Annotated in this window: 63 protein-coding genes; 27 read left to right on the plus strand and 36 right to left on the minus strand. The window is 36.3% G+C overall.

Annotated features, from left to right (window positions below; all coding sequences use genetic code 11):
• Nucleotides 1–148 precede the first annotated feature (148 nt).
• Nucleotides 149–1054 carry a DMT family transporter gene (locus tag TY13_RS11475; protein WP_042475957.1) on the minus strand — a complete coding sequence of 302 codons (906 nt, stop codon included), beginning with the start codon at nucleotides 1052–1054 and terminating at the stop codon, nucleotides 149–151.
• 102 nt (nucleotides 1055–1156) lie between these two features.
• Here TY13_RS11475 and TY13_RS11480 point away from each other — a divergent pair, with 102 nt between their 5' ends.
• Complete coding sequence (locus tag TY13_RS11480; RefSeq protein ID WP_407637726.1) at nucleotides 1157–1876, plus strand: MgtC/SapB family protein; 720 nt, start codon at nucleotides 1157–1159, stop codon at nucleotides 1874–1876.
• A 19-nt stretch (nucleotides 1877–1895) separates the two neighbouring features.
• Nucleotides 1896–2885 (plus strand): cation diffusion facilitator family transporter, encoded by a 990-nt coding sequence (locus tag TY13_RS11485; protein WP_042475963.1) that lies wholly within the window; start codon nucleotides 1896–1898, stop codon nucleotides 2883–2885.
• A 56-nt stretch (nucleotides 2886–2941) separates the two neighbouring features.
• Here the strand turns inward: TY13_RS11485 and TY13_RS11490 are convergent, their stop codons facing one another.
• The 5 genes from TY13_RS11490 to pruA all read right to left on the minus strand — a co-directional run bounded on the left by TY13_RS11490 (nucleotide 2942) and on the right by pruA (nucleotide 8842).
• The gene (locus TY13_RS11490) at nucleotides 2942–4105 is read right to left on the minus strand and encodes an iron-containing alcohol dehydrogenase (protein ID WP_042475966.1); all 1164 of its coding nucleotides are present in this window, start codon (nucleotides 4103–4105) and stop codon (nucleotides 2942–2944) included.
• Nucleotides 4106–4229: 124 nt separating this feature from the next.
• Nucleotides 4230–4898 carry a hypothetical protein gene (locus tag TY13_RS11495; protein ID WP_042475967.1) on the minus strand — a complete coding sequence of 223 codons (669 nt, stop codon included), beginning with the start codon at nucleotides 4896–4898 and terminating at the stop codon, nucleotides 4230–4232.
• Nucleotides 4899–5107: 209 nt separating this feature from the next.
• On the minus strand, nucleotides 5108–5254 hold the full coding sequence (locus TY13_RS20730; protein ID WP_154661597.1) for a hypothetical protein: 147 nt from the start codon (nucleotides 5252–5254) through the stop codon (nucleotides 5108–5110).
• A gap of 374 nt (nucleotides 5255–5628) precedes the next feature.
• Entirely contained in the window at nucleotides 5629–6873 is a 1245-nt protein-coding gene (locus tag TY13_RS11500) for a Glu/Leu/Phe/Val family dehydrogenase (protein WP_042475970.1), read from the minus strand.
• A gap of 424 nt (nucleotides 6874–7297) precedes the next feature.
• The gene (gene pruA, locus TY13_RS11505) at nucleotides 7298–8842 is read right to left on the minus strand and encodes an L-glutamate gamma-semialdehyde dehydrogenase (protein ID WP_042475973.1); all 1545 of its coding nucleotides are present in this window, start codon (nucleotides 8840–8842) and stop codon (nucleotides 7298–7300) included.
• Nucleotides 8843–8998: 156 nt separating this feature from the next.
• Here pruA and TY13_RS11510 point away from each other — a divergent pair, with 156 nt between their 5' ends.
• Both TY13_RS11510 and TY13_RS11515 read left to right on the plus strand, forming a co-directional pair.
• Entirely contained in the window at nucleotides 8999–10318 is a 1320-nt protein-coding gene (locus TY13_RS11510) for an AAA-type ATPase lid domain-containing protein (RefSeq protein WP_042475975.1), read from the plus strand.
• The gene (locus tag TY13_RS11515; RefSeq protein WP_042475977.1) at nucleotides 10308–10592 is read left to right on the plus strand and encodes a cytidine deaminase family protein; all 285 of its coding nucleotides are present in this window, start codon (nucleotides 10308–10310) and stop codon (nucleotides 10590–10592) included. The genes TY13_RS11510 and TY13_RS11515 overlap by 11 nt, the downstream gene beginning before the upstream one ends.
• A 236-nt stretch (nucleotides 10593–10828) precedes the next feature.
• On the opposite strand, the gene yugI is transcribed toward TY13_RS11515, so the two are convergent.
• From yugI to TY13_RS11530, 3 genes are all read right to left on the minus strand, one after another.
• Complete coding sequence (gene yugI, locus TY13_RS11520; protein ID WP_042475979.1) at nucleotides 10829–11200, minus strand: S1 domain-containing post-transcriptional regulator GSP13; 372 nt, start codon at nucleotides 11198–11200, stop codon at nucleotides 10829–10831.
• Between the two features lie 109 nt (nucleotides 11201–11309).
• Complete coding sequence (locus tag TY13_RS11525) at nucleotides 11310–12461, minus strand: hypothetical protein (protein WP_042475981.1); 1152 nt, start codon at nucleotides 12459–12461, stop codon at nucleotides 11310–11312.
• Complete coding sequence (locus tag TY13_RS11530; protein ID WP_042475985.1) at nucleotides 12461–12976, minus strand: RNA polymerase sigma factor; 516 nt, start codon at nucleotides 12974–12976, stop codon at nucleotides 12461–12463. The genes TY13_RS11525 and TY13_RS11530 overlap by 1 nt, the downstream gene beginning before the upstream one ends.
• A 261-nt stretch (nucleotides 12977–13237) precedes the next feature.
• Between TY13_RS11530 and TY13_RS11535 the strand changes: the two genes are divergently transcribed.
• Nucleotides 13238–14563, plus strand: coding sequence for a sodium-dependent transporter (locus TY13_RS11535; protein ID WP_042475987.1), 1326 nt, complete (start codon nucleotides 13238–13240; stop codon nucleotides 14561–14563).
• Between the two features lie 161 nt (nucleotides 14564–14724).
• On the opposite strand, the gene TY13_RS11540 is transcribed toward TY13_RS11535, so the two are convergent.
• Nucleotides 14725–14985 carry a DUF1871 family protein gene (locus tag TY13_RS11540; RefSeq protein WP_195891692.1) on the minus strand — a complete coding sequence of 87 codons (261 nt, stop codon included), beginning with the start codon at nucleotides 14983–14985 and terminating at the stop codon, nucleotides 14725–14727.
• Nucleotides 14986–15250: 265 nt separating this feature from the next.
• Here TY13_RS11540 and TY13_RS11545 point away from each other — a divergent pair, with 265 nt between their 5' ends.
• Together TY13_RS11545 and TY13_RS11550 are read left to right on the plus strand one after the other, a co-directional pair.
• Entirely contained in the window at nucleotides 15251–16423 is a 1173-nt protein-coding gene (locus tag TY13_RS11545; RefSeq protein ID WP_042475989.1) for a MalY/PatB family protein, read from the plus strand.
• A 70-nt stretch (nucleotides 16424–16493) separates the two neighbouring features.
• On the plus strand, nucleotides 16494–16913 hold the full coding sequence (locus tag TY13_RS11550) for a hypothetical protein (RefSeq protein WP_042475992.1): 420 nt from the start codon (nucleotides 16494–16496) through the stop codon (nucleotides 16911–16913).
• Nucleotides 16914–17034: 121 nt separating this feature from the next.
• Here the strand turns inward: TY13_RS11550 and TY13_RS11555 are convergent, their stop codons facing one another.
• Both TY13_RS11555 and TY13_RS11560 read right to left on the minus strand, forming a co-directional pair.
• Entirely contained in the window at nucleotides 17035–17256 is a 222-nt protein-coding gene (locus tag TY13_RS11555; RefSeq protein WP_042475994.1) for a hypothetical protein, read from the minus strand.
• A 23-nt stretch (nucleotides 17257–17279) separates the two neighbouring features.
• Nucleotides 17280–17867, minus strand: a complete 588-nt coding sequence (locus TY13_RS11560; protein ID WP_042475996.1) for a peptidylprolyl isomerase — start codon at nucleotides 17865–17867, stop codon at nucleotides 17280–17282.
• A gap of 209 nt (nucleotides 17868–18076) precedes the next feature.
• Here TY13_RS11560 and TY13_RS11565 point away from each other — a divergent pair, with 209 nt between their 5' ends.
• Together TY13_RS11565 and TY13_RS11570 are read left to right on the plus strand one after the other, a co-directional pair.
• Nucleotides 18077–19294 (plus strand): MFS transporter, encoded by a 1218-nt coding sequence (locus tag TY13_RS11565; protein ID WP_042475998.1) that lies wholly within the window; start codon nucleotides 18077–18079, stop codon nucleotides 19292–19294.
• 215 nt (nucleotides 19295–19509) lie between these two features.
• Nucleotides 19510–21360, plus strand: coding sequence for a transglycosylase domain-containing protein (locus TY13_RS11570; protein ID WP_042476001.1), 1851 nt, complete (start codon nucleotides 19510–19512; stop codon nucleotides 21358–21360).
• A 191-nt stretch (nucleotides 21361–21551) separates the two neighbouring features.
• Here the strand turns inward: TY13_RS11570 and TY13_RS11575 are convergent, their stop codons facing one another.
• On the minus strand, nucleotides 21552–22115 hold the full coding sequence (locus TY13_RS11575; protein ID WP_042476003.1) for a DUF5366 family protein: 564 nt from the start codon (nucleotides 22113–22115) through the stop codon (nucleotides 21552–21554).
• A gap of 167 nt (nucleotides 22116–22282) precedes the next feature.
• Between TY13_RS11575 and TY13_RS11580 the strand changes: the two genes are divergently transcribed.
• From TY13_RS11580 to mnhG, 7 genes are read left to right on the plus strand one after another with little or no spacing between them, the layout of a single operon-like run.
• On the plus strand, nucleotides 22283–24712 hold the full coding sequence (locus tag TY13_RS11580; protein ID WP_154661598.1) for a Na+/H+ antiporter subunit A: 2430 nt from the start codon (nucleotides 22283–22285) through the stop codon (nucleotides 24710–24712).
• Nucleotides 24709–25146: a Na(+)/H(+) antiporter subunit B gene (locus TY13_RS11585; protein ID WP_042476008.1), complete on the plus strand. Its 438-nt coding sequence runs from the start codon at nucleotides 24709–24711 to the stop codon at nucleotides 25144–25146. Before TY13_RS11580 ends, TY13_RS11585 begins: the two co-directional genes overlap by 4 nt.
• Nucleotides 25146–25487 carry a Na(+)/H(+) antiporter subunit C gene (locus TY13_RS11590; RefSeq protein WP_042476011.1) on the plus strand — a complete coding sequence of 114 codons (342 nt, stop codon included), beginning with the start codon at nucleotides 25146–25148 and terminating at the stop codon, nucleotides 25485–25487. Before TY13_RS11585 ends, TY13_RS11590 begins: the two co-directional genes overlap by 1 nt.
• Nucleotides 25480–26970, plus strand: a complete 1491-nt coding sequence (locus TY13_RS11595; RefSeq protein ID WP_042476014.1) for a Na+/H+ antiporter subunit D — start codon at nucleotides 25480–25482, stop codon at nucleotides 26968–26970. The genes TY13_RS11590 and TY13_RS11595 overlap by 8 nt, the downstream gene beginning before the upstream one ends.
• Complete coding sequence (locus TY13_RS11600; protein ID WP_042476017.1) at nucleotides 26970–27449, plus strand: Na+/H+ antiporter subunit E; 480 nt, start codon at nucleotides 26970–26972, stop codon at nucleotides 27447–27449. The genes TY13_RS11595 and TY13_RS11600 overlap by 1 nt, the downstream gene beginning before the upstream one ends.
• Nucleotides 27446–27727 (plus strand): Na(+)/H(+) antiporter subunit F1, encoded by a 282-nt coding sequence (locus TY13_RS11605; RefSeq protein WP_042476022.1) that lies wholly within the window; start codon nucleotides 27446–27448, stop codon nucleotides 27725–27727. Before TY13_RS11600 ends, TY13_RS11605 begins: the two co-directional genes overlap by 4 nt.
• Nucleotides 27711–28082 (plus strand): monovalent cation/H(+) antiporter subunit G, encoded by a 372-nt coding sequence (gene mnhG / locus TY13_RS11610; RefSeq protein ID WP_042476025.1) that lies wholly within the window; start codon nucleotides 27711–27713, stop codon nucleotides 28080–28082. Before TY13_RS11605 ends, mnhG begins: the two co-directional genes overlap by 17 nt.
• A gap of 142 nt (nucleotides 28083–28224) precedes the next feature.
• Here the strand turns inward: mnhG and TY13_RS20875 are convergent, their stop codons facing one another.
• Both TY13_RS20875 and TY13_RS11615 read right to left on the minus strand, forming a co-directional pair.
• Complete coding sequence (locus tag TY13_RS20875; RefSeq protein ID WP_195891693.1) at nucleotides 28225–28398, minus strand: hypothetical protein; 174 nt, start codon at nucleotides 28396–28398, stop codon at nucleotides 28225–28227.
• Nucleotides 28399–28706: 308 nt separating this feature from the next.
• Nucleotides 28707–30206, minus strand: coding sequence for a leucyl aminopeptidase (locus tag TY13_RS11615; protein WP_042476028.1), 1500 nt, complete (start codon nucleotides 30204–30206; stop codon nucleotides 28707–28709).
• A 144-nt stretch (nucleotides 30207–30350) separates the two neighbouring features.
• On the opposite strand from TY13_RS11615, the gene TY13_RS11620 reads away from it, so the two are divergent.
• Complete coding sequence (locus TY13_RS11620) at nucleotides 30351–30824, plus strand: divergent PAP2 family protein (RefSeq protein WP_074432963.1); 474 nt, start codon at nucleotides 30351–30353, stop codon at nucleotides 30822–30824.
• Nucleotides 30825–30882: 58 nt separating this feature from the next.
• Here the strand turns inward: TY13_RS11620 and TY13_RS11625 are convergent, their stop codons facing one another.
• From TY13_RS11625 to TY13_RS11655, 7 genes are all read right to left on the minus strand, one after another.
• Complete coding sequence (locus TY13_RS11625) at nucleotides 30883–31206, minus strand: YuiB family protein (RefSeq protein WP_042476030.1); 324 nt, start codon at nucleotides 31204–31206, stop codon at nucleotides 30883–30885.
• Nucleotides 31207–31331: 125 nt separating this feature from the next.
• The gene (locus tag TY13_RS11630) at nucleotides 31332–33134 is read right to left on the minus strand and encodes a carbon starvation CstA family protein (RefSeq protein ID WP_042476033.1); all 1803 of its coding nucleotides are present in this window, start codon (nucleotides 33132–33134) and stop codon (nucleotides 31332–31334) included.
• Nucleotides 33135–33262: 128 nt separating this feature from the next.
• On the minus strand, nucleotides 33263–33994 hold the full coding sequence (locus TY13_RS11635; protein ID WP_042476037.1) for a LytR/AlgR family response regulator transcription factor: 732 nt from the start codon (nucleotides 33992–33994) through the stop codon (nucleotides 33263–33265).
• A gap of 9 nt (nucleotides 33995–34003) precedes the next feature.
• Nucleotides 34004–35740, minus strand: coding sequence for a sensor histidine kinase (locus tag TY13_RS11640; protein ID WP_042476039.1), 1737 nt, complete (start codon nucleotides 35738–35740; stop codon nucleotides 34004–34006).
• Entirely contained in the window at nucleotides 35737–36243 is a 507-nt protein-coding gene (locus TY13_RS11645) for an NUDIX domain-containing protein (RefSeq protein WP_042476041.1), read from the minus strand. Before TY13_RS11645 ends, TY13_RS11640 begins: the two co-directional genes overlap by 4 nt.
• A 154-nt stretch (nucleotides 36244–36397) precedes the next feature.
• Entirely contained in the window at nucleotides 36398–37609 is a 1212-nt protein-coding gene (locus TY13_RS11650; protein ID WP_042476044.1) for an NAD(P)/FAD-dependent oxidoreductase, read from the minus strand.
• 343 nt (nucleotides 37610–37952) lie between these two features.
• Complete coding sequence (locus tag TY13_RS11655) at nucleotides 37953–39149, minus strand: EAL-associated domain-containing protein (RefSeq protein ID WP_042476047.1); 1197 nt, start codon at nucleotides 39147–39149, stop codon at nucleotides 37953–37955.
• Between the two features lie 308 nt (nucleotides 39150–39457).
• Here TY13_RS11655 and TY13_RS11660 point away from each other — a divergent pair, with 308 nt between their 5' ends.
• Nucleotides 39458–39835, plus strand: a complete 378-nt coding sequence (locus TY13_RS11660; protein WP_042476049.1) for a VOC family protein — start codon at nucleotides 39458–39460, stop codon at nucleotides 39833–39835.
• Nucleotides 39836–39995: 160 nt separating this feature from the next.
• On the opposite strand, the gene TY13_RS11665 is transcribed toward TY13_RS11660, so the two are convergent.
• Together TY13_RS11665 and TY13_RS11670 are read right to left on the minus strand one after the other, a co-directional pair.
• The gene (locus TY13_RS11665) at nucleotides 39996–40313 is read right to left on the minus strand and encodes an ArsR/SmtB family transcription factor (protein WP_042476052.1); all 318 of its coding nucleotides are present in this window, start codon (nucleotides 40311–40313) and stop codon (nucleotides 39996–39998) included.
• On the minus strand, nucleotides 40313–40726 hold the full coding sequence (locus TY13_RS11670) for an SRPBCC family protein (protein ID WP_042476055.1): 414 nt from the start codon (nucleotides 40724–40726) through the stop codon (nucleotides 40313–40315). Before TY13_RS11670 ends, TY13_RS11665 begins: the two co-directional genes overlap by 1 nt.
• Nucleotides 40727–40866: 140 nt before the next feature.
• Here TY13_RS11670 and TY13_RS11675 point away from each other — a divergent pair, with 140 nt between their 5' ends.
• The 5 genes from TY13_RS11675 (at nucleotide 40867) to TY13_RS11695 (ending at nucleotide 43416) form a co-directional block, all read left to right on the plus strand.
• Nucleotides 40867–41337 (plus strand): GNAT family N-acetyltransferase, encoded by a 471-nt coding sequence (locus TY13_RS11675; RefSeq protein ID WP_042476058.1) that lies wholly within the window; start codon nucleotides 40867–40869, stop codon nucleotides 41335–41337.
• A 46-nt stretch (nucleotides 41338–41383) separates the two neighbouring features.
• Complete coding sequence (locus TY13_RS11680) at nucleotides 41384–41884, plus strand: ATP-binding cassette domain-containing protein (protein ID WP_042476060.1); 501 nt, start codon at nucleotides 41384–41386, stop codon at nucleotides 41882–41884.
• Between the two features lie 182 nt (nucleotides 41885–42066).
• Nucleotides 42067–42612, plus strand: a complete 546-nt coding sequence (locus tag TY13_RS11685) for a histidine phosphatase family protein (RefSeq protein WP_326584011.1) — start codon at nucleotides 42067–42069, stop codon at nucleotides 42610–42612.
• A 70-nt stretch (nucleotides 42613–42682) separates the two neighbouring features.
• Nucleotides 42683–43126, plus strand: coding sequence for a GNAT family N-acetyltransferase (locus tag TY13_RS11690; protein WP_042476064.1), 444 nt, complete (start codon nucleotides 42683–42685; stop codon nucleotides 43124–43126).
• Nucleotides 43127–43242: 116 nt separating this feature from the next.
• Nucleotides 43243–43416, plus strand: a complete 174-nt coding sequence (locus TY13_RS11695) for a hypothetical protein (RefSeq protein WP_195891702.1) — start codon at nucleotides 43243–43245, stop codon at nucleotides 43414–43416.
• 430 nt (nucleotides 43417–43846) lie between these two features.
• Here TY13_RS11695 and TY13_RS11700 read toward each other — a convergent pair whose 3' ends face one another.
• Nucleotides 43847–44419: a GNAT family N-acetyltransferase gene (locus tag TY13_RS11700; RefSeq protein WP_042476070.1), complete on the minus strand. Its 573-nt coding sequence runs from the start codon at nucleotides 44417–44419 to the stop codon at nucleotides 43847–43849.
• A gap of 143 nt (nucleotides 44420–44562) precedes the next feature.
• Nucleotides 44563–44835, minus strand: a complete 273-nt coding sequence (locus TY13_RS11705; RefSeq protein WP_042476072.1) for a CD3324 family protein — start codon at nucleotides 44833–44835, stop codon at nucleotides 44563–44565.
• 555 nt (nucleotides 44836–45390) lie between these two features.
• On the opposite strand from TY13_RS11705, the gene TY13_RS11710 reads away from it, so the two are divergent.
• Nucleotides 45391–46005, plus strand: a complete 615-nt coding sequence (locus TY13_RS11710) for a uridine kinase family protein (protein WP_042476074.1) — start codon at nucleotides 45391–45393, stop codon at nucleotides 46003–46005.
• 148 nt (nucleotides 46006–46153) lie between these two features.
• Here the strand turns inward: TY13_RS11710 and TY13_RS11715 are convergent, their stop codons facing one another.
• Nucleotides 46154–46525 carry a HesB/IscA family protein gene (locus tag TY13_RS11715; RefSeq protein WP_407637727.1) on the minus strand — a complete coding sequence of 124 codons (372 nt, stop codon included), beginning with the start codon at nucleotides 46523–46525 and terminating at the stop codon, nucleotides 46154–46156.
• A 150-nt stretch (nucleotides 46526–46675) separates the two neighbouring features.
• Here TY13_RS11715 and TY13_RS11720 point away from each other — a divergent pair, with 150 nt between their 5' ends.
• Nucleotides 46676–47362 (plus strand): DUF2225 domain-containing protein, encoded by a 687-nt coding sequence (locus TY13_RS11720; RefSeq protein ID WP_042476078.1) that lies wholly within the window; start codon nucleotides 46676–46678, stop codon nucleotides 47360–47362.
• 63 nt (nucleotides 47363–47425) lie between these two features.
• Here TY13_RS11720 and TY13_RS11725 read toward each other — a convergent pair whose 3' ends face one another.
• Together TY13_RS11725 and TY13_RS11730 are read right to left on the minus strand one after the other, a co-directional pair.
• Nucleotides 47426–48778, minus strand: coding sequence for a sodium-dependent transporter (locus TY13_RS11725; RefSeq protein ID WP_042476081.1), 1353 nt, complete (start codon nucleotides 48776–48778; stop codon nucleotides 47426–47428).
• 496 nt (nucleotides 48779–49274) lie between these two features.
• Nucleotides 49275–49511 carry a NifU family protein gene (locus tag TY13_RS11730; protein ID WP_042476084.1) on the minus strand — a complete coding sequence of 79 codons (237 nt, stop codon included), beginning with the start codon at nucleotides 49509–49511 and terminating at the stop codon, nucleotides 49275–49277.
• 84 nt (nucleotides 49512–49595) lie between these two features.
• On the opposite strand from TY13_RS11730, the gene TY13_RS11735 reads away from it, so the two are divergent.
• Nucleotides 49596–49922, plus strand: a complete 327-nt coding sequence (locus TY13_RS11735; protein ID WP_042476088.1) for a YuzD family protein — start codon at nucleotides 49596–49598, stop codon at nucleotides 49920–49922.
• Between the two features lie 145 nt (nucleotides 49923–50067).
• Here TY13_RS11735 and TY13_RS11740 read toward each other — a convergent pair whose 3' ends face one another.
• Nucleotides 50068–51135: an NAD(P)/FAD-dependent oxidoreductase gene (locus TY13_RS11740; RefSeq protein ID WP_042476091.1), complete on the minus strand. Its 1068-nt coding sequence runs from the start codon at nucleotides 51133–51135 to the stop codon at nucleotides 50068–50070.
• Between the two features lie 177 nt (nucleotides 51136–51312).
• Here TY13_RS11740 and TY13_RS11745 point away from each other — a divergent pair, with 177 nt between their 5' ends.
• Nucleotides 51313–51549 carry a YuzB family protein gene (locus TY13_RS11745; RefSeq protein ID WP_042476093.1) on the plus strand — a complete coding sequence of 79 codons (237 nt, stop codon included), beginning with the start codon at nucleotides 51313–51315 and terminating at the stop codon, nucleotides 51547–51549.
• 59 nt (nucleotides 51550–51608) lie between these two features.
• Here the strand turns inward: TY13_RS11745 and TY13_RS11750 are convergent, their stop codons facing one another.
• The 6 genes from TY13_RS11750 to TY13_RS11775 all read right to left on the minus strand — a co-directional run bounded on the left by TY13_RS11750 (nucleotide 51609) and on the right by TY13_RS11775 (nucleotide 56745).
• Nucleotides 51609–52124, minus strand: coding sequence for a pyrophosphohydrolase domain-containing protein (locus TY13_RS11750; protein WP_042476097.1), 516 nt, complete (start codon nucleotides 52122–52124; stop codon nucleotides 51609–51611).
• A gap of 132 nt (nucleotides 52125–52256) precedes the next feature.
• On the minus strand, nucleotides 52257–52763 hold the full coding sequence (locus tag TY13_RS11755) for a GNAT family N-acetyltransferase (RefSeq protein WP_230199431.1): 507 nt from the start codon (nucleotides 52761–52763) through the stop codon (nucleotides 52257–52259).
• A 325-nt stretch (nucleotides 52764–53088) separates the two neighbouring features.
• Nucleotides 53089–54069: a class 1b ribonucleoside-diphosphate reductase subunit beta gene (nrdF, locus tag TY13_RS11760; protein WP_042476099.1), complete on the minus strand. Its 981-nt coding sequence runs from the start codon at nucleotides 54067–54069 to the stop codon at nucleotides 53089–53091.
• Entirely contained in the window at nucleotides 54057–56150 is a 2094-nt protein-coding gene (nrdE, locus tag TY13_RS11765; RefSeq protein WP_042476102.1) for a class 1b ribonucleoside-diphosphate reductase subunit alpha, read from the minus strand. The genes nrdF and nrdE overlap by 13 nt, the downstream gene beginning before the upstream one ends.
• Nucleotides 56147–56518: a class Ib ribonucleoside-diphosphate reductase assembly flavoprotein NrdI gene (nrdI, locus tag TY13_RS11770; protein WP_042476105.1), complete on the minus strand. Its 372-nt coding sequence runs from the start codon at nucleotides 56516–56518 to the stop codon at nucleotides 56147–56149. Before nrdI ends, nrdE begins: the two co-directional genes overlap by 4 nt.
• A complete protein-coding gene (locus TY13_RS11775; RefSeq protein ID WP_042476108.1) occupies nucleotides 56515–56745 on the minus strand; it encodes a glutaredoxin family protein in 231 nt (76 codons plus the stop codon). Before TY13_RS11775 ends, nrdI begins: the two co-directional genes overlap by 4 nt.
• Nucleotides 56746–57132: the final 387 nt, after the last annotated feature.

Below are 57132 nucleotides of genomic sequence, written 5' to 3' on the forward strand. Positions count from 1 at the left end.
TCAAGGTTCATTTTGTTGTCGCAACCGTTTTTCAGCGGCGACTTTTATACTATAACTTATCCTTAACTCGTTGTCAACAAAAAGTTTTTATTTTGTTTTTCTTACTTCGTTGTCGTTAAGGACAAGTAATAATATATACCATATAAAACTATAAATCAATAGTTTTCTTAAAAAAACTTTTTATTTTTTTAAAATCCACTACAAACAGCAGTATTCCAGCAAGTACAACAATACCTCCAACAACTTGAGTTACTATTAAATACTCCTTAAAAACGAAATAAGCTAATATAGCAGCGCCAATTGGCTCAAATAAAATAGCAATTGATAATACATTTGTACTGACAAACTTTAATGACCAATTAAATAAAGTATGCCCTAGCAAATTTGGTATGATGGCAAGCAGTATAAACCAAACCCATTCCATTCCAGGATACGGACCAAACGATTCCCCTTTTAATAATACGTAGAAGAAAAGACAAACGGTACTGCTCATATAAACAACCATTGTATATGTGACAAGTGAAATTCTTTTTCGAACATCTTGCCCAAATAATAAGTATCCTGTTACTAGCGCACAAGCAATTAATGCCAAAACATCTCCATATAAAGCTGTACCACTAATTTGAAAATCACCCCAACTAATTAGAACGCTTCCTATAATAGCGATTGTTGCAGCGACAATTGTTTTCAACGAAATTTTTTCACCAAAGAAAAAGTAAGTCCCGACAAAAGCAAATAGCGGTTGCATCGTAACAAGAACTGTGGAACTAGCTACGGATGTGTAATTTAATGACTCGAACCATAAAATAAAATGAAAAGCTAAAAAGACACCTGCTATACACGAAAATAGCCAATCCTTTTTTGATAATAACTTTATTTCCCCCGTATACTTCCACAAAAAAACTGGGAGCATAAGCACAACTGAAAACAGCATACGATAAAATGCGATAACTCCCGCGTCAGCACTTGCCAATTTTACTAGGATTGCTGATAACGATACTGAAATAACACCAATAATAATTGGGATATAAGGATTAATAATAGGTTTATTCATTGCTGTGATCCTCACTAAAATTTTTCTTGTACATCCATTCATTTTACAGTAATATAACGCATTATCAATAGACGATTTTTATTTAAAAAAGGAGGAGAACTCTTGTCACCCATTCTCACTGAAACCTTTTCAATGGAAGTCTTAATTAAGTTAGCAATTGCTGCTGGCTTAAGTTTAATTATCGGGATTGAAAGGGAATTGAAAAAGAAGCCGGTTGGATTAAAAACAAGTTTAGTTATTGCAACGTTTAGTTGTTTACTGACCATTATTTCAATCGAAACTGCTTATATGACACCCGCTCGAAACGATATTAATATTACGATGGATCCTCTGCGTCTAGCTGCACAAGTCGTAAGTGGAATTGGTTTTCTTGGAGCTGGGGTAATTTTACGCAAAGGAAATGATAGTATTACAGGGCTGACTACCGCTGCAATGATTTGGGGAGCAGCAGGAATTGGTATCGCTGTGGGAGCAGGGTTTTATGCCGAAGCTTTTATGACTGTTGTAGTGGTGGTTATAGGTATTGAGCTACTTGCGCCATTTTTAAATAAAATTGGTCCTAAACGTTTGCGATCACGAGAATTTTCATTAAAAGTACAAATGAAGGACCATGAAGATATCTCACTGTTACTTACTTACATGAAGCAGCATGAAATGTACGTTGAAAATATCCGTATAAGTGATACGCTAGTAGCAAATGATACAACTGAACACGAAGTAACAATTCGCTTTACTTCTATTGAACAAAATCCATTATTACTATATAAGGATTTGCATACTCGACACTATATAGAAAAAATTGAAATTGAACTATTATCTTGATTATTCAAAGGAGACTTTTATGCGAGAATTTTTCACACTACTTAAAGATGGTAACAAACCTTCCTTGCTTGCCGCATTTGTTAATGCTTTTTTAGGAATTATTAAAGGAGTTGCTTTTGCCTTAACTGGAAATGTTGCAATGTTTGCAGAAATGATGCACTCTTTGGGGGATGCCGCTAACCAACTGTTCGTTTTTATCGGGTCTGCTTTATCAAAAAAGGCTCCAACACCACAATTTCCGAATGGTTTTGGACGTCTGATTAATTTAGTTTGTCTAGGTGCAGTCATAATCGTAGGTATACTTTCTTATGAAACGGTAAAAGAAGGCTGGCATCATTTCGTATCCCCAGCTACAGAGTCGAATGGGATGTTAATCGCACTTAGTGTATTAGCAATCGGACTAATAATGGAATTAAGCGTTTTGCATAAAGCTGCTAAAGAAGTGCTCCATGAAGCAGGCGTCGAGGATGGTGGATTTAGCTCTATTCCAAAATCGGTGCGATATTTAAAACGTGCAAAACCTGCTACGAAGCTTGTGTGGATGGAGGATTTAGTAGCTACTAGCGGTAACCTACTTGCATTTAGTGCTATTTTAATCGCTCACTTTACAGGCTTTTATCGACTTGAAGGACTTGTTTCAATGGTCATTGGTCTTATGATGTTTTACGTAGTTGGTCGCGTGTTTTTAGATAATGCGAGAGGTGCTATTGGAGAAACGGATCAAGAAATGCTTAACCATATTGCCCACTTAGTTATGGAAGAGCCAAATGTAAAAGATATCGTTCGTTTAGAGGTTATTAAAGAAGGGGAATTTTTACATGTTGAGCTTGTTGCAGAGGCAGATCCAAAACTTTCTCTTGCTTATTTGGATGATGTGCGAGATTATTTAACACACCTTATTTTAAGTCAAAAAGGTGTTACTGAAGTAGTAATTCTATTCGATGAAGATGATGGTCAACTCAATTGGCAGCACGTGGGCGAAAAGCCTGTTCAAAATCCTTCAGAATAAACATTTCAAATCATAAAAATGGACTAGAAAGTTTATAAACCTTCTAGTCCGTTTTTTTATAGTGCGTTTTCTAAAATTGTACGTACATCTTCTGCTTGAAGCTTTTTAAAATTACCGAATGGACCGTTACACATTGTATGTTCAATTATTTTATCAAAATGAGTTTGATCAATATCATAGTCTGCCAATCGACTCGGTGCACCTAATGAAGTCCAAAATGCCGATAAGCGATCTATACCTTCATACGCTATTTGCTCAACTGACTTTCCATCTGCTTCTACATCAAAGACACGAACCGCCAGTCCAGCAAAGCGCTCTGGATTTTCTGTTACTGCGTGTCGCATCCAATGTGGCTGAATAATAGCTAAGCCTCCAGCGTGTGGAATATCATACACCGCCGATACAGCATGCTCAATATCATGTGAAGCCCAATCTCCACGTGAGCCCATCGATAAGAAGGTATTTAAACCAACTGTTCCAGCTAATAAAATCGTTTCACGTAGTGCGATATTCTCTAAATCTTCCACTAATTTTGGGGCTGCCTCCATAATAGCACGCAATACCCCTTCACACATACCATCTGTAACTGGTGTATTCGTAGCATTATGGAAATATTGTTCGAATATATGCGACATCATATCAACTATTCCATACACTGTATGATTTCTTGGAACAGTCACCGTATATTTAGGATTTAAAATCGAAAATTTTGGGAATACTGCTGGGCTGCCCCACCCGAATTTTTCTTCCGTCTCCATATTTGTAATAACAGAGCCTGCATTCATCTCAGAGCCTGTCGCAGCTAAAGTTAAAACAACACCTAATGGTAATGCTTCTTTAGCAAAAGCTTTTTTAATAACAAAATCCCAAGCGTCTCCATCATATTTAGCGGCTGCAACAATTAGCTTTGAACAATCAATGACTGATCCCCCACCAACAGCTATGACAAGGTCAATCCCCTCAGATTTACAAATTTCTGCACCGAGACGAGCCGTTTCAACACGTGGATTTGGCTCGACACCAGCTAATTCAAATACCTGTTTGTTCGCTTGTTTCAAGATAGCTAGCACATCATCATAGACACCATTGCTTTTAATGCTACCTCCACCGTATACAACAAGCACTTTATCACCATATTTCGCAAGTTCCTGTGGCAATTTTTCTATTGCATCTGTTCCAAAATGAAGCGTTACAGGGTTATAAAATGTAAATGGATTCATAATTCCTCTCCTTTCAAGGCTATTTTCATTTTCTCACGTTTAACCTGAAAATAGCAAATTAAGAATATGCGAACTACTCGCCACTTAGCTAAAGTTTGAAGTGTGTGACTTTTGACGAATTAAGTCAAATATCCTTAATTTGATCTGTAATCATAAAGGTAATTAAGAAGTCTTCGTTTAAAGAAATCTTTATACCTCTACGGCGATAATTAACTTCCGAAAACTTTAATGTAACAATACGATTTGCTAATGCGTATTCCTGATTATTGGCTAAAGGGAGGCCATTTACATGGCAGCCTAAAATAAAGCGTCCATTTATAGAATGATTTAGCACATTTGGATGTAATGATTGATAATGCACCTCTTCAATTAAATCACCCTCACCGATTTTCCCTTCTGAAATTAAATAATTTTTCAACGCTCCCTTTAAATCAACTGCAATTGCAGTCGCATCTAATATTCTCTTAAAATATACGGGAATTATTTTTTTATTTTTTAAACAAGGTGTTACCTCCGTAACAATATCCCCCGAATTAAGCACAGTAAGTTTAATAAAAGCTTTGTCGCTCCAATCTGTAAGCGTTATAATTGTTTCTCCTGGACGTAAGCTTTTTAAATAAATTTTATTATCTACAATGTAGCTAGCTGCAACACTTTGGTCTTGCACTTTTAATGTAGTTGCTCGAATGCCTAATACATCTACATCATTCGACAACCCAATTAATTTACTATTAAAATAACTTGATATGTTTTCAATATGAATAGTTCGTTCTTGTAATAAATTTTTCAGCATTTTTATTCCCCCCACATTTTTATCTAGTTTAAAAAATTTAGCTATACAAAAACTGAACAAAATTCAACAAAATTCGCATTTCTTCATCAAAAACACGAAATGATTCTATGTTTGTAACAAATAATAGAATTATGCATACAAAAAGAAGCTTACCAGCTGCTGGTGTAGCTCCTTTTTCTTATTATTTCCGCTAATTATATTAATGACATTTAGATTATATGTATTTTTGCATCCTTACAGTTTAATTTTTCTTTCTTTTTGAATGTGATGGATTTGATTTTATGAGTATTTCTAAACGTTGTAATATTAATTGCTTCTTTTCCCTTTGCTTCCTTTTCAGCTTTTGCTTCTGCCAAACTAATAGCCCTATTACAAAAGCGATACATAAACTAACAATAATCGCCATAGTCAAAACCCTTTTTTCCTTAATGATACTAACTCCGACTAGACAAAAACTAAACAGCATGATGCTATAAGGAAGGAGAGTTTACGAAAAATTGAAAATATAGAATTTGGAAAAGCTAGATGAATTAGCTTTTTCATTATGGTTTTGGCTCATTTAACTACTGGTAATCAGATTTCACTTAACTTATACAGAAAATATTCTACTATCCGCATTCAAACATTTATTAAGTAAAATATAGTTAATCAAACTTCAAAAAGCGCATGAAATCAAGTTTAGAAAATCTTGATTTCATGCGCTTTATTTTACAATGTTATGTCTAGCTTATTACACCCAACCACGGAAACGAGATGCTTCAGCAGTGCGGCGAACACCTACCATATACGCAGCTAAACGCATGTTAATATTGCGGTTTGTTGCAGTTGTGTAGACGTTTTCGAATGCTTCTACCATTTTTTGAATTAATCTTTCACGCACTTCTTCTTCTGTCCAGTAGTAACCTTGATTGTTTTGTACCCACTCGAAGTAAGATACTGTTACACCGCCAGCAGATGCTAATACATCTGGCACTAAAAGAATGCCGCGCTCTGTTAAAATTTTCGTTGCTTCTGCTGTCGTTGGTCCGTTTGCAGCTTCTACAACAATGTTTGCTTTAATGTTATGTGCGTTTTCAGCAGTAATTTGGTTTTCGATTGCTGCTGGAACTAAAATATCACAATCTAATTCTAGTAGCTCTTTATTTGAAATTGTATTTTCAAATAAAGTTGTTACAGTACCGAACGAATCGCGGCGGTCTAATAAATAGTCGATATCTAAACCGTTTGGATCGTGTAATGCACCATAAGCATCAGAAATACCGATCACTTTTGCACCTAAATCACTCATAAATTTCGCTAAGAAACTTCCTGCATTACCGAAGCCTTGGATTACTACGCGAGCACCCTCAATATCGATACCACGTTTTTTCGCTGCTTCTTTAATAACAATTGTTACACCTTCAGCTGTTGCACGGTCGCGCCCTTGTGAGCCACCAAGTACAAGCGGTTTACCAGTGATGAAGCCTGGTGAGTTAAATTCATCCATGCGGCTATACTCGTCCATCATCCATGCCATAATTTGAGCGTTTGTAAATACGTCTGGCGCTGGAATGTCTTTTGTTGGTCCAACGATTTGACTTACAGCACGTACGTAGCCACGGCTTAAGCGTTCAACTTCGCCCATAGACATTTGACGTGGGTCACAAATAACGCCACCTTTTCCTCCACCATATGGTAAATCTACAATTCCACATTTCAATGTCATCCACATTGAAAGCGCTTTAACTTCTTCGTCAGTAACAGCTGGGTGGAAACGAACCCCACCTTTTGTTGGTCCTACTGCGTCATTATGTTGCGCACGGTAACCAGTGAATACTTTTGTTGTACCATCATCCATTTTAACTGGAATGCGTACTTCTAACATGCGAAGTGGTTCTTTTAGCAATTCATACATCGCTTCATCGTAACCAAGTTTTTGTAACGCTTCTTGAATGACATCTTGTGTTGATGTAAATAGGTTTAAATTTTCAGCCATTATTAATTCGCCTCTTTAACATTTTTAATTGTTTTTTGATATCGCCCATATTGTAACATATCTCAACATAAATTTGTTTATAAAATTGTCACATTTTAAATATTTTTCAGCAATTTTTACATATTTGCATACATGACATATGAATTTTACGTAAAATTAACTAATTCATTGCAAAACTTACAACATGCATTGTAAGTATCCTGCTTTTTACGCACATAAAACAGCGAGCACACTACTTGTCCGCCCGCTATTTTTTTGTTGCCTCAACCAAAGACCTCCACCTTTATAAGGTACGGGATACAGGCTTATTTAGCATTTGATTCAGCGAATGTTTGCACACTCGCTGAATCAAGATAGTACCCCATCACATTTTTCGAACTCACTCGAAAAAAATCTGGACTAAAGTTAGTTGAGGTGTGATTGATTAAAGCATTTCTGAAGTTGTTTTAGCTTGCATGTGTAATTGTAAGTAGTCTGGACCACCAGCTTTAGAGTCTGTTCCTGACATGTTGAAACCACCGAATGGTTGGTAACCTACAATCGCACCTGTACAGCCACGGTTGAAGTATAGGTTTCCTACATGGAAGTCTTCACGTGCTTTTTCTAAGTTAAGGCGGTTATTTGTAATAACTGCACCAGTTAAACCGTATTCTGTGTCGTTTGCAATCTCAATTGCTTGATCGAAATCTTTTGCTTTTGCAATCGCTACAACTGGTCCAAAGATTTCTTCTTTCATGATACGTGCAGATGGATCTACGTCTGCAAATACAGTTGGATTTACAAAGTAACCAACAGAATCATCTGCAGTACCACCAGCAACTAGACGGCCTTCGCCTTTACCGATTTCAATGTACTCTGTAATTTTGTTAAATGCAGCTTGGTCAATTACTGTTGCCATGAAGTTTGTTGGATCAGCTGGGTCACCGATAGTTAAAGCTTTTGTAAGCTCTTCTACACGATTAACAACTTGATCGTATACATCTTCAACGATTACTGCACGTGAACATGCTGAACATTTTTGACCAGAGAAACCAAACGCTGATTTCACGATTGATTGTGCTGCTAATTCAAGATCTGCCTCTTTATCAACAACGATTGTATCTTTACCGCCCATTTCTGCGATAACACGTTTAATCCAAATTTGTCCATCATTTAAAACAGAAGCACGTTGGTTGATACGTAAACCAACATCACGTGAACCTGTGAAGCTGATGAAGCGTGTACGTGGGTGATCAACTAAATAGTCACCTACTTCTGCGCCGCTACCTGGTACGTAGTTCACTACGCCTGCTGGTAAACCTGCTTCTTCTAATACTTCGATAAATTTGTAAGCTACAACTGGAGTTGTTGAAGCTGGTTTTAATAATACTGTGTTCCCTGTAACAACTGCTGCTACTGTTGTACCAGCCATAATTGCGAATGGGAAGTTCCATGGAGAAATAACAATACCAACACCTAATGGAATGTAGTCGTAACGGTTATATTCACCTGGACGGCTTTCTACTGGTTGACCGTTTTTAATGCGTAGCATTTGACGTCCGTAATATTCTAAGAAGTCGATTGCTTCAGCAGTATCTGCATCTGCTTCATTCCATGGCTTACCAGCTTCTTTTGTTAATAAAGCTGAGAATTCAAATTTACGGCGACGGATAATCGCTGCTGCTTTGAATAATACGTCTGCACGAATAGCAGGATCTACTTTTTTCCATGTGTTGAATGTTTCATCTGCAATTTGCATTGCCTTTTCTGCAAGTTCACGTGAAGCTTTCGATACGCTACCAATCACTTCTGTTTTCTTAGCTGGATTGTAAGAAACGATTTTGTCTTCAGTTGTGATGCGCTCGCCACCGATAATTAACGGATAGTCTTGACCTAAATAGCTCTCAACTAATTTTAAGCCCGCTAAATATGCATCTTTGTTTTCTTGTTGTGTAAAATCAGTGAATGGTTCGTGTTTATATGGAATCATGAAAAATCCTCCTAAGTAATTTTTATAAATGAAATGGAATTTCGTGCAAAAAAAATTTGCACTTAATTACACTTTATATTTATAATAATGCAAAAGATTATTGCTTTTTTCAAGTATTATCTTTTAAAAAATTTATGAAAATTTGAGGTGCTTGCATTGTTTGAACAGCAAAGACAACTCATTCCCTTTTACATACATGCAGTTGAGCATATTTCTGTAGGGATTCACGCAATTGATACCGAGGGCAAAACATTGCTTTATAATGCAAAAATGAAGGAAATTGAAGGCTATGCTTTTGAAGAAATGACAAGCCATTCCCTCTTTGAGCTTTTTGCATTTCGCAAAAAAGATAGTACATTATGGCGCGTTCTGCAAACCGAGCGTAAGGAAATGAATGTAAAACAAACGTATCGCAATAAAGATGGACATGAAATTACAACGTTAAATGACACATTCCCTATTTTTGATCAAGATAAACTCATTGGTGCAATTGAATTTGCACGTGACATTACATCACTAGAAAAGCTGATTTATCAGCCTTTAAGAAGATATGGTGTGCCGCTTACATTTGAAACTATTTCTGCTGTTTCAGATGCAATGCAACAAGTGATGACACATGCAAAAAAAGCAGCACATGCTCGTATACCTGTGTTACTTATTGGAGATTCTGGTACTGGTAAAGATTTAATTGCTGAAAGTATTCATCATGCATTATTGCCAAATAATGATGACTTTATTACATTTTTCAGTAGACGTGATGAGCGTATTGCAGAAAAAATCCGCAATCATTTACAGGCTGGAGGTAATTATACCTTTTTCTTTGAACGCATTGAATTTTTATCGATTGAAATGCAGGAGCAGCTGCTCCATATTTTAAAAGAGCTGTCGGTAACACAGCATATGATTATCGGTAGTATTGGCGGTGATCCTATCGACTTAATTAGCGATGGGCAATTGTTAAAGGAACTGTATTATTTCTTCGCAAATTTAACGATTTCTATCCCTCCTTTATGCGAACGTAAAGAAGATATCGAGCCGTTTGTCACAGATTATTTTGCTCGCCACCGTGCACGCTTTGCCTCCTCGATTCAAGGTTTATCGCCTGAAGTTATGAGATTATTTATGAGCCACGATTGGCCAGGGAATTTGAAGGAATTAGAATTGCTGCTTGATGAGATTGCTGCGGTCATAACAAATGAAGATGTCGTAACATTCGAAATGCTACCACTTCACTTCCGCTTTAAAGTACAGCAGGCCGATACACCAACAAGTTTGATTTTATATGATGAGCAATTGCTACCGCTTGATGAATACTTGCGAGAGGCTGAAATGTTTTACGTTGAAAATGTATTGAAAATGCATAACGGCAATGTCACAAAAGCCGCTGCTGCGCTCGGTATGAGCAGACAAAATCTGCAATACCGTCTGCGAAAGTGGAAGCAATATGATAGGGGCGCAAATAGCAATGGAGTTTAGTGAACTTCAAGCACATGCAGTTGCAAAACCTAGAAAACTCTCACAATGGGCAGAGTCAGGTAGTGTTGGAGCCGCCATTTTAACGCAAAATGGCAATATTTACGTTGGTGTCTGCATCGATACAGCTTGTTCAATGGGATTTTGTGCAGAGCATGCAGCAGCAGCCTCCATGATTACAAATGGTGAAAACATAATAACAAAAGTAATTGCAGTCAACTCAGAAGGTACAATTTTCCCACCTTGCGGAAGGTGTAGAGAGTTTTTAAGCCAGTAGCAGCAGAAAACCTTGAAGCCGAAGTAATGGTCACTGCTTACACTATTGTGAAGTTAAAGGATTTGCTACCATACGATTGGCGTACACAATAACCTGAAATAATATATCAAAAATTTTGCAGCAAGCATTGAAAAGTAAAACCCCATAAGCATGTTTATGAACTCTCCCCAAGTGTTAGATACATCTAACACTTGGGGGTACAGTTCAATACAAGCTTTAGGGGGTTCTCTTGTTCGCTATTTCTGACCTGATTGTTCAATCCATTCCTGCAGTTTATCCTTTAGTGGCTGAAAACCTGCTGCATCATCCTCATCCAGTCGCTCCTGCAATGATTTGCGTTGCTCCTTTTTCAGATGGGTAGGCTCTTCCTGCAACGCACGAATTGATAAGCTAATTTTTTGTGACTCCGATTCAATTTCCAAAATTTTTACGGTAATTTCATCGCCAACTTTTAAAAAATGGCTAACATCCTTTACAAATCCATACGTGATTTCTGATATGTGTACAAGCCCTTGAGTTTGTTCATCCAAAGCCACAAACGCTCCGTAAGGTTGTATTCCAGTTACTTTTCCAGTTAGCACGTCACCTACTTTGTATTGTTTTTCCATCCTACGATCCTACCTTCTGTGTCTATATACGAAAATGTCATGTTAAATTATAACATAATGCACTACACAGAACAAAGGAACGCCCCTAGCAAAGAGGTGAGTTGTATCACTAGAACGGGTATTTTACTAACAACATAGCATTCCAAATATCGCGATAATCTATATTTTCAATGGTTGCCGATTCTCCAGTTGCTGCAATTTCTGCCAAAATCGACGTTGCAATGGACGCTACAGCGCTGTCTTCAGCGATAAGAAATTGTAGAAGATGAATGTAATCTTGATTGTATGTGCCGTCCTGATTTTTGATAGGGTATGCTTCTCCACCAGTAAATAGCTTTAACATTATGAATTCATAGCTATTTTTCAAATGCTTATTGTATTCATCATACTGTTCAACTAATAATGTTTTTTCTAAAAGCAAGGCTGATTTAGCTGCCTCCTTAGCTGAAACAACAAGCTCCCCTGCGTAAATATAGCGCTCCATTTTTAACACTTCAAAAAAGCCTATTGTTTCAGGTGAAAAGGTATGAAATAGTTCTTTTTGAATAAGCGTGTAATCAAAAGCTAACTGTGTTTTTGCATTAAATTCTGTCAATACAAAACCTTCGTCTTTTGCTGCTGCGATGATTTCAGGTGTGTATTCAATCGAACGGTAAAGTTGATCCAGTGCTTTAATCTTTGCAATATAGCTTTGTAAATATGCTATTTCTTCTTTGTCATCTTGAAATACTTGTGGCTTCGCTAACATAGATAACGGAGAGTCTAATTGCTCTACAATATTATTTTGAACAATATTTAACTGACTTTGCCAAGCTCCTTTCGAATATCTTTGCATTGCCTCATCGCTCGTGTAAAATTGATACCTTCCTTCTGCTTCTTGTACATAGGCTAAAGAATTAAATTGATTCTCTGTTAAGTGTAAAGCTTGTCGCTGTAGCTCCTTCTGTTCTTTATAAATAACCGCTAAAGATTGACGCCACTCCTCAAACTCCTTTTGTGCTAAGGCATAGCGTTCATTATTTAAGCGTTCTACCTCATTAAAAGCCTGCATATCCTGTTGTTGCGTTATATAAAATGGTACTAAAATCGCCATAATACATGCGCTAACTATTGCGATAAACCAGTGACCGCGCTTTGATCTTTTTCTTGGTGGGTTCTCTGGCAAATTTGTTGTAATCGCATCAACATCTATTAATGAGGGCATACTTTCATAATGTTTTTTCAGCTTGTTCATACGCATTTCTAATCGTTTATCATCCATTAGCTCACCCCTCCTTGTTGCAAAATTGCTTTTAATTGCTCCTTCGCACGCATTAAACGCACCTTAACTGTAGACATTGAAATCGATAAAATTTCTGCAATTTCTTCATACTTACAATCATGAAAATAATATAAAATGATTGGCGTACGGTACTTTTCCCCCAACGCTAAAATAGCTTCATGTAGCGTTAAATCATCTGTATCCATATGTATAGCTGGAACTACCTCCTGCTGTAATTTATCCTTTTTTCTTTTTTCGCGCTGCTCCTTACGATAATAATCGCGCACTGTATTTAAAGTGATTTTGTACAGCCATGTCGTAAATTTCCCTTTGTCGAAATGCTCTATAAAACGGTACAGCTTAATAAATACTTCTTGTGTAATATCCTGTATATCATTGCTATGCACACCACATTGAAAGGAGAATTTTTCAACCGTTTTATAATGCAATCGAACAAGCTCGGCATATGCTTCCTTGTCCCCATTAGCTGCTCGCTTTAAAAGCAACTGTTCCATAACCCTTCCCCCTTTCACTTTCCTTATCAATGATACGATTGTTTTATCGCTTTTGTTACATAGTTTTAAATCAATTACACCTTGGCTTAATTTTTTTCGAGCTAATTATCTTGCGACGGGCAAGCCTTTCCCCAACACCTTTGACATCCAGCGGCGCTTTACTTTGATTTTTTTGTCCAACCACTAAATCAAGATAAAGTTTTATTTCTGTTAAAAGTATTGTAGAATAAATACTTGTTTTACAATTAAGGAGGGTTTTCTTTGGCTTCGAGAGAGCATTTTGCATCAAAGATTGGTTTTATTTTAGCTGCGGCTGGTAGTGCTATTGGTATTGGCGCTATATGGAAGTTTCCATACATGGTTGGAACAAACGGAGGCAGTGTTTTTATTCTGTTATTTATTATTTGCACATTATTATTAGGGCTCCCTATTTTAATTGCTGAATTTATGATTGGGCGTCGTGGACAAGCAAGTGCCATTCAATCCTTTCAAAAACAAGCATCAAATCGCCCTTGGTTTTTAGTTGGCTGGCTAGGTGTGATTACAAGCGGTTTAATTTTATCTTTTTATAGTGTTGTTGGGGGATGGATTTTAAGCTATTTAATGCGCGCACTGACGTTTAGCCTATCAGGACAGGGTATTGATTTTTCACAGCTATTTCAGCAAGTCATTGAAAATCCGATTGAAGTTGTTATTGCGCAGGGCGTATTTATGCTTATTACATTATTAATTGTACAAGCAGGTATTAAAGATGGCATTGAAGTAGCAAGCAAATGGATAATGCCGCTATTATTTATTTTTTTCGTTTTGTTATGTATTCGCTCACTAACACTTGATGGTGCAATGGAAGGTGTACGCTTTATGTTTGTACCAGATTGGTCATATTTTAATGGCGAAACATTTTTAATGGCACTCGGTCAAGCATTTTTCTCGCTTAGTGTTGGAATATGTATAATGATTACCTATGCTTCATACTTACCGAAGAAAGAAAATATTGTTAACTCAGGCGTTAATGTTGCGATAATGAATATTATTATTTCTTTACTTGCAGGACTTGTTATTTTTCCAGCGGTGTTTGCGCTAGGCTATTCGCCAACAGAAGGACCTGGACTTGTCTTTATGATGATTCCTGCTGTTTTTGAGCAACTTCCTTTTGGTCAAATACTTTTAATTATTTTCTTTATTTTATTATTGTTTGCAACGTTAACATCTGCTATTTCCTTGCTTGAAGTTGTTATTTCTAACAGTATTGGCGAACGAACATATTTACGTAAAAAGGCTTCATGGTTATTAGCTACCATTATATTTATTGTTGGTATCCCAAGCGCTCTATCTTTCGGTGTATTATCAAATGTGACTATCTTTAATAAACCTATTTTTGATTTTATAGATTATTTAACAAATAGTATTGCGATGCCAATTGGGGCATTCTTTATTTCACTATTTGTTGGCTATCATTATAAAAAACAAATTACACAGCAAGAGCTTCAAACAGCCCCACTATTATTTACAATTTGGTATATAATCGTGCGCTATATAGCTCCAGTTGCAATTTCCATTATTTTAATCCGTGGCATAATAAGCTGAGGAAAATGCTGAAAAGTGGCTATCCAGAAGGAGATACCCTTCTGGACAGCCACTACTTTTATATTAAATATTTGCTAGAAACTTGTGCATCTACGGTGGTCGCATCTAAAGTATTTTGTGATGAATAATCGCAGCACAAATCACTTTTCAAACACATCCTTTTATATAATGCATTTCGCTTCAAATTTAATCGCAATTAATTTATAGGCCATTTCAACACACTGCTCAAATGGAATCCACTGTTCATAAGAGTGTTCATAAACAGTTTGAATAACCTTTGCTAGACTGCTTGGGTCATCTATCCCTTGTAAAGCAGCAACTACATCTGCAGTTTCTGTCTCATAGCTACTTGCCCCTAAATGAAATGGGTCCCATTCCTCAAGCGCATTAACAGCCTTTTGATTCATTTCGATATTTTCCAATTTTACTAGTCCCCTAAATAATTATGTTTATATGATTCGTATGATAACATATAATAAAGTAAAACTAAAATCAACGAGGTTATACTATTTCCTCGCTGATTTTATTAGAAAAGCACAAACTAGCTATTTCTCGTAGTCCGTGACAATACTTGTGTGCTTCACTGCATGTTAGCCGTATTGCGAATTTTCGGCTCACATCTATATTTCATCTATAAATTTTCCGTTTATACGGGATAAAATTATTAAAAGGAAAGAGTGATTACTTATGTCAATTTTTAATGCGATTGTTGATCGTCGTAAATCTCGTTCTTACAAATGGGATCGTATGGAACAAATTTTTAATATTGAAGATGCTAGCGATATTTTACCAATGTGGATTGCAGACATGGATTTTGCTGCTCCTAAAGAAGTAATTGAAGCTATTGAAGAGCGCTTAAAACATCCTGTATTTGGTTATTCATACGTTTGTGGTGGCTGTAAAGAAGCAATTGTTAAATGGTATGAGCGTCGCCATCAATGGACAATTCAACCAGAAACAATTTTATTCCACCATGGTGTCGTCCCAGCAATTGCAAGTATTATTGAAACATTTACAGAGCCAAACGATAAAGTAGCTATTTCAACACCTGTCTACCCACCGTTTTCAAACGTGCCACAAAATCAAGGGCGTGAGCTTGTATTATGCGATTTAGTAGAAGTAAATGGCTCTTACACTTATGATTTCGTACAGCTTGAAGAGCTATTTAAACAAGGCGTTAAGCTATACATACTATGTAACCCTCATAATCCGGCAGGTGTTGTATGGAGCCGCGCGCAATTAGAGGAGCTAGTTGCACTATGCATCAAGTATGATGTTTATTTATTGGCAGATGAAATTCATGCGGATGTCATTTTACCAGGTGCAAAATTCATACCTACATTGACAGTAGCAGGTAGCGAGCAAGCAAAAATTATTTCTTGTATCGCCCCTACTAAAACGTTCAACTTAGCTGGCATTCAAGCTGCTATGATGGTTGTACCTAATGAAGATTTACGCCTGCAGCTAGAGCAAAACGCTGCAGCACATGGTAAAATGGATTTAAATGCATTCGCTTCTGCTGCTGTGCAGGCTGCATACACATATGGTGATGCCTGGTTAGACGAATTGATTGAATACGTAGCAACAAATATGGATTATGTAATGAGCGAATTAAATGAATTAGAAGGTATTTCTGTTGCGAAGCCTGAAGGCACTTACCTAATGTGGATTGATTACCGCGGTACAGGCTTATCTGAAAAAGAGATGATGGACCGCCTATTAACAATTGGCAAGCTTGCTTTAGAGCCAGGAACAAAATATGGCGAAGCAGGACGAGGATTCCTCCGTATAAATGTTGCTTGTCCATTTACAACTATTGAAGATGGCGTTGCTCGTTTTAAAAAAGCACTTGCTAACTAAATAAAATTCATCTTCTTCAAATCTTGTCTGGCGTGTGTATTGCGATTTTTATTAATGGAGGCATTTTCGCATGAAAGTAATAAAATTTTTATCAATCACGGCTATTGTGCTGGGGCTAGTGGGTTATGGTGTTTATCATTTCGGTATACAATTTATTTCAGAAAAAGTATCTGAAACAGTGACAACGGAATTAGTAGATAGCGGCCAAATCGAAACGGTCAAGCGTGTGATTGAGCAAGATGCGACATTGGCAGGCTATATGGAGGAGGCAAAAGCGGCTGATCCTAGTGAATTACCTTTTACAACTAAGGAAGAGGCAACAAAGGTGTTGATTCAAAAAGTGGGTGTGACCGCATTAAATGATCTTCGCGTTAAAGCAGAAAACGGTACACTTTCGCAGGAAGAAGTACTTCAAGAAATTGAAGGAAAACTAACACTAGAGGAGCAGCTTGCTTTAAAGGTGATTGTGTATCAGGAATTGTATAAATAAAAGTGACCGTCCTTCAACAAATAATCAGTGAGTATCCCTCGCGATCTCACTGATTGTTTATTTCCATCATAATAATTACCACTAATTAGATGTAGCAAAAAAACCGCCGAAGCGGTTTTTTTTATTGCTGTGCTTCCTTTTTCATACGCTCATCACGCTCCGCTAATGCACGTGCTTCAAGCTCCTTTGCTGCAAGCTCTTGCTTTTTAGCAAATTTACGTATGATTTTAAGTACAAAAAAGCATAGTACTAATAAAAGAAGTATTTCTAGAAATGCTGGAAAATAAGTCGATTTATCTTCTGGGAAATAAAGAAAGCCAAAATTTAATAAGAATGAAGTCATTTTTTCACACTTCTCTCAATTAATTATTCAAAAATTGTAATTGATTCGATTTTAATATCTTCAAGTGGCTTATCATGCATACCTTTTTTTACATTGGCCATTTTATCTACAATGTCCATGCCCTCAACTACATGACCAAATACTGTATGCTTATGGTCTAACCATGGTGTCCCACCGTGTTCAGCATAATACTCAATTGCTTCTTTTGGGAAGCCTGCTTGCTCCATTTGACGAATCATATCGCTTGGAGTATGTGACATTTGCACGATGAAGAATTGTGAACCATTTGTGTTTGGGCCAGCATTCGCCATAGATAATGCACCGCGGAAGTTAAATAAATCTTGGTGGAATTCATCTTCGAAAGAACCGCCCCAAATTGATTCGCCACCCATTCCTGTACCAGTTGGGTCACCACCTTGAATCATAAAATCAGAAATTACACGATGGAAAATGATACCGTTATAATACCCTGACTTAGCATGTCCTAAAAAGTTTTCAACTGTTTTTGGTGCATGCTCTGGGAATAATTTAATTTTAATTGACCCCATTGTTGTGTTCATTTCTACTAAAATTTCGCCTGCATTTAGCTCTGTCGTTAATTGTGGAAACATAAGTGTCTCTCCTTTAAATTTAATCATTAATCTTTTTTATTCTAACATATTTCTTTTCACTTTTCCGCTTTTCACAATCAAGTTACTTCCTTCGTGTCACGAAATAAGTTATACTGTATGTCAATATCTTTTCTCAGCTAAACCTTATTTTTAGTTGTCCCGTACTTCTGCTGAGTATTAATACTAAGTTGGAAAGAAAGTGACTCACTATGAAAAATAGGAAACACAATTTTATTATTATTTTAATCGCAAACTTTATCGTTGCAGGATCCGCTACAATGATTATGCCATTCCTCTCACTTTACATTGATACACTTGGTGATTTTTCGGAAAGCTATGTGCAAAAATGGTCAGGCTTTATTTTTGCTGCAACTTTTGTTACTGCTTTTTTAATGTCGCCGATTTGGGGACGCATTGCGGATAAATATGGCTATAAGCCAATTATGATTATTAATAGTTTTGGTATTGCGATTAGCATTTTTTTAATGGGCTATGTACAAAATGTTGAGCAGTTTTTTATACTGCGATTATTTATGGGGATTGTAACAGGATTTATCCCGACATCTATAGCATTTATTAGCCGACATACCCCAAAAGAAATCGCAGGGAAAACGCTAGGTACTTTGCAAATGGGAAGCGTAGGTGGTACTTTATTCGGTCCTGTTATCGGAGGCTTGCTTGCTGATACTTTTGGTTTTACCTATACCTTTGTATTTACAGCAGCAGCTATCACCCTTTCGGGAATTATTATTATTTTTGGTATTCATGAGCCTGAAATAATCCAAAAGAAAAAAAGTGCAATTTATTCTCGTAAAAATGTTTTATGGGCAATTTTTCACCACCGTCTCATGTTTAACGTGATGATTGTTACAAGCTTAATTCAAATTGGGAATTTTAGCATTCAGCCATTACTATCTTTGTATGTAACGCATTTAACAACAGCCACCGATGTTGCGATGCTTGCGGGTATAGCATTTAGTGCAGCAGGCTTAGGCAATATTTTATTTGCGCGTTTCTGGGGTCGCTTAAGCGACCAAATTGGTTACGAACGCGTGCTGACTGGTTTATTAATTTGCTGTGTCATCTTTGTTGTACCACAGGCACTCGTAACATCATTATGGCAGCTCATTTTATTACGTCTCTTATTCGGTATTGTGGCTGGTGGATTAATTCCTATTACTACTGCACTTATCCGCCGTGATGCACCAGTTGCTATTCAAGGCGAAGTTATGGGCTATAGTCAAAGCTTCCGCTTCTTTGGGAATATTATCGGTCCTGTAATTGGTGGAGTTGTGAGCGGCTTAATTAATATTCCATCAGTCTTTTATGTTACGGGGTCATTATTCCTTTTAGCTTTTATTATTTTACACTTTGTCCAAAAAGCACCAAAGCAATATATGGATGATATGTTAAAAGAACATGCATGACATAAGGAAGCTGTCTGAAAAGCAGGCTAACGCGCCGCTTTTTGGGCAGCTTTTTGTTGTTTTATAATGTTAACTTGCAAAAAATGAAGGCATTCTTTAAAATCCCCAAAATAATTTCTCTTTTTAAATGCTTGAACAAGTGCTTGAACGAGTTTTTAGTCATTCCCGAAACACTTACATTATGCTATGATAAATCATTATCGGAGGCATATTTTATGAAAAAATTTTCTGGCTTTCTAATTATTATTAGCTGCTTTCCCCTTTTGTTTGTTTTAAGCGGGGAAATTTCCTATGAAATCGAAGCAGCAAGAACATTTGAAAACCAAATGAAGCAATCAATCGAATTACCAAATATTATTTCTGAGCTACCTGTCACATTATTAGATCAAAATAACAATGTGTATAGTGAGGAATATGTAGAATGGAGAAAGCCACTGCCGTTTGAAAATATCCCACAGATTGTAAAGGACATTTTCATTTACAGCGAGGATAGTGATTTTTACGAGCATATTGGCTTTGATTTAAGTGCAATAGCTCGTGCGCTTGTGATCAATACATCTGAACAAGCCGTACAACAAGGTGGTAGTACGATTACACAACAATTAGTGAGAATGCGCTATTTGTCAGAGGAAAAAACATACGAACGAAAATTAATGGAAATATTTTATTCCTATGAGCTTGAAAAGCGCTACAGTAAAACGGAAATTTTAAATATGTACTTGAATGAAATTTATTTTAGCAATCAAGTATATGGCATCGAGAGTGCAGCAACTTATTATTTTGGTAAATCGCTAAATGAACTATCATTGGCAGAAATCGCCTTTATCTCAGCAATTCCTAATAATCCATCTTTATATGATCCCTTGAAAAATTTTGAGCAAACAAAAGCACGGCAGGAGCGTTTATTGCAAACATTAGTGGATCATGATGTTATTACATTAGCTGAAGCAGAAACACATAAAAGCTTACCTATTAAACTCAATGTTAAGCAAAAGATACAATCGTACCCTGCATATAGTACATACGTTTTGCAAGAATTAAAATGGCTGGTCGCACAAAATGAAGGCTTAGATATTTTAATTGCTAATGCCAAAACAGCGCAAGAAAAAGAACAGCTACAAGCAAAGCTACAGGATAAAGTACAATCGCTACTGCAGCAAGGGGCCGTTATTCATACTGCGCTTGATCCTGCTAAGCAACTACATGATGAGCAAGCAATCGACCAAATTCTATCATTACCAGAACTGCAAGCAAGCGCGGTTGTAATTGATAATGCATCGAGGGAGATTACAAGCATTTATGGAGGCAAAAATTATAAAAAATTCGATTTACATCGTGCCTATCAAACACCTCGTCAACCTGGTTCTGCTTTTAAACCTTTAATCGTTTATGCACCGTATTTTGAATCAACAGATTACTCACCTACTTCTACAGTAAGTGGTGGAGCCTATTGTGTTGGTATTTTCTGTCCGCAAAACTATGGTGGAGGGCTTTACGGTCAAGTATCCTTATCAACAGCTTTCCGTTATAGCTACAATACAAGTGCGCTACGCCTTTATAATACAATTGGCGTTGATACAGCTTTCAATTATTTAGAAAAGTTTAATTTCCATTCACTTGACCCTAAAGACCGATCATACGCTGCTGCGCTTGGCGGATTAACATATGGGGTGACAGCACTTGAAATGGCCGATGCTTATACAAGCTTTATCGATGGCTCATACTCTCAAGCCCACGCCATTCGTACAGTAACGGATTTACAAGGAAATGTTCTATATAAATGGCCTACTGAGCGTTCTGTTATCTGGTCACCAAAAACGGTACGCTACATGCGATCAATGCTAACAGATGTTGTCACACATGGGACTGGTGTCGGACTCTATACTACAACAAATTATATCGGGGCAAAAACAGGCACAACGAATGATTTTAAAGATTTCTGGCTAGCTGGCTTAACAGACACAGAAACTGCTGCTGTTTGGATTGGCTACGATATGCCTCGCTCAATGGAAGCAATTGAACGCTACCAAATCCATTTCGCGATTTTTAATGCCATTATGAATTGATTTGATTATAAAAATAAAGGAGCCGTCTGAAAAGCCATTTTGAGACGGCTCCTTTGCGACGAGGATAGTGTGACTACCGCAGGAGCACATGGTTACTGTACCGAAAGCGTAGCGTTCGGTACAATATATTTATTATAAAAGCAGGGGCTGTCCGAAAAAGTAATACCTTTTCAGACAGCCCCTTCCTTTCTTTAATTCGCAAATGGCAAGCTTGCTAGCACGCCATTATAAAGCTTTATTACAACATAAAGGATTAAAACAATAAATAATGCCCAAACTAAAATTTCAAAGAATATTAGACCAATCATACCACCAATTGACATGAAATTACTCATCTTATACACAGTATAAATAAAGTATATGAAAATGGTTAATAAAAAAATAGCAAACAATATAATAAAGGATTGAATACCGAATGCTGATAACAAGGCACCGAAAAAGAATATAACATAGCCTCCACGTGCTACATTCATCGTTTCCCCAGCTTTATCGCTTGAAAAAAACAGCATTCCTAATTCATGTATAGTTTCCCCAATAAGCTTAAATGCAGAAAACATCATGAAGAAAATAAGTGCAAACACAATTAGTAAAAACATACGTAACTCTAAATCAGACAAAAATTCACGCATTCCTGTATAAACGCCAATCGCTTTAAAAAACTCCAGCGATTGTGTGACGGTAAAAATACCGAATGTCAAACTAAACAATAAAATGGTGAACAACGGTAAATAACCGTACAAATATGGATTTTTCATAAAAAATTTTTACCCTCAAATTTCTTTATTCTTTCCTATTTATAATAGCGAATAAATAGGGTAACCTGCAAGAGTAGAAATACCCGAGAGTGCATGCAATTGCTAGAAGAATCAGTTATAATGAAATTTGTTAACATTTTTACAACGTTATGAAAGGAGGATTTTAATTGATGCAAGTTTTAGCGATTTTTATTCCTTTATTCGCAGCCATCTTTATTCCATTATTATTCCGTCATGTTCGAACTATACATACAGGCTGGTTTGTACTAATTGTGCCTCTTCTACTTGTTAGTTATTATGTAACATTTATTTCCCGGGTAATGAAAGGAAATGATGTTCTTGCTTCTTTTAATTGGATTCCATCTTTAAATATTTCCTTCATCTCATATTTAGATGGACTTAGCTTACTATTTTCTTTATTAATCACAGGAATTGGTACACTTGTTGTGCTCTATTCAATTTTTTATTTAGATAAAACGAAGGAGCAGCTACATAATTTTTATATTTATTTATTAATGTTTATGACTGCTATGCTTGGTGTTGTACAGTCCGATCATATGATTACATTGTATTTATTTTGGGAGCTCACATCCATTTCTTCGTTTTTATTAATTGGTTATTGGTTCCAACGTGATAAATCGCGTTTTGGTGCTTTAAAATCAATGATGATTACTGTGGCAGGTGGCTTGTTTATGCTAGGTGGCTTTGTACTTTTAGCTTTAATGGGTGGCACATATTCCATCCGTGAGTTAATTGCTCAAGCTCCACAGCTAATGGACGAGCAATATTTTGTTTTAGCACTTGTTCTGATTTTACTAGGTGCTTTTACAAAGTCTGCACAATTCCCATTTTACATTTGGTTGCCAGATGCCATGGAAGCGCCTACACCAGTAAGTGCTTATTTACACTCTGCTACAATGGTAAAGGCCGGAATCTATTTAGTTGCTCGCTTCACACCAATTTTCGCTGCATCTGAAGTTTGGGTTTGGCTTGTAACAGGCATCGGTCTTCTCACACTTTTATGGGGTTCTCTATTTGCAGTAAAGCAAACTGATTTAAAAGGTATTTTAGCCTTTTCAACCGTCAGTCAATTAGGCTTAATCATGGCTTTATTAGGGGCTAGTGCGATTGCCTATCATGTAGAGGATGCAGCAAATACAATGTTTAAATATGCAGCCTTTGCAGCGATTTTTCATTTAATCAACCATGCAACTTTTAAAGGTAGCTTATTTATGATTGCTGGTATTGTTGACCATGAAACAGGTACACGTGATATAAGAAAGCTTGGCGGACTTATGAGTATAATGCCTCTTAGCTTTACTGTTGCTTTAATCGGTAGTTTATCTATGGCTGGCTTACCACCATTTAATGGATTTTTAAGTAAAGAGATGTTTTTAACAGCTATGCTCACATTGAAAGATTTCGAATTATTCGAATTTAGTACATGGGGTATTTTGCTTCTTATCGTAGCAGTAGTTGCAAGTGTTTTCACATTTGTTTATAGCTTCTATTTTGTCTTTAAAACATTTACAGGGAAATTACAAGCTTCTGAACTACCACAAAAGCCACATGAAGCACCAATTGGCATGCTTATTGCACCAATGATTTTAGCAGTGCTTGTTGTCATTATTTTCTTTATTCCAAATTTAGTTGGCGACGTATTTATTAAGCCTGCTGTTTTCGCAATTCAGCCATTTTTATATCAGGACCCGTTTTTATCATCTAGTCCTGGGATGATTGATATTACAGTTGAGGCATGGCATGGCTTTAAGTCACCTGAATTATGGCTAACAGTTTGTATTTTTGTGGTTGGTGCTATTTTATTTACAACATTAGGAAAATGGCAAAAACTTTACCGTGTACAACCTGCTAAGCTTTCTTTCAATGCACTTTATGATTTTATAATGGATGGCGTTTTAAATCGCGGTATGACAAATTTATCAAAGCATATTATGCACGGTTCTGTGCGTCATTACTTAATGTATATGTTTGCGGCAATTTGCTTTATTGTCATCGGAACTTTATTTTATAAAGATGCATTTAGAATATCATTTAAAGGTGCAGCGCCAATAGAATTGTATCAATTAATTTTAATTATCGTACTTGTATTAGGCACATTAACAACTTTAATTGCTAGGTCGCGTATTACCGCAATTGTTGGGTTAGGTGCAGTTGGTTATACAGTCGCATTGTTTTTCGTTATGTTCAATGCGCCAGACTTAGCTTTAACACAGCTTGTTATAGAAACTATTTCAGTAGCATTATTTTTACTTGTATTTTACCATTTGCCACGTTTAGGAAAGATGCAGGAGTATACACCTTTCCGCTTTAGACGATTAGCCGTTTCTATTGGTATTGGAGCAATGGTAACACTGTTAGCTTTATCTGCTCATTCACAAAAATTAGTAGAGTCTATTAATAAATATTATAAAGATACTGTTTACACCGAAGCTGGTGGTGGAAATATCGTCAATGTTATTTTAGTAGACTATCGTGGCTTTGATACATTGTTCGAAATTACGGTGCTTGGTCTTGCAGGTATGGGGATTTACGCAATGATTAAATTGCGCTTAAGCAGAAAGGAGAAGATAAAATGAAAGTAACTAAGCTTAAAACAAATGATCTTATTTTGCAGTTTACAGCAAAAATCGTATTTTTCATTATTTTCTTCTTCTCTATCCATATTTTCTTTGCAGGGCATTATACACCAGGTGGTGGCTTCGTAGGCGGTTTATTGACGTCTAGTGCCATCGTGCTACTCGTTATTGCATTTGATTTAAAAACAGTGCGCAAGATTTTGCCAATTAATTATATGTATATGACAGCAACAGGGCTTATTTTAGCTTTAGCTACTGCTGCGTTCCCTATTTTTGTTGGCAAGCCTTTTTTCACACATTTTTTCGATTATTTCAATTTGCCGCTGTTCGGTAAAACATCATTACATACAGCTGCTCTATTTGATTTAGGTGTATTTTTGGTTGTTGTAGGTGTAACGATGACCATTATTCAAACAATCGGGGAGGATGAATAATGGAGATTGTAATGGCATTTGTATGTGGCTTCTTATTTATGGCTGCCATATATTTAATATTATCGCGTAGCTTGCTGCGCATTATTATTGGAACAGGCTTGCTTAGCCACGGAGCACATCTGCTTATTTTAACAATGGGTGGTCTCGGTGGTACTGCTCCTCCTGTTTTAGCTGAAGGCGTATCAGATTTTGCTGATCCGATACCTCAAGCGCTTATATTAACAGCAATTGTTATTTCATTTGGAGTAACAGCCTTTATTTTAGTTCTTGCATATCGTGCGTATCAAGAGCTTAAAACAGATGATACAACGGCGATGAAAGGAAGTGGTATAGATGATTAACTTCCTTCTGTTTCCTATATTAATAACGTTTTTCACTGGGATGATACTGATTTTTTTCCAGAAAAACATTTATTTACAGCGCACAATTTCACTTATTTCATTAGGTGTTGCAACAATATGTGCCTTATTCGTTATGCTAAAAGTACAACGTGATGGCATTCAATCAGTCACTTTCGGTGATTGGCCTGCGCCATATGGAATTACAATGGTAGCTGATGGTGTATCGACATTGCTTGTACTAACATCGTTATTGTTAACATTTTTTATTACTTGGTACAGTTTCGGCTCTATTGGTAAGGAGCGCGAGCATTTCTTTTACTATCCGGGTGTTATGTTTATTTTAACAGGCGTAAATGGCGCCTTTACAACAGGCGATATTTTTAATATGTTCGTATTTTTTGAAGTATTATTAATGTCTTCTTATTTACTGATTGTGCTTGGTGGAGAGAAAAAGCAATTACGTGAGTCGATTCAATATATTTTAGTAAATATTATTTCTTCTGCATTATTTGTTATTACAGTAGCTTATTTGTATTCAATTATCGGCACATTAAGCATGGCAGATATTGCGATGAAAATTACAGCAATTAATCAACCCGGTATTATTACGACGATTGCAGTACTATTTTTAATGGTATTTGGCTTGAAGGCAGCCATTTTCCCACTTTACTTCTGGTTACCTAGCTCGTATGCCGCTCCACCAATCCCTGTCCTAGCATTGTTTGGTGCACTCTTAACAAAGGTTGGGGTATATGCAATTATGCGTACATATACGTTGTTTTTCGTACATGATATCGCCTTTACACATCAAATGTTATTAATTTTTGCTGTATTAACAATTATTGCAGGCTGTATAGGAGCTTTAGCACATTTTGATGTGAAACAAATTATTATTTATAACATCGTTATCGCAGTCGGCGTTATTTTATTCGGTGTTGCACAAATGAATTTTGATGGTTTAGAAGGTGCAATGTTCTATTTAGTACACGATATGATTATTAAAGCGGCGCTATTTATGCTTGTTGGAATCATCGTTTACATTACTGGAACAAGCGATTTACGCAAAATGGGCGGTCTAATGAGAAAATATCCTTCACTTGGATGGTTTTATTTAATTGCAGCATTCGGCTTAGCAGGTATTCCTCCTTTAAGCGGTTTTGTTGGAAAATTATTAATTGTGCAAGGCGGCTTTGCTGCGGGCAATACGTGGAGTAGTATTTTCATTTTGGCATCAAGCTTAATTGTTTTACTTTCAGTTATTCGCATTTTCCTTTATGCATTTTGGGGAGAAGAAGGACAAACTGTACAAATTCAGGAAAAAACTTATAAGCAACTATACTACCCTACTGTTATTTTAGTTGTCATTTCAATTGCTTATGGTGTTGGCTCTGAATGGGTAACACCGTTTATGGATAGCGCTGCACGTGTATTAACAAACCCTTCTATCTATATTGAAGCGGTAATGAAAGGAGCGCAACCTTAATGGCATTTCAAATATTATTAAACTTTTCACTTGCCCTATTATGGATGTTCCTAGGTAATAATTTTACAGCTAGCGGCTTTATTATTGGCTATTTGCTTGGTCTAGCTGCGGTTCTTTTAATGCGTCGTTTCTTTAATGGGCGGCTATATACAGGGCGTGTTTGGGCTTTTATTAAATTAACTTTTCTATTTTTCAAGGAGCTCGTATTAGCCAATGTAGCCGTATTACGTGTTGTATTAAAGCCTACTCTTGATATGCAGCCTGCCTTTTTTAAATATGATACGACATTGACTGAGGAATGGGAAATTACCCTCTTATCTAGCTTAATTACATTAACACCTGGTACTGTTGTTGTCCATGTATCAGATGATGCGAAAAGCTTATATATTCATGCGATTGATGCGAAGGATGTTGATGAAACAATCGATTCGATTCGCAACTCCTTTGAAAAAGCGATTTTGGAGGTGAGCCGTACATGATATATTTTATTTGGGGTTCAATTGTCATCGTGATGTTATCAATGATTTTAGTTATTTATCGCCTAATTAAAGGGCCAAACCCTTCCGATCGTGTTGTTGCGCTCGACTCAATAGGCGTTTCTCTTATGGCATTAATCGGGATGTTTTCGATTATGGTCGATACGAGTTTTTATTTAGATATTATTTTATTGCTCGCAATTTTATCATTTATTGGTACTGTAGCATTTTCTAAATTTATTGAGAAAGGAGACATTATTGAACGTGACAGTTCTCGCTAATACATTAGTTGTTCTCTTTATCTCAGTAGGTGTAATTTTTATTGCAGTAGCGGCTGTCGGTTTGTTCCGACTTCCAGATTTATATACGCGTGCACATGCTGCATCCAAAAGTGCAACATTAGGTGTAATGAGTGTTTTAATCGGTGTATTTTTTCACTTTTGGTTAATTGAAAATCATTTTAATCCACGTATATTGCTAGGAATTTTGTTCATTTTTATGACAGGCCCTGTTGGTGGACATATTATGAGCCGCTCTTCCTATATTGCAGGTGTAAAACCATGGTCGGGTACAATCCGTGATGATTTAAAGCCTGAAATTGAGCGTATGAAAAAAGAGCAAAATATACAAGACTAAAGGGTAAAGGAAAGCAATTAGTCATCCGCTTTCCTTTACCTTTTGCACTTTTAAAATATAAGGAATTAGCATTTAACTAAAAAATGCAGAAAACCTTTTTTGCTTATTCAATAAATCTTCTCATTCATCAACAATACACTCTTTAATATCCACGTCGATATGGCGGATAAAACCTTGGTGGGTATGGCGGATATGGTGGATATGGTGGATATGGCGGGTAATATGGATAACGTCGATATGGGAAAAATTGATTGCCTAAAAAGCTACCTAGAAACCCTCCTAAAAAAGGCGCACCGAATGGAAAAAATGGAAACATACAAACTCCTCCTTTGCTTTACTATATGACAAAGGTTTAGGAAAAGGTGACAAAGGACATGTTTGAAAAGTCATTTTCAAGCAACAAGTAATACATAGAAGCAGAGGCTATGGCTTGTCCAGAAAGTCGAATCAGCTTTGAAACAAAGAAAAATTCAGCTCTACTTATTCATTTTTAATTAAAAGTAAATGTTATCGATGCTTACATTCTTTAGAGAATTAATATTTCAATAAGACAGTAAAAAAATTGTCCGAAAAGCGGCACGCAAGCCTGCTTTTCGGACAACTCTAGTCTCTTAATTAAATAGCTTATTTTTCCTCTGCTAATTGCTCAATAAAGCTAGCTAAAGTACGTACCATTACGCCTGTACCACCCTTTGGACCAAGGTCATGCACAGCGCTACTATCTGATGTACCAGCGATGTCTAAGTGAATCCATGGCGTATCCTCAGCAAATTCTCCAACAAAGCCACCACCGAAAATCATATGACCATCGCGTCCAGGAGAATTATTTAAATCAGCAAATTCAGAGTTACGAATGCGTTTTTTATCGTTTTCTGTAAGTGGTAAGCGCCATACAAATTCATTTGTATCAACAGTCGCTTCCATAAAGCTTTCGAAGAACGCTTCATTGTTCGTTAATGCACCTGTTTTATCATTCCCTAATGCAACAATTACGCCACCTGTTAAAGTAGCTACATCAATTAAATATTTTGCACCTTGCTGCTTCGCATAAGTTACTGCATCCGCTAACACAAGACGACCTTCCGCATCCGTATTAAACACTTCTACCGTTTTTCCACTTAAAGTTGTAATCACATCATCTGGCTTTAACGCTTCACCAGAAACCATATTATCTGTCGCACCAACAACTGCCATAACGTTTTTATTAGGGCGTGTTTCACCAATAATTTTCATTGCACCTAAAACTGCTGCTGCGCCGCCCATATCGCCTTTCATGCCAACCATACCTTCACGAGGCTTTAATGAATATCCGCCCGTATCGTAAGTTACACCTTTCCCTACTAATGCGACAACATCTTCCCAATTCTCTGTTGCTTTGTACTTTAATGTAATCATACGTGGCTCTTGTACAGAGCCTTTGTTAACGCTTAGAATAGCCCCCATACCTAGCTCTTCCATCTGTGCTTTGTTTAAAATTTCTACTTCAAAGCCGTATTGTTTGCCAAGCTCCTCAGCATAATTTGCTAAATCCGTGGCTGTTAATAAGTTTGGTGGTGTATTTACTAATGTACGCGCTTCATTTGTAGCATCTGCGTAAATATGTCCTACTTCATAATTTGTAGCGATATCTTCAATAGAGCCAGCAGCTACAAAATGCACAGCATCTAAATATGTGTCTGCCTCATTTGATGTTGTTTTGTAGTGCTTTACTGTATAGAAGCCTAAGTTAATACCTTCTCCAGCTAAAAAAGCCACTTCCTCTTCCGTAATATTTTCTGTTGTAAAGGATTCTAACCAAATTGTATAAGCCATCTTTTTGGATTTTTTTAATTGCTTTCCAACTAAACCAAAAGCGTTACGTAACACTTCTGCTGTTAAGCTTTTCCCTTCTCCTAGACCTACAAATAAAATATGTTGTACTTTTTCTCCTGCAACAGGTAGCTTTGTAATCGCTTTCGCTTCAGATGAAATTTCTCCATTAGTTAACCACTCATTGATATGTTCACCAAAAGCTGTCGGCAATGCTGACCAATTGCTCATTTGTTCGCGGTGCTTCTGTACACCAACGATTAATACTTCTGTTGCTACTTGCTCTAATGTTGTTGTTTGTTTTGCGATATTCATTATATACTTCCTCCAATTATTTAATAGCTCTATTATACAATATCATAATTATTCGAATAGCGAAATATTTGCTTTTTTTTAATATTCGCAAATATGTTATACTTTAGCTATGGATATTAGACAAATGGAAAGGTACGGTGAACGATGGAGCTTTTACAGAACACCCCGCTTTTAATCGGTATTTTTGCTATTTTACTTGCGCAATTTTTAAAAGTCCCGATTTATTTTTTGGCGACAAAAAAAGTCGAATGGAGCTTGCTCACATCAACTGGTGGGATGCCGAGCTCACATTCTGCTGCAGTAGCAAGCATCGCAACCGCAGTCGGCTTTGAAACAGGCTTCAATTCACCTATTTTTGCCGTAGCAGCAATGTTAGCAGGAATCGTTATGTATGATGCAAGCCATGTCCGTTTTCAAGCAGGGCGACATGCAGCGGCGTTAAATGAAATCCGCCATGATTTACAACGCTTTTTCCGTGAAATTAAACGTTGGCCTGAATTAAATGAAGAACAAAAAATTGAGGATTTAAAAACATTGCTTGGTCATAAAAAAAGCGAGGTAGCAATTGGCGCACTGTCTGGTATTATTCTGAGCATCGTTGTCTATCAGTTTATTTAAAATGGCTGTATATCTAAAAAGCTGATGAGAAAGATATACCTTTCTCATCAGCTTTTTACTAAAACATCCGATAGCCGTTTTTACGTAATAAAATCATGACAATTCCCGCAATAATCGCTCCAGCAAAGCCACCTGATAAAATAATAATATCTGCTAGCTGCAACGATAAAAACCTATCTACTAGTGCAGGAAACGCTGTGCCTGGTTTAAAAATATAATCTAAAAAGCTTACTTCATCAATAATAAAGACAACAATAACTGGATACACCACTGCCATTAACCATGTCATTCTTAGCAGCATATTTAATAAAAAGCCGATGCCGAAAAACATCACTAAAAACAATAATGTTGAAATAATTAATTCTGGAATTGAAACTGTCATTATGTAAACCTCCGATATTCTCTTCATCAAGTTTACATGATTACAGAAATCCTTTCAATGTTAAGTCATCTGACAGCAAAAAGCCGTGTCAAAATCAAAAACATTTTGACACAGCTTGTTCACGATTACATGGAGTCGACTGCCTTGCCATTTACGAAGCGCGGGCTGTTCCATAAGTCCTTCCATTTACGCGCCGCTGTCACAACGATAATTAGCCCTAATATCACCATAATAATCGATAAAATACCGTTTAATACGTTATAGCCACCTGCCGCTGAGTTCCAGTACACATTTTTAACCATCCAGTATGCACCGACGTTTACTGTAACATATAAATATGCCAATGGTATCATACAGGTTAAAACATAAATGCGTTTGTCTGCCATTTTTAAAATAATTGTTGCACCACACACTAAACCGATAGATGCCATTAGCTGATTTGATACACCGAATAAGGCCCAAACAGAGCTAATATCTCCTGAATAAAGAAGGTAGCCCCACATGAAACAGGCCAGCGCTGAGGCAAAAATATTACCTGGTAGCCAATCTGTTTTCTTTAACGGCTTATAAGCTCCACCTAGGAAATCCTGAATCAAATAACGAGCAACACGCGTTCCAGCATCAATTGCCGTTAAAATGAACACTGCCTCAAACATAATGACAAATTGATAGAAATAGGAACTTAACTCTGAGAACCACTTAATTCCCGTGAAAATATATGTCATACCGACTGCTAATGTAACAGCTCCACCAGTACGCCCTTCTAAATCCATGCCAATTTGCTCTGATAGCGCTGCTAAATTGACCGTATCCATACCAAGTGTGGCAAACACTGCTGGTGCAGAGTTAATTGCAAAATAATCTCCCGGATGTAAAGAAGTTGCAGCAATTAGCGCCATAATACCAACTAAACATTCTACTAACATAGCACCAAAGCCAACAACACGAATATCTTCCCACTTATCAATCATTTTTGGCGTAGTGCCTGAACCAACAAAGGCATGGAAGCCTGAGATAGCACCACAGGCTATTGTAATCGAAACGAATGGCCAGACTGGACCTGCTACAACAGGGCCGCCCCCACCCAAGAAATCAGGAATAATTGCAGGGAATTCGATTGCTGGATTAACAATAAATACCCCAATAATTAACGCGATAAATACACCGATTTTCATAAAGCTGCTTAAATAATCGCGAGGAGCAAGCAATAGCCAGACCGGCAATGCTGCTGCAAAGAAAGCATAAATAGGTAAAATAAGTGCCAATGTTTGACGCTCTAATGTTAATAAATCACCTAACCAAGTACCTTGAATACTTGGTCCTATGAAAACACCAATCATTAATAAAATAAATCCTATTGTTGATGTTACGAGTAAATTACCCGTTTTCTTGTATGCAATCCCTACAAGCATAGCAATTGGAACAGTAATTGCTACAGCAAATGTTCCCCAAGGGTTTCTTTCAAGTGCACCAAGCACAACCATTGATAATCCAGCCATTGTAATTGTAATAATGAAAAGCATTGCTAGGCCCGTACAAAATCCTGCTACAGGTCCAAGCTCCTCTTTCATTACTTCAGAGAGCGATTTACCACCACGACGCATGGAAGCGAATAATACTACCGCATCATGTACCGCACCACCTATTACCGCTCCGATTAACAGCCATAAAAGACCAGGTAAATAACCAAACTGCGCTGCTAAAACAGGCCCAACTAACGGACCCGCTGCAGCAATCGCCGCAAAATGGTGCCCAAACGCGACCCATTTGTTGGTGGGTACATAATCCTGCCCATCATTTAATTTATGTGCTGGTGTAGGCTCATTTTCATTAATTTTTAAAACTTTTTTTGTAAAGAAATAACCGTAAAGACGATACGCAATCACTAAAATACAGACTGCTCCTATAACGATTGAAATCGCATTCATACTGAACTTCATCCCCCTTTATTAATTCTTTTTACAAGCTTAGCAAAAAGATAAGAAATTTGGATAAAATCACATTAAAATGTCAGAATAATCTGTTAAGGTGTCAAAATCTGATGTTAAAATGCATATTATGTTTCAAATATTTTTCGGATTTCCTTTACATACATACGGCTCACAGGCACAACATGTCCACCTTGTAAAATAACGTTATATTTCGAGGTTCCCCATGATTCAAGCTCCTGCAAATGCTCTAAATTGATTAAAAATGCACGATGAATACGTATAAAATTTGGGCTTAGCTTTTTTTCTAGCATGATTAACGATTCTGCGCTACTATAGCATTTATTTTCTGTAATTACTTTCGTTTTACTTTCTTCTGATGTGAAATACAGTACATCCTGTAATTTAATAAGCGCAACACGATCCTCATTAGAAACAGCAATTTTCCCCATTTGTTTTATTTTTTCTTTCACCGCCGGTTCCTTACGTTCACTTTTCTTTGTCATTGTCATTAATTTGAGAACAGTTTGCTCGATTCGCTGTTGTTCAAATGGCTTTAAAATATAATCAAAGGCATTCATATTAAATGCATCAATCGCATAATCATCATAGGCAGTAGCAAATACGATTAAAGGCTTTTCCTCCCGTCGCAATAACTCTTTCGCTAGCTCTATCCCATTTTTATCGGAGAGCTCTATATCTAAAAATAAACAATCAATTTCCTCTATTAAATTGTCCTCTAGCACTTGCTGTAAATCTTCCGACTCACCCACCACTTCAATTTCCGAAAATTGCGACAATAAATATTTCAATTCATCACGCGCTAAAGGCTCGTCGTCAATAACGAATACTTTATACATTTTTATCACCTAGTCATCTATAGGAACAAAAACCTTCACCATTGTCCCTTTATTTTCTTTACTTTTAAACTCTACCTTTCCACGGTAATTGTAAATCTCTTTTAAACGCTCTGTTATATTCCATAATGCAGTCCCTGTCCCATGAGGTGAATCTATCACTTGATTGCCTAGTAAAGCTAGCTTTTCCTTTTCAATACCGCAACCGTTATCAGCTACAATAATTTCAAGCATATTTACATTTTTTTTCGCTGTTATGCTTATTTGACCATTTTTAAGCTTTTTAAAGCCATGATGTATCGCATTTTCAACGAGCGGCTGTAGCGTAAAAGGTGGCACAAGCACTGTTAAAAAGCGCTCATCAATATCAAACTTCACCGTATATTTATTTGGAAAACGCGCTTGTTCAATTGTTAAATATGCTTCAATATGCTCTATTTCCTTTTCTAGTGGAATGCGCATTTGACGCGCACCCTGCATATTGCTTCTGAAAAAAGAAGCAAGCTGTAATAATAAATGTCGTGCCTGCTCTTGGTCAGTACGAATCAAGCTTGAAATTGCATTTATACTATTAAAGAAAAAATGAGGATGAATTTGTGCTTGTAAAGCTTTAATTTCAGCATCTCTTAATAATTTCCGCTGATTTTCTACCTCCGCATATTCTAGTTGAGTAGAAAATAATTTACTTAATCCTTCAGCTAATTCCTCCTCTACGGCAGTAATATGAGCACCATCTGTAAAATACATTTTTAACGTTCCTACCGTCTGTTGATGTACTTGTAACGGTAAAACGAGTGCTGCCTGCAATTTACAATCCTTGTGAGGGCAATTAATTTCACCCTTTTTCGTAGCTTTAATAATTTTGCCATGCTCCAATACATCATACGTTAGCTTGGTCATAATTTTTTGATTTGTTAAATGATGATCTGCACCTTCGCCAACATGTGCTAAAATGCCATGCTGATCCGTAATCGCAACTGCTACTACACCTGTAGCCTCTTTGATAATTTCAGCAGCCTGATGGCAAGATTCTTCATTCAACCCTTGTCTAAAATGGATAACGGTTTTTTGTGCTATATGAAATGCCTCATGTGTTTGTGTTGCCTTAGTACGTTGCTCCTCAGCGATGGATGTTTTAATAATAAGACAAAATAAAAAAATACCGAACGCATTCATAAAAATCATCGGTAATGCGATAATTTGCACTAAATTCAATGCCATATCAAAAGGGCGAGCAATCAACAAAATGACTAGCATTTGCAAGCATTCTGCTAATATACCAATACCCATTGCATGTCGATATGAAAAGGTTTTTTCAACGCGTAGCTTACGCCCTAAAAAACCTGTAATAATCCCCGCTAAAATTGTTGAAATACCACAAGCAATAGCTGTATAGCCTCCAAGAGAAATACGATGCACTCCGGCGATTAAACCAGCACCAATCCCCACTGCTGGTCCACCGAAAATCCCTGCAATCGCAACTCCTACAAGCCTAGTGTTAGCAATCGCAGCTGTTTCTTCAACTTGTATTCTCACAATGTTTGCACTTATAATTCCATTATCAATGCGAATACCTAAATAGCTACTTATAATACCTAATATACCGAAGACAAAAATAAGTATTAGCTTTGATGAGGTATTTTGCTCTCTATATAATATACTTTGAAACGGTCGCCATTTTGAGATTAAAAATGCAAAAATAACAATGATCCCAATGCGCTCCAGCATATAAACGGATAATTCAATCATTTATTATCCTCAAAATTATTAAAGTATAAATGATACGTAGTATAGCCAAATACTTTTCCTGGATCAATATCTGTCCATAAGCCTAGCTGATGCTGTTTTACATGATATGCAGATATTTCAGTAAGCATTACAGACGACTTTGTATCCTTTGCTAGCTTTTCTGGTGCTATCCAATGTGCTGCAACAATCTCATCTTCTTGGATTTGAATACTCTCAGTTGTTGCTTTGCCATAAAAAATTGCCATATTATCGCTTATGTCCTCTCGAATAACGCCTGTTCGAAAACCAATAAGCCCTTGAATAGTGCAGTCAATTCCCGTCTCTTCCTTTACCTCACGCTGAGCAGCCATATCTGCTGTTTCAGCCTGCTGCACAAAGCCCGCAGGTAAAGACCAGCATCCTTTTAATCCACCATATGATTTTTCTACTACAAGCCATTCCCCGGCATTATTTTCTATAACTGCCGCGACACCTAACCATACTTTCCCACGCTCTTTTGTCATGCTCATTCCCCTTTCCTATGTACTATTATAAGCTTCTTCCATTTAATAAGAAAAGGGGGCTTTTAGGTTGTAGCTATATATGTATTTCAAATTAAATTGCAAAAAGCTGTCGAGAAAGTGGACTGATGCCCAGATTTCTCGACAGCTAATTCAATTAAATAAATTTAAATTTACCTTTTTTCACTGTTAAACCTACGCCACCTACTAAGTATAGCGCACGGTTATCTACAACTTTTTTCAGTGCAGATGCAGTTTTACCCGTCATTTTGCGGTTTAATGCATTGGCAATCGCATCATCATGACCTAAAGAGCATACAGCACCTTTATCATCGTATACGAATGTTTCTGTATCTTCACCATTCATTAAATGCTTAATGTTTTTAGCAATTGTTACTGCTTGTTGCATTGCGATTTGTGCAGTTGGTGGGTACGGACGTCCAGCCTCTTCATTTAATAGGAACGCACAGTCACCTACTACGAATACATCATCGAAGCCTGGCGCACGCATATCTTTACGCACAGCGATACGTGCACGGTTTGATTCAATACCAGATGTTTCAACAAGCTTGTTACCACGTACACCAGCAGCCCAAATTACTGTACCTGCTTTTACGAATTCAAACTCATCTTCACCTTTTTTAATGTTAACGCCCTCTTCTGTTGCTTCAACAACAGGCGTACCGATAGAGAACTCGATACCTTTTTTCGCTAATTGAGCTTTAGCATATTCTACTAGGTTTGGATCGAAGCCTGGTAAAACCATTGGTGCCGCTTCAACACATAGTACACGAACTTTTTCTTGTGGGATATCAAACTCTTTACAAAGCTCTGGAACACGGTTGCCAAGCTCACCTAAAAGTTCGATACCAGTAAATCCTGCACCACCAACAATAATTGTTAGCTTGCTATCATCCTTCACTTCATCTAATGACCATGAAGCGAATTGATATTCGATATGCTCACGAATTTGACGTGCAGCATTTAAGTTTGCTAATGATAGAGCATATTTATCTAAGCCAGGGATACCGAAAGTTTCACCTTCAAATCCTAAGCCTAAAACTAGGTAGTCATACGTCATTTCACCAGCAGATGTTTGCACTTTACGCTCATTTACATCAATGTTTTCTACAGTAGCTTGTACAAAGCGAACATTGTTGTTAAGCACTTTTGCAATTGGATAACGTGCGGCTTCTGGTGAAATTGTACCAGCTCCTACCTCATGTAACCAAGTTGTTTCATAGTGGTAATCATTTTTATTAACTAAAATAATTTCCGCTTGCTCACCACTAAGCATTTTTTGTAGATTAACAGCTGTTGTTAATCCACCATAGCCCGCGCCTAATACTAAAATTGTCGGTCTTTTCACTGAAATCAAAACCCCTTTAATTGTATTATACTAGCGCAAGGCAAATAAAAAAGAAGTACAATATACTTCACAAATACTTACGCTAGGTCGACATATTTTCGACAAAAATCTCTCCCTACTATATTAGCCCTTTTATGCTACAATTTCAACACCTTAAAAGGAAAGTATTTTATCTTAAATCAGTGAGTGTTCTACCACCCACTGATTTTGGAAATTTTATCACATTCTTGTATAGTAATACCCTAAAATCCCCAACAGATGCCATAGTTTTTGAGAGAGGTTTTTGGTTTAAGCTTGACTCGCTTTTTCTTAAGTTAATTAATCCGAAAGCTTATTTATTTGACTAACTCACAATATTATTTTCGTATAAATAATCGTACGATATATCTACAAATAAAAATTCATTTTGAGGCAATGCCATTGAATATGTTCTAGTCAGTTCTGCGGTTTCAATATCGCTGTATGTTTCGGAAAGCTTACTTTGACCGTCATGTCGCATCTTAATTAAATTTTGTAAGAAGTAAGGTCGCCAGCTCCAGTTTTTGCGAATTGCCTCCTGCTGAATCTTCCAACTTCCTTCTACTAGCATAATATTTGGCGTTGTTTGGAATCCTTCTCCATCACAAATATATAAACGGAAAATATATGGACGTAGCTTTTCAGCTAACTGTAATAAGCTATCGATATTTGCACTTATCGGCTCAATTTGTTCAACTGCCGCAATAATTTTTCTTTCTAATGTTTTGATTGCATCATATTTTTGTTCTAGCAGTTTCTTTTCCGTCATAATAAATTGTTTACATTCATCGTGAAAACGAGACTTCAGTGTGTCACGCGCAATAAAATCCTTTAAAGGTAGCTCTAAATAAGCTCCTTTGTAAAAGCGTGCACCATTTTTCCAACCATGCTGCAATTGATAAACAGCGTCCACATTACTCACTAATAAGGATGCGCCAATTTTTAAAGCTAATGCACGAAGCGTTGAAAAAACATGATTTTGTGCACTCCAATGGTTATAATCTAATTGCTCGACTTTCATTTTTAATACATAGGGCTCTAACAAAAGAATATGGTTCAAGTTACTATGTGGCCCAATATCGTTAAGCGCTATTTTGACACCGTATGTTTTCATATATTTCACTACATGGTGTAATTGCTCTATATTCCCTTTATACTGATGTTCACTAATAACAAGTACAATATTTGATAATAAATGCTCTGGCAGCATTTCTTTTAATAAAGTAAAATAGCTTTCACCGAAATCAAGCATTAATAAATTGGGATTACACGGTATATATAAATCAACATCATTTATTTTGTCACCTACGATTTGCAATGTCTCGCGAATGACAAGCTGCTCAATTTCTGCACGAATTTCCTCTGGAATTTCTTCACTATTTGAAAACATCGTTAAATTAATATTTTCGTCCAACTGCCCAAGTACTTCATATGCAGCTACACTATGTTCATCCGCACTATATATAGGCTCAAACAATATTTCAATTTGATCAAGTTTATCTAAAACATTTAATACATCCAATGCTAAGCCTCCTTACTTAATCTCTGTCCCTATCATAATCTATCTCGCTTTTTTGTTCAAAGGTCTGCTTTGTTATAATTTTCGGTCATACAGCAGCCTCAACATACTTTTATATCCATCTTCAAATTGAAGTAAAATAAAAAACCACACTACACTCGACAATTTATTTACCTATTCAAGCTTATGCACTGAGGGTTAATATAAAAATCGGGAACATTCGATTTATTATTAATTCATTAAGTATTTTTCTATCCGTAGAAAACCACTTGCGGTATAATTAATGCAATGAATTGATTAGGAGGAATTAGATGATTCATCAAATTGGACAAATTATGCTTTATGTGAATGACCAAGATGAAGCGGTAAAGTTTTGGACAGAAAAAATCGGCTTCGTTGTATTAAAGGATGAAGAAAATCATGGTATGCGTATGATTGAGATTGCTCCTTCAAAAGATGTACAAACTTCCTTCGTTCTGCATAATAAAGCTTTGATTGCACAAATGCAGCCTGAGTTGAACTTAGGAACGCCATCAATTATGTTCTATGCAGAAAATGTTGAAGCATTATACGAAAAGTTTAAGGCAAAAGGCATTACTGTTGGCGATTTAATCACAATTCCTGCAGGCAAATTATTTAATTTCGCGGATAGTGAAAACAACTATTTCGCACTAATTGAAAAAGACTGATATTAAACTATAATAAGCGCAAGAAATCAATTTTAAAGGTTGATTTCTTGCGCTTTTTGAGTTGATTTTGCTAATTTTTCAGCTTTCGGGCGAATTCACTTGCGAATCGGGCGAATCATTACTTTAGACCTATTCAAGTAAAATAAATCCCATCTCCTATTTACTCTTCCACTATACGTTGAAGCTGTAATAGCTTATTATCCCAAAACAGTTCAAAGTACTGGAGCCAATCCTCGATTTCCTTTAGACCTTCTACATGAAGTGTATATATTTTTTCTCGCCCTTTTTTCTCGGCAACTACAAGCTGTGCTTGCTCGAGCACATTCAAATGCTTCACAACAGCTGTTCGACTCATTATAAATTGTGAGGAAATATAAGTAATCGGCTGATTACCATGTACTAGCAATTGTAAAATACGACGTCTTGTTGGATCAGCTATGGCTTGAAATACATCATATTTCTCAGCGGGCTGTGCCATTATGCCTCCACTACTTCTTTTAATTTCTTACCAACAATAGCTGTCCAGCCACCATCCATATTTTGACGCACTGCTTCAACAGACATATTTGCTTTTGGCACAATATGTCCTGCTTCTTTCCAACCGCCGTGTGTTAAAGTAAACTCTGTTTGTTCCCCTATCTCCTTCAACTCAAATGTTACATACCAACCGTCTTCATCCCAAGCGAATCGTAAAAAATGTGGAGCATTCACTTTTTCTACTTTACATGGAGAAGGCCCGAATGGTGACTGAATCGTAAAATGATGTCCTTCAATTGCTTGAAAATCATTCGGCATCAACCATGCGCCAATACCTTCCGCAGTCGATACAGTGTCCCATACCTTTGCAATTGGGGCATTTAATAAAACTGTTTTGATAATATCTTGTGTCATTGTTCTAACTCCTTTTTATTTAAAGTATAACCAAAAGGTGTCATAAATATATAACACCTTTTGGTTATATGTCAACAATGAAAATCATTCCATTGATTATGATATAATTGGGTAAAATTCTAATCAGCGGAGATGAACTTATGATTACTATTTGTATTGCTACATCAGAAGATTACCATGCTGTAAATAATCTTGTAAAAGAGGGACATGAAGAGCATGCCAAAGAAGTTCCAACTGTTTTTAAGAATGTAGCTTCTGTTATGCCAGAAGCTTATTATAGAGAGTTACTTGAAAGTTCAAATAGCACAGTTTTGCTTGCTAAAAACCAAGAATCTATTATTGGCTTTGCTGTAATCAGTGTTGAATCCTCACCGCCTTTCGATTCCTTAATTCAACGTCAATATGCTTATATTCATGATTTTGGTGTAAAAAAGAATGTGCAAAAACAAGGTGTTGGAAAATTGCTCTTTACAGCTTGTGTCAATTGGGCAAAAACTATGAATGTTACATCTATAGAATTAAATGTTTGGGAATTCAATAAAAACGCAATTGATTTTTACAAACACTTAGGTTTAGAGAGCATGAGCAGAAAGATGGCCATCACGATTTAAAGGCTCTATGCTACAACCACTTAAACCATTAAAGGAATGATGTAAGTTGAAGAAAAAAATCCATATTATCGGCAGTGTTGGGAGTGGCAAATCCACTTTAGCAAAGCTGCTAGCAAATAAACATAAAATAGGCTATAGCGAGCTTGATAACATCGTGTGGAAACGCCACCCTAATGGTGATATACGCCGCTCTGATGAAGCTATTTCTCAAATTATCCAGCAAGTGCTGCAGCAAAGTGAATGGATTACCGAAGGTGCACATTACCAACATTGGGTAACACCTCTTTTTGAGCAAGCAGATTATATTATTTTTTTACAGCCCTCCTATTTTACAAGACTATGGCGCATTAATAAACGATTCCTCAAGCAAGTTCTTAAACTAGAGAAATCTAATTATAAGCCAACATTAAGCATGCTACGCAATATGTACAAATGGAATAAACACTATGAAACAGCAGGCCAATGGAAAATTGAAGAACGTTTACAGCCATTTCATGATAAAGTTGTCACGATAAAATCTCAAAAAGAGATTGAAAGATTTATGTAACAATTATCCTGAATACCCTTATTCTACTCACCCACATTTTGCTATGTTATAATTTTATTAGTTCGAATTTTCAATTACTAGTCAACAGAAGAAATAGTAAATAATCCGCAAGCACCTATTTTTTTAAAGAATATATTACATACGCTGAAGCACTGCTGTAATTTAATAACTAGAAAAGGGGCATGATTTTGAAAAAAGTATATATAATTAGACATTGTGAAGCAGAAGGACAACATATGGACGCGCCTTTAACAGAAAAAGGCTATAATCAAGCAGGAGAATTATGTAATTTTTTTGCTAATTTAAACATAGAACGAATTATCACAAGCCCGTATAAACGTGCTAGAGAATCTATACAACCATTTGCAAATTTTTCACATATTGAAATAGAGCATGACAATAGATTAAGTGAGCGTGTATTAAGTAATCAAAACTTACCAGATTGGTTTGAAAAATTAAAATTAACATTCCAAGACATGGAATTAAAGCTTGAAGGTGGCGAATCTAGCTATGAGGCAATGTCACGAATTATAGAAGTTATAGAGGAAGCATTTCATAGTAAAAATAATCATATTGTTATCGTCACACATGGAAATTTACTATCTTTACTTTTGAAGCATTGTAATGAAAATTTCGGATTTGATGATTGGCAAAGACTTAGCAATCCTGATATTTTCCTCTTAGAAAACTCAAATAATAACCTGACTTACAAGCGACTTTGGTCATAATCCAACGGATACTTTCTGAATAAAACTGTGGGATAGTGATGCTGTTTAGATCCATTGCGAGGAGAAAATTATGAGATATAATATAGAAGTTTCACTAAAGAATAACGAGAAATTCTCAACCTTTTTACACCAGAAAATTAGAGAATTTAATAATGAGCATTCCAGACATCATAAAGAAGTAAGGAAAGAAGAAGCTGTACAGCCGATAAATATCATCGTGTCAGATGATACTGGAAATTGGGTTGGTGGTTTAAATGCAGCAGTTTATTGGAATTGGTTAGAAATTAATGATTTGTGGTTTCATGAAGATTACAGAGGCAAAGGCTTAGGTGGGAATCTTCTTTCTCAATCCGAAAAAATAGCGCAAGAGATGGGGGCAACAAAAGTGCTTTTAACTACTTTCGAATTTCAAGCGCGTACTTTTTATGAATCAAAAGGCTATCAAGTTGTGGGTGAAATCAAAGATTATCCTCCTGGAAGCAGCTACTACACAATGGTCAAAACACTTATTTAGTTTTTTTTAGCTTACAAGCCCTATCGTTAATATGTCGAGTAAAATTAACAGTAAATTATTTTATAAAATTCTTACTAGATTAATTATTATATTGTGAAATGAGAGGTAGATTTATTATGCAAAGTGGATTTTATACAGGAGATATTTTATTTAGTGCTTTTTCAATTTTCGGTATATTATTTTCTATAATTCCTATTGTTTTTTTTGTATGGTTTGCTATTACTACAACTACTCAGTTAAAGAAACAATCCAAGTTACTAGAAGAAATAAAAGAGAGATTAGATCGTTAAGAAACTGCTATTTATCAATTACGCCCCAGTTAACTATAGTCTAGATTTTTTGAGCTGGTAACGAAGCCACTACTTGGCAAACCCCTCTTCACAATCTGTGACTTCCGCTGGGGTGTTTGGGCCAACGTGATGTTGGTCACGCAGTCGTTGCCACAAGGATGTGGTGTTCTTAGACTGAGTTTCTCTATAATCCATTGAGTGTTTGTACACTCAGTGGATTATAGAAAATAAAATAGGCATTCATCACTTGTAGAGGTTTTCTGTCCTGCTGCTGACACTACACTTTCGTAACAAAAAAGCATTGCTCCTGCGGTTACTCGTTGCAAAAAAGCATAGTTGAATCAAAATAAACGTGCTATATAAACTATACAACCTTTTGCAAATATATCACCTTAGTAATCAATTAATTCTCTAAGCCATTCCCCTATAATTATATTTTTTGCTGAAATTCTGTATGCAGCAAACTATAAATCACCATATCTTTGCATTCCCCTGTAACACTGTGGCACTCAAATTGCCTTAAATACCCCTCCTTTTTAAAATTAAATTTTGTTAATAATTTCTCAGAGGCAATATTGTCAGTAGATACAAATGCTTGAATTCTTACTAAACCTAATTGATTAAATCCTATTGCTAATACTTCATTCACAGCTTCGGACATAATACCCCGCTGCCAGTATGCATCGGATAATTCATAACCAATTTCGGCCCGCTTACCTGCAAATTCACTTAAAAAAATAGTGCCGATGATCTCATCTGTTATTTTATCGGCAATAGCAAAGCGAATAATCCAGCCTTTTTCATAACCTTTATTCCAAAAATCGATTACTTCATAGCTTTTCTCTACTGTTTCTGGTCCGTTCCAATCAAGATGACGATATACATTCACATTCGAATAATATTGGAATAATGCTGTAGCATCGCTTATTCTTAACTTCCTTAGCGTAATTTGTTCCGTTTCTATTGTCGGGAAAGATTCACCTAATAATTTCACAAAGTCCATTTTTTTCTTCCTTTCTTAAAAGAATTTCAAATTAGTTTAAGCACTGTTTTAATTATATCTGACCACATTGTTAGTAAAAACCTCATACTTATTTTATAAAAAAAATTAAGTCACTGTGGTATTAAACCACAGTGACCTATTTTTTATTTTCTCTTTTCTGTTAGAACAATTCTTTGAATACTCTTTATTGATAAAAAATACTTTTCACCGATTGTGACCATATCCATTCCTGATAAATAGTCTTTATAGATAGCAGTATTTCTTAAGCTGAGTTCTTGTCTTGTAGACGTGCTAGATCCCCAACATTTTTTATGTTCTTTTTTTCTTGGGATATAAATAAATTCACCATCAACATATTCTTGTATTAACGCAAGCAATTCCGATGGTAAAACATGCTTTGCCTTCTTGTAGCTCATTTTGCACTCCTAATTGTTATTTTTTTAGGAAGAGCAAAGGCTATTCTTTATTTAATATGCAATAGCCCTCGCTATGCAAAAATAGTATTTTTCCTCATATAAACATATCTCCTTGTGATTTTATTCTTTCTAAAAATTATATATCATATATGAAAAATAGTGAATGCATAGCACTTAAATTTTTAAGGCTTATCGTATTGATGTTATAACAGTCAATCTCCCTTATTAGTCATTTAGTCATACAAATAAAATCAGCTAATTAAACCCCAAAATTTATTTTTTGTGAAATTTCCCCTCCCTTGTTAAAATGAATAACATGGAGATATTGAAAGGGGATAAAGATTCGAGATGTGGAAGAACTTGTAGTGATTAGAATTTGAAAAAGCTAATTTTTGCTCTCATTAAAGAGGGTTTATTTGACTATCTACAATCATTCAAGGACTGCATTTTTGGCTCAAAAACCTATGGACACTTTTGTTTATCTTTCTTTTTTGATGGGAATTATAATATCTCCTGTTGACCTTATTGATGCACCCTTCATTTGGAGGAGCTAATTTGAAAAACAAACATTCATTATACAATTTAAAGGATTCTGTTCAATCTATTGTACTTACTATTAACCAACGCCTGACAGACTGTAATCGCCCTTTGGTGGTGTCGTTTGATGGCGGAAGTGGTTCAGGTAAATCGACTTTGGCATCTGAGGTAGCTTCATCTTTAGGGGCAACAATTATTCACTGCGATGATTTCTTCGCAATTGAAATACCTGACCATGAATGGGATATCTACTCAGTTGAAAAAAAGTGTCGTCTATGTATTAACTGGGCAAGGGTGCGCGATGAAGCATTGCTTCCTTTACTTGCAGGCGAAAAAGCAGAATACCATCCTTTTTCTTTTTCGACTATGAACGGTTTATCATCTGACATTGTGGTGAAGGAACCATCAGAAATAATCATTCTTGATGGAATATACAGCTCACATTGGTTATCCGATTTGATTAATCTTACTATTTTAGTGGATGTCGCTCCTCATATTCGACATAAGAGGCATAATCTTAGAGAAGGCACTGAAGATATAGATTGGCATCTGCGCTGGGATTCAGTAGAGGACTATTATTTTTCTGTTTTGCGTTCTCCCGATTCATTTGATTTAGTAGTTGTGAATGAATGATAGGTTAATATTCAGTTAACAGGCACTTTGATTTAATAACGAAAGGACTTGCATGTATGAGTGATTCTCATAATATGCAAGTCCTTTTGTTATGTTTTTGCAACACACAAATTAAAAAGGCATGGTATTCACAACCCTACTTTATTCATCAATCACAAACCTCAGGCGTACCTTCACGTGTAGCAGCTTTGAAGCTTGTGCCACAGCCACATGATGCAAGGGCATTTGGATTGTCGATGGTGAAGCCGCCACCCATTAGGGATTGTTTAAAATCGATTTTTGTCCCTTGTAAAATGCCTGCATCCTCTTTTGATACGATAATTTGTAAGCCATATTGCTCATCTATAAAATCGTCCTCATGTCGTTCTGTATCGAAAGCCATTCCGTATGAAAGACCGCTACATCCGCCGCCTTTAACCGCGACGCGTAAATAAGAGCCCTCTTCTTCGTTATGCGTCATCATTTCCTTCACTTGAAACGCCGCTGCCTCTGTTAATTCAATTACTTGCTTTGTAGTCATCACAGTCACCTTCTTTCTTATCTTCTATCATATCAAGACAGCTTTACTCATGCCAACAAAACTGTCTTTCTTTTGACTTATTCAATACTTTTTTCTTATATAAAAGTGTTATAATAATACTATGTATATAATGAAGGGCGGGAATTTTTGATGGAAATATCAGCTTTTTACGAAAAAAAGATAGATTGTTTGCACTGCAAAAAAAGTTTTCCTACTTTTAAAATTCGAACAAAATTTATTAAAGTAAAATCAACAGGATCGGACTTTCAGCCTATTTATGAAGAAGGTAACGTTAATGCGTTATATTACAATGTTTTTGTTTGTGAGCATTGCGGCTTTTCATTCACGGAGGAATTTTCAAAATATTTTGCACCTGGTGTCAATGAGCAAATTAATGAGCAGATTTCGCGTAAATGGGTAAAACATTCATTTCATGGTGAACGTACGGTATTCCAAGCAATTCATGCATATAAACTTGCCTGGCTCTGCTCGACAATCAAAAAAGAACGTTTCGTCACAATCGCAGGATTAACACTGCGTTTGGCTTGGCTATATCGTTCATTAAACAATAAAGAGCAAGAGGAGCGCTTTTTACAAATAGCCCGTGATCAATATATGGAGTCCTATTCAACTGAGGATTATGCAAATACGCAAATGTCTGATGTAAGAATTATGTATATGATTGCTGAGCTTTCACGTCGAATTGGTGATACTGAAATGGCAACGCGCTTCTTTTCCAAGGTTATTGAAAGCCAACGTGTAGGTGGGGAAGCAAGGCTTGTTGAAATGGCGAAGGAGCAATGGGAAATTATTCGCGAAGAACGTGTAAATCAATAAAACAAAGCTTTATGTTAGATAAAAAAATGGGCTATTAGATTAGCCCATTTTTTTATTCTCAAACTAAAATTTCAATATACCAATTGCATCTAAAAAGACAATAATAATGGCTATTGGCGCTACATATTTAATTGCTATTAACCATGCTGCAAATAGTTTTTTTGCATAGCTTGCCCCATCGCTAATTTCTTCTAATAATACCTTCCGAGGAATTTTAAAGCCTGCGAAAATGGCAATTAGAAACGCTCCTAGTGGCATTAAAATATTGGATACGAGGTAATCTGCCGCATCAAATATTATTTTACCAGAAATCGTGAAATCGCTTAGTACACCATAAGATAGCGCAGAAGGAATGCCTACGATAAATATAAGAATTCCTGTAATCCATGTCGCACTTTTTCGTTTTGTACGATCTTGCTTCGTTACTGCTGCCACAATGATTTCTAACATCGAAAATGCAGAAGTTAATGTAGCAAATAAGAAGAGAATTAAGAATACAAATAAGAAAAATGTCCCAAAAGGCATTTGATTAAATACTGCTGGTAACACGACGAATAATAAACCAGGTCCCGCGGTCGGCTCAAATCCAAATGAGAATACTGCTGGGAAAATTGCAAGTCCCGCTAAAAGTGAAATGAATAAATTCATCATCACAATCATAAATGCAGATTTCGGCAAATCTTCATTCTTCGATAGGTAAGAGCTATAAGTTACCATTACAGATACCCCAACACTAATTGAGAAAAACGACTGCCCTAATGCAAATAAAATTGTTTTTGAGCTCATATTTGAAAAGTCAGGATATAAGAAAAAGTGTAGCCCTTCTCCAACACCGTCTAATGTTAAAGAACGGATAATTAAAATAATGAAGGAAATAAATAATGCGGGCATCATAATTTTTCCTGCACGTTCAATCCCTTGCTGAACCCCTTTTGCTACAACGAAAATCGTAATTGCCATAAAAATGAATTGGAATAAAATCGCATATGTAGGATTAGCAATGAAATCATTAAATAATGGCCCGTATGCACTTTCTGAAAGGCCAGATAAATTTCCACCCACTGTTTGAACCATATAAAGAATAATCCAACCACCAACGACACTATAAAACGATAACAAAATAAAGCATGTAATCATGCCAAGTATTCCAACAAAATGCCACTTAGAATTAGGGGCAAATGTTAAATAAGCTGACACAGCATCTTTTTGCGAGCCACGGCCAATAACAAACTCTGCAAGTAAGATTGGCAAGCCAACGAAAAGTGTAAAAATTAAAAAGATGAGGAAGAATGCACCCCCACCAGAAACTCCAGCGATATAAGGAAATTTCCAAATAGCTCCTAGCCCGATGGCAGAGCCTGCAGTTGCTAAAATAAATCCTAGCCTTGATGTCCATTGTTCTTGCTGTTGACTCATAAATAAACTCCTTTGTAGATCAATTACGCCTTGGCTAACTCTAGTCCAGATTTTTTTCGAGCTGAGTGGAAGTTAACCTAAAACAGTCACGTCGTATGACAACGATTAACTGACCTGCATCGTGCAGGCCTCTCTTCAAAAATCCGTGACATCCGCCAGGGCGTTTGGGCCAACGTGATGTTGGTCACTCAGTCGTTGCCACAAGGATGTGGCGCATTTAGACTGAGTTCCTCTATTTTCAGTGCGTGTTTGTAAGCTCACTGAACCACAGAAAACAAAATATAGCATTCATCTCACCACCTGTAAAGGTGGGAGTTTTCTGTATCTGACACTTCTCTTTCGTTACAAAAGACATTTGCTCCAGCGGTCACTCGTCGCAATAATGATTTACTGAATCAAGATAAAAAAGATACTTATCCATTATACACGAAATCAAAATAAAAAAAGTGGAATTGAAAAACAATTTGCTTTCCAACTCCACTTTTCATTTCTTATATTAGAATACTTGCTCTACTTCAATAATGCCTGGTACTTCTTCTAATAATGCTCGCTCAATACCAGCTTTTAATGTAATCGTAGAACTTGGGCAACTACCGCATGCACCTAGTAAACGTAATTTTACAATACCTTCTTCAACATCTACTAATTCGCAATCCCCACCGTCACGTAATAAGAACGGACGTAATTTATCTAAAACTTCCTGTACTTGTTCGCGTTGTTCTAATTCTGTCATTTTTCTCGACTCCTTTCATTAAAATTATTATAATGTGAAGGAGAGAAAAAAGCCAATATTGTATTACGAAAGGTTGGATTTTATATGACAGCATCTAAAGCAGTAATCGAAATTTACGGCGCAGACATTATTTGTGCGAGCTGTGTCAATGCCCCTTCATCCAAAGACACATATGAATGGCTACAAGCAGCTATTGATCGTAAATATCCAAATCAACCATTCTCAATTCGCTATGTTGATATTGAAGGAAATTTAAGTGATGAGCGCGATATCGATTATGCAAACCGTATTCAAGAGGATGAATTTTTCTATCCGCTCGTTTTAATTAATGATGAAGTTATCGGTGAAGGCTATATTCAAATTAAGCCTGTTTACGCAGCGCTTGAAAAATTAGGCTATAAGCCAGAATAAGCAAAAGGGCTATTTGGAAGCATAGTTACTTCTAAATAGCCCTTTTTTTCTTATTTTAAATTTTCAAAGAAGACACTTGTTTATTTCTAACTATCAGGAAAATACCGTAACGAGTAATGGCAGGAGCATGCTTTCCTAATAGCCCTTAATTGTTTTGACGTTTGTACATCCAAAGCAAGCCCGATTTCATTAAACGTGCTATACGTCCTGTTACTGTTGTATCTGCTAAGTGTACGAATCCTTGCTTCTTACCTAATGCGCCCATAAAGCCTTTTAGCTTAATTTCTGGCATCGTTTCTGGTAATGGTTCGTTGTTCCAGCGATGGCGCAATACTTTTACAATGCGCTCCCCTTGCTCTTCAGCAAGCTGTGCTGTTGGTGGTAAATCAGATGAAGCACAGTCTCCAACAACAAAAACATGCTCATCATTCTGTAATGTGAAATATTTTGTTACGATAGGACGTCCGAATTTATCCTTCTCCACTTCCATGTCTCGTACAATTTTCACTGGCTGAACACCTGCTGTCCATACAACAGCGTCGACTTCAATTACTTGATCATGGTTGTAAATTCGATTTTCTTCAACCTTTGTAATATTGGATTCTGCAATAACTTCAACATCATGTTTAATAAACCACGATTTTACATAATTGCTTAGCTTTTCAGGGAAATCGCGTAAAATACGTGTTGAACGGTCGAATAATTTAATATTTAAATCTGCACGGCTTTCTCGTAGCTCACTTGCCATCTCAATACCAGATAAGCCTGCACCTACGATAGCTACTGTTGAGCCTGGTGGTAAACCGCAAAGCTTTTCAAATGTAGTTCGTGATTTTGCGATTGTTTGGATACTAAATGTATTTTCCTCAGCACCTGGCACCCCGTGATATTTATCTTCACAGCCTAGACCAATTACTAAATCATCATATTTTACTTCTTGATCGCCCTCTAAGTAGATTGTTTTATCTTCACGATCAATGCGGATTACTTCACCAAAAATTGTTTTTAAGCGTGGGTGCTCTGGAAAGGCAACACGAATCTCTTTGTCTGTCGAAGTACCAGCAGCAAGAGCATAAAATTCTGTTTTTAAGCTGTGGAATGATGTGCGGTCAATTAAAATAATTTCAGTATCTTGTGGTAAATTGTTCGGTAATAAGCGTAGCAATATACGCATATTTCCGTATCCCCCACCTAATAGCACTAATTTTTTCATATGATGAGCTCCTTTTGTTTATTATCTTTTGTACGAGATTAACTATTCATTATGAGTATAGCTCATTGTGATATGTTTCACAATATGTTCTGAAGCATTTTGTGAAATATTTCACAAAATATGTTGTTTGACGTAATAGCTAAAAAAAAGTAGCATACAATTGTGAGGTGACTTGTAGTGAATCCAATGGTTGAATTTTGTATTAGCAATTTAGCAAACGGTGCACAGGAAACATATGAAGCACTTGAAAAAGATCCAAATATCGATGTTCTTGAATACGGCTGCTTAAGCTTTTGCACAAAATGCTCTGAAAGCTTTTATGCCCTTGTAAATGGGGAGATTGTTGAGGCTGACTCACCTAGTGAGTTAACGAAAAAAATATACGATTACATTGAGGAAAATCCTCTTTGGTAATATAAAACAAGGTTGTTTGGAAAGTTACTCTTTCCAAACAACCTTGTTCATTTAGTAACCTATTTCATTTGCTTTAATACTTCTTCTTTAATAAATGGCTCTGGGCTATAAAAATCTGGGGATTTAATAATTTTTCCATCCTCACGACATTTTGCATATTTATTGCCGTTTTCATCTGTGAAAAGTTTCGACATGTTTGCCCCTTGCACAATATCAAAGACAGGCTCGATATCAACACCAATTTCTACCGCTGAACCAAATGAAAAATATAATTGATCGGCTAAAGCATCTGCTTGTGCAATCACTTTCTCTTCCGTAGTTTGTGGAAATTCACCATCTAATGATTTTTCGTATGCTTTATGAATACCAGCTAAAAAGATTTCAAAGCTCTCTTTAAATTCTTCCTTTGTTGTACAAGATGCTGCAATAAATTCAATAGCCTCTTCCGCTGTCCAAACGCTACGATTAATCGCTCGTTCACGCTCCATTGGTACAAGCTGCTCTGGTGCTGGATGATTAAACGCGATATGAAAATCACGAACATGATTTTGTAATTTGTTTGCAAACTGTTTCATAAAAAATTCTACTCCTCTTTCAATATAGTTTAATCATACACGAACTGTATACAAAGAGAAACCATATATGCCTATTTGAAATTAGCTTTAGACTCCCCTTCTTCACTTGGAAAAGCATTTAATTAATCTAACTTAAATATACAAAACCATCAAATCCTCATCAAAATACTGACCATTAAATTTCAATGCATTCCGTTCCACGCCATAGACCTCAAATCCTAAAGACTTATATAGCGTCTTGGCTGAACTATTTTCAGATACTACCGTTAAATTAATTTGTTCCAAGCCATCGCATTTTTTCGCCATATTCACTAAATTAGCCATTAGTAATTTCCCTATACCTTGTCCTCTATATTCTGGTGCTACATACATCCCAAAAACATTCCCTTTATGGTTTGTTTTAAGATTGCTGTCACGCATAAAAGTAACTACTCCAACTAACGAGTCGCTATCATTAATAGCCCCTAGCACAAATTTATCCGGACTTGGCCTCAGCCGCTCAGCAATAAATTCTAGCGAAAACTCTACTTCTCTCTCATATGTTGAACCAAATGCTTCAGGATTAATTTTTAATGCGCTTAACCGTATTTTTTGATACAACTGAGCATTAGATTCATTTAGAACAACAATCTTCATCATTTGATCGCCCCTTTTAATGTTTATATTTTATTGTAGTTACGCACTCTCGGTAATTCAAAGTGCTATTTTTTCCCGAACTAACCTATTCCTTAACCTTTCTGATGCTACATAGCATTTTTCAAAGAACTATTATTGAAATACTGCTATAGGAAGAGGTTAACTAAACAGCGTCAACTTCTGCTCATTGAAAAGGAGGTGTATCTTTCAGTACACATTTGCTCCTGCGGTTACTCGTCGCAGTAGGTACTTGTAAAGATTGCTCCTATCGTAATCACAAAGGGCATGTCTCAAATGATTTTTAAGACATGCCCCTTCCTATAAGTTATTATTTTTTCAAAAAGTCGAAATTAAATGTTTCATCTGTAATTGGCTGTACTTTTGCAAGAGCGTATGTTGAGCCTTTTTGAGAGAAGAAATCATATGTTGAGCCTTCGTTACGAATACCGTTCATGACGATTGGGTTTACTTCCTCTTCTGGGAACATTGTGTCTAAACCTAGGTTCATTAACGCTTTATTTGCATTAAAGCGGACATAAGCCTTTACCTCTGGTGAAAGCCCTGTTTCAGCATAAATATCTTCCGTATATTTCATTTCGTTTTGGTACAAGTCTAACAGTAGCTCGTAGCCCCATACTTTTAGTTCATCTTGCTTTTCTTGTGAGAACTTCCTGAAAATATTTTGTGCAAAGAAGCCAATTGCTACACCGTGAATTGATTCATCACGTAAAATTAATGAAATGACTTCTGCGCTATTACGTAAAGTCCCTTGACCACCTAAATAAAGTGGGTAGAAGAACCCCGAGTAGAATAAAAAGCTTTCTAGCATTACAGAAGCAAACATTGCTTTCCATAATGATTCATCATCATTTTCTTTAATAGCTAAGTAAATCTCGCTAATGCGATTTGCTTTATATTGTAAAAATTCATTTTTCTTAACCCATTCAAAAACGGCATCAATTTCATCATTGTTACACAATGTTGTAAAAATGTACGAATATGATTTTGCATGGATTGCTTCGAAAGATCCGAAAACAGTCAGCACTGCTTTTTCTTGCAAATCATTATTATATTTCGCAATTTCGTTCATACCAATATTCGTTTGCACTGTATCTAACAATGTTAAGCCACCGAATACTTTTTTATACGTATCTTGATGCTCAAAGTCTTTCCATTGTTTAATATCTTTTGATACAGCAATTTCTTCTGGCTGCCACATTTGCTTCCATTGTTGATCCCAAAAAACTTTCGCTAAATCACTCGTCGGCTTGTTCCAGTTAACCGCCTCATATTGTTTTAAATTGAGCATGATACACACTCCTCTAAAGTTTGTAGTCGTTGGCGTACATAATATACTGTTTTAATGCCCTTCATCCAAGCATAAATATACACTTTCGCCAATTGCTCTGTCGTCCAGCGATCCGTTACATATAATGTCATTGAAATCCCTTGATCGACATGTTTTTGTGCTGCTACATATAGGTCGATTAACTTGTATGGGTCCACTTCATACGCTTCTACATATAAATGTCTATTGTCGTTATTTAAAAACGGCATCGGGTAAATCGTACGGCTATCCGCGTAGTCACGAATTTCAACACGCTCTGTACATGGTGCAAGTGACGCTGTACTGCTACGAATATATGAAATACTACCTGTTGGTGCAACAGCTAAACGATATGCGTTAAATACGCCATGCTCAGCTACTTGCTCCTTTAATTCCTGCCACATTGTAGCAGTAATTATTGGTACATTGCCTAATGCTTCTTTGACAGTTGCGGATGGCTCTTTATCTTCTTTTGTTATATATGAATCGAAGTAGCGACCGTTCGCATATTCGCTCTCTTCGTAACGATAAAATGTTTCGCCTTTATCTTTGGCAATTTGCATTGATGCTTGTAGTGAATAGTAGTTTAATGCCTCCATAAAGTAATCAACAAATTCAATTGATTCTGGTGAGCCATATAAAATATTCGATTGCACTAAGTGCCCGTGTAAGTTCATGACACCAAGACCAACAGAGTGCATTAATTTATTTGCTTTTGCTACAGATGGTACGTTTTTAATGTTTGTCATTAAGGATACATTTGTTAATAGCTGCATTCCTGTTGTAATAAGCTCTTCAAAGTTTTCGCTCTTTGTTGCACGGTGAATGTCAATAGAGCCTAAGTTACATGATACATCTAAGCCATATTCATTCGGCTGGTCCATATCTGTAATTTCGCTCGTGGATTGTACTTGTAAAATTTCTGTACACAAATTCGACATTTTCACGCGGCCTAAGCCTTTTAACGCATGATTTTCATTAACGTTATCATCAAACACTTCGAATGGATAGCCCGATTCGAATTGCGTCTTCTTAATTTCCGTATAAAGCTTACGTGCATTAACGCGCTTTAGTTTGCGAATGTTTGGATTATCAAGTAATTCATAATACATTTCCGTCATGCTAATTTCTGACATGCGTTTGCCATATTCACGATAAATATCGTATGGGCTAAATAAAATAATATCTTTATCGCGCTTCATTAGCTCGAAGAAAATCGAAGGAATAATAACCCCTGTAGATAATGTAGCTAAACGAATTTTTTCGTCAGCATTTGGCTTTTTCGATGAAATGAATTCTTCAATATCGCCGTGGAAAATATTTAAATAAACAACGCCAGAGCCATTTCGTTGACCTAGCTGGTTGGAATATGAGAAAGAGTTTTCTAATAGTTTTGCAACAGGCATCACACCGCTAGCACGGTTTAAAATCCCTTTAATTGGATCCCCTAATGGGCGTAAATCTGTTAATAATGTTCCCACGCCTCCACCTAAGCGGGAAAGCTCTAGGCAATAACCGATATTTTCTGCGATAGAATTCATTGTATCATCTACCGTTAATTTAAAGCAGCTTACTAGCTCACCACGCGCCTTTTTACCACTGTTTAATGCTGTTGGTGTTGCTGGCTGATATGCCTCCATAATACTGCGTACAGCACGCTCAGCGAGGTCTTGATCACCTTGTGCTAAATATAAAGAAATAATCGTAATGCGGTCCTCGTATTTTTCTAAAATTTCCTGACCATCACGACTCTTCATCGCATAACTTTCATAAAATTTGCTGGCACTCATAAAAGATGGAAAACGGAATTTATAGGAATAAGCTATTTTAAATAGCTTTTTAATAAACTCCATCGGATACATATCTAAAAAGTCTCTTTCATAGTACCCTTCTGCAACTAAATATTTTATCTTTTCTTCCAAATCTATATAATAACGCATTTTCACGTTTACATTTTCTAAGAAATATTTACGTGTAGCCTCTTTATCTTTGTCTAAATCTAAAATGCCTGTAGAGCTATAACTATTCAATAAATCGTTATTGAGCTTTAAATACTCTTTCAAGTCGTTTCCCCACCTTTAAATACAGTTTGATAATATTCCCGAATCGCTTCATAGTCGTGCGCAAACCCTCGAAGCTCTATTTTACGAACAATTGGTATTTGATAAGTAGCACTTATTTTATCAGCGGAGCCACAAAACACATTGTGTCCAAAGTTGGAATTACCACTTGCAATAACTCCTTTGCAATATTGTGCATTGTCTTGTAAAAACTCCTCCACCATTTGCGGGACAGTGCCAAGTCCATCCGTATAAGTAAATAATAAATAGGGCTCAGAAAGCTTGAGCCCCTTTGTCATCTCAATGTTCGGTAATTGGAGCTGATTGATAATAAAGCGCACATTCCCTGTCCTACTTGCAAAGACAATCATCCAACTAGCTTGCTAATCTCTTCGTTAATTTGTGAAAAATCATGGATTAGCTGACCATCAATTTCTAAAATCGGAACTGTTAAAAAACCAGCGTTAACGATTTTCTCTTTTGCTTCAGCATTTAAATCTATATTAACCGTTTCATAACGCCCCTCTAAACCAGCCTCATTCAACTCTGATTTAACAAACATGCATTTTGGACAAACTGTTTTTGTATACAAAATCATTATTACAACCTCTTTCCATTTTATTTTTTACAGAGCATGTACCACCTTGCTTTGCCACATATCCCAGTGAAACGCTTAATTCTTCATTTATTAGCATAATTATTGCGAACAATTCTTATTATTTGAAAACTAAATTTCAATTTTTTATCGCTATATACACATATACCTAAACAAAAAATATACATGGTAACTTGCTCAAGTAGAAGGAAAAGCCTTTTATACTGCTGTTTTCCTCACTTTCCTATATGTAGTGTAACTAAAGACAACAACACACTATATATAGTGTTTATTTTGAACTGCATTTATTGTAACATACCCGATTTTAAAAAAACAACTCTTGCAATTTATTAATTTTCATGAAAACATATATTCCATTTTGAAAATCAT

Source organism: Bacillus ndiopicus (assembly GCF_000612805.1).
In the GTDB taxonomy this organism is placed as follows: domain Bacteria; phylum Bacillota; class Bacilli; order Bacillales_A; family Planococcaceae; genus Metasolibacillus; species Metasolibacillus ndiopicus.

What these genes read in the sequence shown, in the direction of transcription:
- TY13_RS11615 (WP_042476028.1), bottom strand. Translation starts at nt 30,206, where the DNA reads ATGAATATCGCAAAACAAACAACAACATTAGAGCAAGTAGCAACAGAA.
- TY13_RS11570 (WP_042476001.1), top strand. Translation starts at nt 19,510, where the DNA reads ATGAAAAAATTTTCTGGCTTTCTAATTATTATTAGCTGCTTTCCCCTT.
- TY13_RS11645 (WP_042476041.1), bottom strand. Translation starts at nt 36,243, where the DNA reads ATGACAAAAGAGCGTGGGAAAGTATGGTTAGGTGTCGCGGCAGTTATA.
- TY13_RS11750 (WP_042476097.1), bottom strand. Translation starts at nt 52,124, where the DNA reads ATGAAACAGTTTGCAAACAAATTACAAAATCATGTTCGTGATTTTCAT.
- TY13_RS11670 (WP_042476055.1), bottom strand. Translation starts at nt 40,726, where the DNA reads ATGACACAAGATATTATCAAAACAGTTTTATTAAATGCCCCAATTGCA.
- TY13_RS11585 (WP_042476008.1), top strand. Translation starts at nt 24,709, where the DNA reads ATGAAAGTAACTAAGCTTAAAACAAATGATCTTATTTTGCAGTTTACA.
- TY13_RS11755 (WP_230199431.1), bottom strand. Translation starts at nt 52,763, where the DNA reads ATGATGAAGATTGTTGTTCTAAATGAATCTAATGCTCAGTTGTATCAA.
- TY13_RS11665 (WP_042476052.1), bottom strand. Translation starts at nt 40,313, where the DNA reads ATGGCACAGCCCGCTGAGAAATATGATGTATTTCAAGCCATAGCTGAT.
- TY13_RS11740 (WP_042476091.1), bottom strand. Translation starts at nt 51,135, where the DNA reads ATGAAAAAATTAGTGCTATTAGGTGGGGGATACGGAAATATGCGTATA.
- TY13_RS11565 (WP_042475998.1), top strand. Translation starts at nt 18,077, where the DNA reads ATGAAAAATAGGAAACACAATTTTATTATTATTTTAATCGCAAACTTT.
- TY13_RS11775 (WP_042476108.1), bottom strand. Translation starts at nt 56,745, where the DNA reads ATGATTTTGTATACAAAAACAGTTTGTCCAAAATGCATGTTTGTTAAA.
- TY13_RS11575 (WP_042476003.1), bottom strand. Translation starts at nt 22,115, where the DNA reads ATGAAAAATCCATATTTGTACGGTTATTTACCGTTGTTCACCATTTTA.
- TY13_RS11725 (WP_042476081.1), bottom strand. Translation starts at nt 48,778, where the DNA reads ATGAGTCAACAGCAAGAACAATGGACATCAAGGCTAGGATTTATTTTA.
- TY13_RS11545 (WP_042475989.1), top strand. Translation starts at nt 15,251, where the DNA reads ATGTCAATTTTTAATGCGATTGTTGATCGTCGTAAATCTCGTTCTTAC.
- TY13_RS11490 (WP_042475966.1), bottom strand. Translation starts at nt 4,105, where the DNA reads ATGAATCCATTTACATTTTATAACCCTGTAACGCTTCATTTTGGAACA.
- TY13_RS11555 (WP_042475994.1), bottom strand. Translation starts at nt 17,256, where the DNA reads ATGACTTCATTCTTATTAAATTTTGGCTTTCTTTATTTCCCAGAAGAT.
- TY13_RS11690 (WP_042476064.1), top strand. Translation starts at nt 42,683, where the DNA reads ATGAGATATAATATAGAAGTTTCACTAAAGAATAACGAGAAATTCTCA.
- TY13_RS11640 (WP_042476039.1), bottom strand. Translation starts at nt 35,740, where the DNA reads ATGATTGAATTATCCGTTTATATGCTGGAGCGCATTGGGATCATTGTT.
- TY13_RS11500 (WP_042475970.1), bottom strand. Translation starts at nt 6,873, where the DNA reads ATGGCTGAAAATTTAAACCTATTTACATCAACACAAGATGTCATTCAA.
- TY13_RS11705 (WP_042476072.1), bottom strand. Translation starts at nt 44,835, where the DNA reads ATGAGCTACAAGAAGGCAAAGCATGTTTTACCATCGGAATTGCTTGCG.
- TY13_RS11600 (WP_042476017.1), top strand. Translation starts at nt 26,970, where the DNA reads ATGGCATTTCAAATATTATTAAACTTTTCACTTGCCCTATTATGGATG.
- TY13_RS11630 (WP_042476033.1), bottom strand. Translation starts at nt 33,134, where the DNA reads ATGAATGCGATTTCAATCGTTATAGGAGCAGTCTGTATTTTAGTGATT.
- TY13_RS11515 (WP_042475977.1), top strand. Translation starts at nt 10,308, where the DNA reads ATGGAGTTTAGTGAACTTCAAGCACATGCAGTTGCAAAACCTAGAAAA.
- TY13_RS11635 (WP_042476037.1), bottom strand. Translation starts at nt 33,994, where the DNA reads ATGTATAAAGTATTCGTTATTGACGACGAGCCTTTAGCGCGTGATGAA.
- TY13_RS20875 (WP_195891693.1), bottom strand. Translation starts at nt 28,398, where the DNA reads ATGTTTCCATTTTTTCCATTCGGTGCGCCTTTTTTAGGAGGGTTTCTA.
- TY13_RS11685 (WP_326584011.1), top strand. Translation starts at nt 42,067, where the DNA reads ATGATTTTGAAAAAAGTATATATAATTAGACATTGTGAAGCAGAAGGA.
- TY13_RS11560 (WP_042475996.1), bottom strand. Translation starts at nt 17,867, where the DNA reads ATGTTTCCACAATTAACGACAGAGCTAAATGCAGGCGAAATTTTAGTA.
- TY13_RS11550 (WP_042475992.1), top strand. Translation starts at nt 16,494, where the DNA reads ATGAAAGTAATAAAATTTTTATCAATCACGGCTATTGTGCTGGGGCTA.
- yugI (WP_042475979.1), bottom strand. Translation starts at nt 11,200, where the DNA reads ATGGAAAAACAATACAAAGTAGGTGACGTGCTAACTGGAAAAGTAACT.
- TY13_RS11485 (WP_042475963.1), top strand. Translation starts at nt 1,896, where the DNA reads ATGCGAGAATTTTTCACACTACTTAAAGATGGTAACAAACCTTCCTTG.
- TY13_RS11660 (WP_042476049.1), top strand. Translation starts at nt 39,458, where the DNA reads ATGATTCATCAAATTGGACAAATTATGCTTTATGTGAATGACCAAGAT.
- TY13_RS11620 (WP_074432963.1), top strand. Translation starts at nt 30,351, where the DNA reads ATGGAGCTTTTACAGAACACCCCGCTTTTAATCGGTATTTTTGCTATT.
- TY13_RS11605 (WP_042476022.1), top strand. Translation starts at nt 27,446, where the DNA reads ATGATATATTTTATTTGGGGTTCAATTGTCATCGTGATGTTATCAATG.
- TY13_RS11525 (WP_042475981.1), bottom strand. Translation starts at nt 12,461, where the DNA reads ATGGATGATAAACGATTAGAAATGCGTATGAACAAGCTGAAAAAACAT.
- TY13_RS11475 (WP_042475957.1), bottom strand. Translation starts at nt 1,054, where the DNA reads ATGAATAAACCTATTATTAATCCTTATATCCCAATTATTATTGGTGTT.
- TY13_RS11675 (WP_042476058.1), top strand. Translation starts at nt 40,867, where the DNA reads ATGATTACTATTTGTATTGCTACATCAGAAGATTACCATGCTGTAAAT.
- pruA (WP_042475973.1), bottom strand. Translation starts at nt 8,842, where the DNA reads ATGATTCCATATAAACACGAACCATTCACTGATTTTACACAACAAGAA.
- nrdI (WP_042476105.1), bottom strand. Translation starts at nt 56,518, where the DNA reads ATGATTGTCTTTGCAAGTAGGACAGGGAATGTGCGCTTTATTATCAAT.
- TY13_RS11700 (WP_042476070.1), bottom strand. Translation starts at nt 44,419, where the DNA reads ATGGACTTTGTGAAATTATTAGGTGAATCTTTCCCGACAATAGAAACG.
- TY13_RS11590 (WP_042476011.1), top strand. Translation starts at nt 25,146, where the DNA reads ATGGAGATTGTAATGGCATTTGTATGTGGCTTCTTATTTATGGCTGCC.
- nrdF (WP_042476099.1), bottom strand. Translation starts at nt 54,069, where the DNA reads ATGCTCAATTTAAAACAATATGAGGCGGTTAACTGGAACAAGCCGACG.
- TY13_RS11735 (WP_042476088.1), top strand. Translation starts at nt 49,596, where the DNA reads ATGACAGCATCTAAAGCAGTAATCGAAATTTACGGCGCAGACATTATT.
- TY13_RS11625 (WP_042476030.1), bottom strand. Translation starts at nt 31,206, where the DNA reads ATGACAGTTTCAATTCCAGAATTAATTATTTCAACATTATTGTTTTTA.
- TY13_RS11695 (WP_195891702.1), top strand. Translation starts at nt 43,243, where the DNA reads ATGCAAAGTGGATTTTATACAGGAGATATTTTATTTAGTGCTTTTTCA.
- TY13_RS11715 (WP_407637727.1), bottom strand. Translation starts at nt 46,525, where the DNA reads ATGACTACAAAGCAAGTAATTGAATTAACAGAGGCAGCGGCGTTTCAA.
- TY13_RS11595 (WP_042476014.1), top strand. Translation starts at nt 25,480, where the DNA reads ATGATTAACTTCCTTCTGTTTCCTATATTAATAACGTTTTTCACTGGG.
- TY13_RS11720 (WP_042476078.1), top strand. Translation starts at nt 46,676, where the DNA reads ATGGAAATATCAGCTTTTTACGAAAAAAAGATAGATTGTTTGCACTGC.
- TY13_RS11530 (WP_042475985.1), bottom strand. Translation starts at nt 12,976, where the DNA reads ATGGAACAGTTGCTTTTAAAGCGAGCAGCTAATGGGGACAAGGAAGCA.
- TY13_RS11495 (WP_042475967.1), bottom strand. Translation starts at nt 4,898, where the DNA reads ATGCTGAAAAATTTATTACAAGAACGAACTATTCATATTGAAAACATA.
- TY13_RS11730 (WP_042476084.1), bottom strand. Translation starts at nt 49,511, where the DNA reads ATGACAGAATTAGAACAACGCGAACAAGTACAGGAAGTTTTAGATAAA.